Genomic DNA, 55,841 nt, shown 5'->3' on the forward strand with positions numbered 1-55,841 from the left:
CCGGGGCCGCAGGAGCAGCGGCGCCGGCCCGCGCACGACGCGCCACGCGAGGCCGCGCCGGGGGCCGCGGCGCCGGAGCCGGCCGCCCAGGCGGCGCCCCGTCGCTGGTGGGCGGTGCGGGTGGCCGAGCTGACCGGCGGCCGGGAGGGCCCGCCGGAGCAGCCCGACGAGAAGGTGGACGACGCCCGGGAGCTGCTGCGCCGGGTCGTCGGCGGGGTCCGCGCCGGCGACCGTGACCGGCTGCACGGCGAGCTGCGGCGCGCGCACGCCGACGTCGGCCTCGGCCTGGCCGCCGTGGCCCCACCGCTGCTGCGCGACCTGGCCGGGGAGCTGCTCGGTCATCCGCCGCGCGCCGACGACCTCGCCCGGTTGCACCGCGAGCTGGACGGCCGGGTGCGGGACCTGCTGCCCGGCCTGCCGCCCGCGGTGCTGGACACCCTGCTGACCCGGATCTGCCGGATGCCCCCGCCGCGACGCGGCGAGGCGGAGCAGCCGCACGCCGCCGATCCGGCGGTCACCGCGGGGGTGCTCACCGGGGTGCTGCTGGACCGGCTGGGCCGGGACCTGCCCACCGACGACGAGCGGGCGCGCAACGCCGAGACCGCCCGGGATCGACGTGCCGCCGCCGAGCGGGACCGGCAGGCGGAGACCGCCCGCGACCGGGCCGACGACGCCGGGTGGCAGCGACGCGCCGCCGAGGCGAAGGGCCGGGTGGCCGCCGCGCGGGAACGGGTCGCGGCGGCGCGGGACCGGGCGGCGGCGGCCCACGACCAGGCGAGCGCGGCGCGGGAGAGGGCGGCGCGCCCCGGCCGCGCCGACGCGCCGGAGAAGGCGTACGACCCGCCGGGTCCGGCGTACGACAGCCCCGGCCCGAGCCACGACCGGTCGGGCCCGCCTCGGGAGCGTTCGGCGGGCGCCGACGGGCCGGCGGACCGACGGGGCGCCACAGCCGACGGGCCCGCCGCCGGGCGGCCCGGGTCGGCGGGGCGTGTCTGGTCGACTCCGCCCTCGGGCCGGTCCGCGTCGGGCGGCACCGCTCAGCCGCGCGGGCGGGGCGTCGATGGCTGACCGGCGCAGCCAGCTGGTCGTCCGGGTCCGGGGCATGCTGGGCGAGGCCCTCGGCGCGACCCGGACCCGGTTGTCGACCGCGCAGGCGGAGCTGACCACGGCCCGGGAGCGGCTGGCGAAGGTCCGCCGCGCCGCGGCGGTCGTGCCGGAGCGGGTGAGCGCGCAGCGCGACCGCCGGCTGGCCGAGATCGACGACCGGCACGCCGAGCGGATCGCGGAGCTGGCCCGGCGCGCGGCGGACGCGGCGCAGCGGGAGGCCCCCGGGGCGGCCTCCGCGGACTGGTCCCGGTGGCGGCCCACCCCGACCCGCCGCGCCGAACCGCCGGGCGCGCTGCGCATCGGCACGGTACGCATCCCCGGCGCCGAACCGGTGCCGGCCCTGGTGCCGCTGCTCGACGCCGGCCACGTCGAGCTGACCGGGGACGACCGGGAGGGCTGCGAGGCGGTGGTGTCGGCGTTGCTGCTGCGCGGCGTCGGGCGGGCCGATCCGGGCGCCGTCCGGCTGGTCGGCTACGACCCCGAGCACCTGGGCGGCGGCCTGGCCGGGTTCGCCCCGCTCGGCACGGCCGGGCTGCTCACCTTCGTCGGCCCGGGCGGGCTGGCCCGCCTGCTCGACGACCTGGTCGAGCAGATCCGCCGGATCAACGAGACGGTGCTGGCCGGGGAGTACGGCTCGCTGCGCGAGCTGGCCGCCGCCACCGGTCGCCGGCCCGAGCCGTGGCGGGTGGCGGTGCTGCTGGGCGGCGACGAGTTGTCCCGGCACGAGCGCGGCCAGCTCGACCGGGTGGTCCGCACCGGGGCGGCCTGCGGCGTGCACCTGGTGGTCCGGGGCGTGTCGCTGCCCGAGGATCCCACCGTGACGCGGGTGGGCGCGCACACCGACGGCGCCCGGATCGGCGGGCCGGGCGGCCTGCCCGTACGCCTCGACCCGCCGCCCCCACCGGTCCTGGTGACCGAGACCTGCCGGGAGGTGGCGGCGCGGGTCAACGCCGGGCCCGCCCCGACCCCGTTCACCGACCTGCTGCCGCCGGTGGAGCAGATGTGGCGGGAGGATTCCGCCACCGGGCTCACCGCCCCGATCGGCGAGGGCCCGCACGGCCGGCCGGTGCTGCTCACCCTGGGCGACTATCCGCCGCACGCCCTGATCGGCGGCCCGTCCGGCACCGGCAAGACGAACCTGATCTTCGCCTGGATCGGCGCGCTGGCCGCCCGCTACTCCCCCGCCGAGCTGGAGTTCTACCTGCTGGACTTCAAGGAGGGCGTGTCCTTCGCCCGGTTCGCCAAGGGCCGGCGCGACCCGAGCTGGCTGCCGCACATGCGCCTCGTCGGGATCAACGTCAACACCGACCGCGAGTTCGGCCTGGCGCTGCTGCGCTTCCTCGCCGAGGAGCTGCGCCGGCGCGCCGACGCCGCGAAGAAGCACGAGGTCACCAAGCTCGCCGAGCTGCGCGCGGTCGACCCGACGGGGCACTGGCCGCGGATCGTCGCGGTGGTCGACGAGTTCCAGATGCTGCTGGCCGGGCGGGACGTGGTCGCCCGCGAGGCCGCCGACCTGCTGGAGGACCTGGCCCGGCGCGGCCGGTCCCAGGGCATCCATCTGGTGCTCGCCTCGCAGGACGTCCGCGGCATCGAGGCGTTGTGGGGCCGCCCGGCCCTGGTCGCGCAGTTCACGTTGCGCATCGCGCTGCCGAAGGCCCTGCGCATCCTCGCCGAGCGCAACGACGCCGCCCAGTCCCTGCCGCGCCACCACGCGGTCGTCAACGCGGAGTCGGGCATGGCCGAGGGCAACCAGGTGGCCCGGATCCCGTCGGCCAGCGACTGGGAGACGTGGAGCGAGTTGCAGCACCGGCTGTGGCGGATGCGCCCGCAGGACGCCGCACCGGCCCGGCTCTTCGACGGTGACGCGATCCCCCGGCTCGCCGACGCGCCGGACTTCCGGGCGCTGACCGCGCCGGAGACGGGGCACCCGCGTACGCCGGTGGCGCTGCTCGGCGAGATCATCGACGTGCAGGCGCGCTCGGCGGCGCTGCGGCTGCCCCGGGCGCCCGGGCGCAACCTGGCGGTGCTCGGCACCCGGGTGGACGAGGCCTGCGCGGTGCTCGACGCGGCGGCCCGCTCCCTGGCCCGCCAGCACCGCCCCGGCACGGCGCGGTTCTCGATCGCCTGCCTCGACCCGGACGCCGACCCGGCCGCCCGGTCCCTCTACGAGGACCTCGCCGACGACGCCGCCTGGTACGACGAGGAGACCGTCGGCGAGCTGATGCTCGAGGCCGCCGAGGGGCTCGGCGCGCCGGGCACCCCGCACTACCTGCTGCTGTTCGCCGTCGACGCGGCGGCCGGGGCGTTGGCGGCGCGGATCGGCCGGCGCACCGGGCTGGAGGAGCTGCGCCGGATCCTGCACGACGGACCGGAGCGGCGCACCCACGTGCTGGCCTGGTGGCGGGGTGTCGCCCGGATGCGGGCCGACCTGGGCGGGCCGGCCGCCCGGACGGACCAGATCGGCGCCTGGGTGGCGCTGGACGCGCACGGCGGCGAGCTGGGCTCGTCGCTGTATCCGGGCACCGGCGGCCCGGACTGGTATCCCCGCCCCTGGCGGGGGCTGTTCTTCGACCGGGCGGTGCACCGCACCGGTCAGGTGATCATCCCGTACGGACCGGCGCGATGAACGAACCGGTGACCAGTGGGTCGTACGCGGCCCAGATCCGTCGGCTGGCCGAGCTGAGCGCGCGGCTGCGCGCCCAGCGGGCCGAGGCGCACACCTGGCACGCCCAGCAGTGCGCGGCGGCCGAGCGCGCGGTGGCCGAGGCGGAGGCCGAGCTGCGGCGCGCGGAGCGGGAGCTGGTGGACGCCCGGGAGGAGCAGGAACGGGTGGACGCCGAGGTCGCCGACCTGTGGCAGGCGCTGCGCGGTCGCCTCGGTGGCTCGGGCCGCCGCGCAGGCGGCCCCCCGGCGCCGGTGCCGGGTGCCTCGGGTGATCCGGCGCCGCTGCTGGCCGGGGTGCGGGACCTGCTCAACCGCACCCGTCAGCCGGGTGACCTGCCGGGCTCGGTGAACCCGCTGCTGGCGTTGTGCGGGGTGGCCGGCGCGGTGCTCGCGTACGCCCTCGGCGGCGCGGCCCGGGCGGCCGGCGACCGGTACGGCGGCGAGCTGGCCGTCGGGCTGCCGGTGCTGGCCCTGGTGGTGACGCTGCTGGGCCCGCTGGTCGGCCTCGTGCCCGCGAAGGTCCTCGCCGACCGCCGGCACGCCGTGCTCGGCCCGCGACCGATGACCGTCGTGCTCGTCGCCGGGCTCGTCACCACCGTCGCGCTGCTGCTCGCCGGCCGCTGACCCGTGCCGCGCCGGGGGCGCCGGCATCCCCGCCGTCGCGCCCGCCGCGCGCACGAGGCATCCCCGCCGCTCAGGCGGGGACCAGCACCGCCTCGCGCAGCAGGCGGCGGGCCAGGGTGAGCCGGTCGGCGTCGTCGTCGAGGCCCGGCAGGTCGCCGACCCGGACGGCCTCGGCGCCGAGCAGGGCGTGCACGGCCGGCGCGCACGACGCCGGCAGGGTGATCGTGCGGTCGAACAGCACCAGCGCGACCTGGTCGCCGCGTGGGGTGAGCCGCCAGCGCAGGCCCGGTCGCGGGGCCAGCCGGGTGTCGACGTCGAGTGCCGCCAGCGCGGCGGCCTGGGCCAGGGGCCGGATGGGCGCGGGCCGGGCGGCGGGCCAGGCGCGCTGCCGCAGCCGGGCGGCGACGGCCGCCGGGTCGGCCCGCAGCAGCCAGTCCCGCAGCGCCTCCACCGTCTCGGTCAGCTCCGGCTCGATGGCGTCCGGGTCGGCCACATCGGTGCCGAACGGCAGCGTGGCGCGCAGCCGCTGGTCCTCGGCGGCGAGGGCGAGCAGCTCCTCGACCATGGCGTAGCGGGTCAGCGCCCGGACGCCGACGGTCAGGTGCAGCGAGCTGGACTCCTGGGCCTGGGCGCTGTGCAGCCAGCCGCGGGGCAGGTAGAGCGCGTCACCGGGGGCGAGCACCACGTCCAGCGCGGCGGGCCCGTCGGCGGTGGCGGCGACCTCGTCGGCCCGGCCGCCCCACGGCTGCTTCTCCAGCGGGTCGGGCAGCACCGGCGGGTGGATCCGCCAGTGCTTGCGGCCGTCGACCTGCAGGACGAAGACGTCGTGGGTGTCGTAGTGGGTGGCGAAGCCCTGGCTGCCGGCCGGGGTCAGGTAGGCGTTGACCTGCAACGGCTGCCCGACGGCGGTGCCGAGCTCCCGGGTGAAGTCGGTCAGGGCCGGCCAGGTGCGGTGCAGGCCCTGCAGGACGAGGGTGGCGCCGCCGGCGTACAGCTCCAGCACCCGCTCGTCGAGGACCTGGTCGCCGATCTCGGCGCCGGCGCCACCGCCGCCGGTGAAGCGCGCCGCCGGCACGAGCTGGCCGTCCTTGGCGATCCGCAGGAAGGGCGTACGCAGGCCGCGGCGGCTGAGCAGCTCGTCGGCGTCGGCGGGGCTGAGCAGGTCGGTGAAGCCGGCCCGGTTGGGCAGTTCGTCGGCGCGGGAGAGCAGTGGCGTGCGTCCCCAGTGGGCGGCGGCGAACTTGGCCGGCTCGACCGACACGCAGCGGGCGAGCGCGGCGGCGGCCCCGGACGTCACCGCCGGGCGGCAGTCGCCGCCCGGCGGGTCGATGTCGGTCATGGCGATCCGTCAGGCGCTGCCGTCGGCGCCACCGTCGTGCTGGCCCGGAGTGGCACCGCCGTCGGCGGGGCCCTCCGCGCCACCGTCGGCGCCGCCGTCCTGCTGGCCCGGGGTCGCGCCGCCGTCGGCGGGGCCCTCCGCGCCCTGGTCGGCGCCCTGGTCCGCACCGCGCTCGGCGCCGCGGTCGGCACCGCCGTCGGCGCCACCGTCCTGCTGGCCCGGGGTCGCGCCGCCGTCGGCCGGGCCCTCGAGGCCGCCGCCGCTGGTGGTCTGCATGTCGTCGTCGTTGAGTGCCATCGGTGCTCCCTAGGGATGTGCCGCCCCGCCGTTACGCCGGGGTCCGTCGTGCAGCGGGTGGTACCCCACACGCGATCTTCTCTAACCACACCGTAGACGCCCGTTGCGGTTCACACCGGCGGTTCGTCGTGCCCGGTGCGAGCCACCGGGAGGTCAGGCGCGCCGCCGCGCGGCGCGACGGCACCGACGGTGACAGGATGGGTTTCGAGCAGGAGGTGACGATGACCGAGGCGACCGCTCCGCCCCCGCTGGAACCGGTGGACGAGCAGTGGCAGCGCGCGCTGGCGATCGTGGCGCACCCCGACGACATGGAGTTCGGCGCCGCCGCCGCGGTCGCCCGCTGGACGGCGCAGGGCAAGCAGGTCGGCTACTGCCTCGTCACCAGCGGCGAGGCCGGCATCGACGCCATGCCGCCCCCGCAGGCCCGGCAGGTGCGGGAGCGGGAGCAACGCGAGTCCGCCGCCCTCGTCGGGGTGGAGACCGTGGAGTTCCTCGGCCTTGCCGACGGCGTCCTGGAGTACGGCGTGCCGCTGCGCCGCGCCCTGGCCGAGGTCGTCCGCCGGCACCGCCCCGAGATCGTCGTCACCAACAACTTCCGGGACACCTGGGACGGCGCCTACACGCTGAACCAGGCCGACCACATCGCCACCGGCCGGGCGGTGCTGGACGCCGTGCGCGACGCGGGCAACCGGTGGGTGTTCCCGGAGCAGCTCGTCGGCGGGGTCGAGCCGTGGAACGGGGTGCGTCAGGTCTGGGCCGCCTCCTCACCCCTGGCCGCGCACGGGGTGGACGTCACCGACACCTTCGCGCGGGGCGTGGCCTCGCTGCGGGCGCACGACGCGTACCTGGCCGGGCTGGGCGACGGCAGCTTCGACGCCGAGGAGTTCCTCGAAGGACTGAGCCGCCCCGTCGGCGCCCGGCTGGGCGTACGCCACGGCGCCGCCTTCGAGGTCTTCCACTTCGACCTCTGGTAGGAACGGCGGATGATCCTGCTCGGCACCTCGGGATGGCAGTACCGCGACTGGCGGGGCCGCTTCTACCCGGCCGGGCTGCCGCAACGGCTCTGGCTGGAGCACTTCGCCGGGCAGTTCGCGACGGTGGAGGTCAACAACGCCTTCTACCGGCTGCCCGAGCGCGACACCTTCGCCGCCTGGCGGGCCCGTACGCCGGACGACTTCTGCGTGGCGGTGAAGATGAGCCGCTACCTGACCCACGTCAAGCGGCTGCGCGACCCGGCCGAGCCGGTGGCCCGCTTCCTGGGCCGCGCCACCGCGCTCGGCGACCGCCTCGGCCCCGTGCTGGTGCAGCTGCCACCCAACCTGCCCGCCGACCCGGCGGCGCTGGACGCCACCCTGCGGCTCTTCCCCGCCGACGTGCGGGTCGCGGTCGAGCCCCGGCACCCGTCCTGGTGGACCGACGCCACCCGCGCCGTGCTGGAGCGCCGCGGCGCGGCGCTGGTGTGGGCCGACCGGCGGGGCCGACCCGTCGCGCCCCGGTGGCGCACCGCCGACTTCGGCTACCTGCGCCTGCACGAGGGGCGGGCCGCCCCCTGGCCCCGCTACGGCCGCACCTCCCTGGCCTCCTGGGTGCGCCGGCTGGCCGACGCCTTCGGCGACGACGAGCCCGCGTACGTCTACTTCAACAACGATCCCGGCGGCGCCGCCATCGTCGACGCGACCGCCTTCGCGGCGCTCGCCCGTCGGGCCGGCCGGTCGGTCGGTCGGACTCCCGGCCCGCCACCGGCCCCCGACGACCGTCGCGACGTGCCGCCGGGCGGCACCGCCCCGGACGACACGCGGCCCGCCCCACCCGAGGTGCGACGGGCCGTCGTGCGTGGGCGCCCGGTCAGGGAATGATGTTCGCCAGGTCCCGGGGCATGGTGGCCTTCACGTCGTCCCACTCGCCCTGGGTCACGTGCCGGCGCAGGGTGTCCAGGACCACCTGCACCACGCGCTCCGGGCCGCCCTGCACGTCGTACGGGAAGCCCTGGCGGACCTCCAGCAGGAAGTCGTCCCGGTTGAGCTTGATCGGCACGTCGGACGGCTTCCAGCCGTCGAAGTAGATCCCACGCACCAGCACCGGCAACTGCGCGGCGAACTCCACGCTCTCCTGCACCGGCATCCGGTCGCGCAGCAGGTGCAGCACGGTGCGCAGCGCGCAGTAGGACTGGTTGCGTTGCTGCTTGGGCCAGCCGTAGGCCTGCTCGATGTCCTTGAGGATCAGGTTGGTCTTGTCCATCGAGGACTCGAACGCGGAATGCAGCTGCTCAGCCATCTGTCCACCCCCGTACGTCGGTCTCTGACCGTCGGTCGTCGTCACGTCGCGGCGGCCCCACCGGGCCACGCGGCTGCCGGGTCGGGCCGACCCGCGCGGGGCGCGGCGCCCACCGGGAGTCGGCGCACGAGCCGACGACGTGCAGCACGGCGCCGGGCCGTCGGCCCGCAACCACCCGAACCGTCATCTTCAGCCACCTCCGTGGTGTCGCGTGCCACGGCCACGGTCGACCGCACGCACCGTCCATGCTGCGCGGCGACGGGGTGAGCGGCCCTCACCCGGACGGGATGAACGCGCGGTGCCGCCTGTGCGCGCGGGCGCGGCCCCTCCTCAGTCGGCGTCGAGCAGCCCGGCGAGGGTGGCGGCGTTGGTCTGCGCGAAGTCGCGGTAGCAGTTGTTCATGAGCACGTGGGTCTCGGCGGTGGACGCGGCCAGCTCACGCAGCTTCGGCGCCCAGTCGCGCAGCTCCTTCTCGGAGTAGCGGTAGCCGAACTTCTCGTGGATGTCCCGGCTGGTCCACTTGTCGCTGTGCCCGTGGAAGCGGACCACCGCGAGGTCCGCGGTGGCGGCCAGCACCGGGGGCACCGACGAGCGGTGCCCCTGCGGCATGTCCACGCAGACGTACGCCAGCCGGTGCTCGCGCAGGAAGGCGAGGGTCTCCCCGGCGTTGTCGCCGTCGAACCAGGAGGCGTGGCGGAACTCGTAGACGGGACGCAGCGGGGCGCAGCGCTTCGCCACCTCCAGCAGGTACTGCTTGTTGTCCCGCTTGATGGTGAACCAGGGCGGGAACTGGAACAGCAGCGCGCCGAGCCGCCCCGCCTCCACCAGCGGGTCCAGCGCGGAGAGGAACCGCGTCCAGACCTCCTCGTACGCCTGCGGCGGCAGGTCGTCCGGATACAGGTTCTTCTTGTCCGTGTCCGGTCGGAGGTCCTTGTAGAGCGCGCCCGGCCGGGTCGGGTGCCCGGTGAGCAGGCTGAACGCCTTGACGTTGAAGGTGAAGCCGGCCGGGGTGCGCTCCGCCCACAACCTCGCCGTCCGTTCCGCGGGCGGCGAGTAGTAGGTGGCGTCCACCTCGACCAGCGGGAACCGGCGGGCGTAGTACGCCAGCCGCTTCTGCGGGGTGTCGGCCGTCTGCGGGTACCAGCCGGAGTCCAGCAGCGTCCGGTCGGTCCAGGAGGCGGTGCCGACCTTGATCTCACCCATCGGTCGGCCTCACCGCGTTCTGGTCCGACCGGCAGCCGCTGGCACGGGTCAGGCCGCCCGGCGCTCCCGGTTCTGCTTGCACTGCACGCAGGTGGTGGCGGAGGGGAAGATCTCCAGCCGCTCGACGGGGATGGCCGAGGTGCAGCCCTCGCAGAAGCCGTAGGTGCCCTCCTCCAGCCGGGTCAGCGCGTGCTCGTACTGGGCGCGGCGGTCGAGGATGGTCCGCAGCAGGGACTGCGCGGTGTCCCGCTCCGCCGTCTTGGTGCCGCTGTCGGCCTGGTCGTCGCCGGCGGTGTCGCCGACCTCCACCAGCCGCAGCACCTGGCTCTGCAGCACCGCCTGCTCGTACTCCGCGGACAGCTCGTCGTAGCGGGCCTGCAGGGAGCGCCGGATCTGGTCGATCTCCGTCTGGGACCGGCCCGTACCGATCGTGTCGTGGACGAGCATCGCTGCCTGCCTTTCTGGCCTGAAAATCCGCCGGGGCACCGGTACGTGCGCCCAGCCCCGTGGTGGTCTGTGCGCGGGCGGATCACCCGCGCTCTGTGAGCCGGGCGAATACCCCGGCGGGCCGACGCTCAAACCGACGATTTTTCGCCGCGTCCCGGCATCAGGGCGACACCGGGGACTCCACCAGGGCCGGGTGCCGGGGATCGTCGGCGCGGACCACGACGTCCGCGAAGGAGGCCGGGGCGACCTCGTCGGCGTACCGGGCGAAGGCGGGCAGCGTCCACCGCTGCGACGGGTCGGTGCGCCGGACCAGGGCCGCGGGGGAGAGCGCCAGGTGGACGGTGACGTCGAAGGGCAGGCCCCCGCCGAGCAGCAGCGAACCGCTGACCAGCAGGACGCCCCCGGGCGGCAGGTCGACGTACGCGGCGCGGCTGGCCCGGTCGGCGGTGGCGTCCCACAGCGACGGCAGCACCCGCCCCGAGCCGCCGGGCCCGGCCGGGTCGAGCGCCTCCCGGCGCAGCCCCGGCTCGTCGACCCAGCCCTCGTAGAACGCGTCGGGGTTGGTCCGGCCGAACTCGAGGCGCACCGAGGCGGGGCGGAGGAAGTCGACGGCGCGTACGTGCAGGGCGGGCCGGCCGAGCGCGCGCAGCGGGTCGACCAGCGCGGCGGCGAGTTCGTCCGGGCCGGCCGCCGGGGCGCCGTCCACGGCCACCCGCAGCCGGCCGGGGACGTCGGCGCCGGCGAGGCGCGCGGCCAGTTCGGCGACGAGCAGCTGCGGGGAGATGGGTCGGATGCGCATCCGACCATGGTGCCCCGCCGCCCGCCACGGACGGGCCCGCGCGGGCAGGGCACCGGGTGCACTGGGCGCCCGTGACCCCCGGGTGCCGCGGCCGCGCACGCTCGGCCGTCAGCCGCTGCGGTCGATGGTGACGTGGGCGTCGTCGGCGAGCCGGTAGCCGACGCCGTAGACGGTGGTGACCAGCGGGACGTCGACGCCGACCTTGCCGCGCAGCCGGCGCACGTGCACGTCCACGGTGCGCACACCGGCGTGCTCGTAGCCCCAGACCGCGTTGAGCAGCTGCAACCGGGTGAACACCCGGCGGGGGTGGACGACGAGGTGCAGCAGCAGGTCGAACTCCAGCCGGGTCAGCGGCAACGGCTCGCCGTCGCGCAGCACCGAGCGGGACGAGGCGAGGATGTGCAGGGTGGGGATGGTGGCGGCGACCGGGCGCGACGGCGAGCGCCCGGCGGGCACCGGGTCGGGGCGGCGGTCGACGGTCGCGGTGATGACGGTGCCCTCGCCGCGTTCCAGCATCTCCCGGGCGGCCTCCAGCAGCCGCCGCGCGGGCGGGGTCAGCGACTCCTCGGATGCCAGCGGGATGTTCAGGGTCACCGTGAGCATCGGTGCGACGGTGTTGGCGGGGCGCCGCTGGCCCCCCGGGGGACGACCGGGAACAGCGGGCTGGGACGTATGCCATCCGGCGCGCGACGAGGCGGGGCTGACCGACATGGTCCTCCTTGGCTGATCCGGGTATCTCCCCGCGGCCCGGGACGCCGCTCCATCGATGCTTCCCGGCGCCCGAGCGAGGGTCAAGGGGCGGCTGCGTTGCATGAATGTGACAATTGACGAACGCATCGGAGCCGAATGCTCGCTCTGCGTACGAAGCCTGATGATTACAGCAGAGCCGTCGAGTTGCCCGGTTAGTGGGGTGCCCGCCCGGTTCGCGGTGCTCGGCGCGGGTGGGCGTCCCGGTGGGTGAACGCGGATCACGCTCGTGCGGCGCGGCGGCACGGGCTGCCGACCGGGCGGCGCGCGGCGTACCGGGGACGGGACGGTCCGATCCCCGACGCGGCGGCGCGGCGCGCCCGGGTCCGGGCACGCCGCGCGGGTGGCGCCGTCAGCGGATGCGCTCGATCTCGACGCGGGCCTCGTCACGATGCGGGTCAGCGGGACCACGCGGGCGCCCTGGTGGACGACCCGCGGGCAGTTCCAGGGCCTGGGACGCCGCCGCGGCGCACGGGCGGTCAGCGGCGGACCGGCGGCGCCACCCGGTAGCCGGGAACCGACGGCCAGCGCACCGTCAGCACGACCGACTCGCGCTCGGCGTACCAGGAGTGGTCCACGCCCCGCCCCCACACCACGTAGTCGCCGGGCTCGCCCAGCACCACGGTCCGGTCCGGCAACTCGACCCGGAACCGGCCGCTGACCAGCACCAGCAGGGCAGTCCGTCGCTCACCCGTGGCCCACCGGGAACGGGCCTCCCCCGCCGGATGGACACCCCACTTCACCTCGACGTCGGCGCTGTGCCGGGCGTCGTGCGACGGCATGAAGTGGCCGAGCAGCCAGCCCGCGTTCGTCGCCCCGTCCACGCCCGCGTTGCCCACGTACACCCTGTCGTCCATCGACCCCTCCCCGGCCCGCCGGCCGAGCAACGTACCAGGCCGGCCTCCGACTAACCTGGACCGGTGAGTGAGGAACTCGACGCCGAGACGCTGGCGTTCGCGCACCGGATGTTCGACCTGGCGCGCGACGGCGTCACCGCCGAACTGGCCGACTACGTCGACGCGGGGCTGCCCGTCGACATGACCAACGACAAGGGCGACACCCTGCTGATCCTGGCGGCGTACCACGCCCGACCCGACACCGTCGCCGCCCTTCTCGCCCGCGGCGCCGACCACTCCCGCACCAACGACCGCGGCCAGACGGCGCTGGCCGCCGCCACCTTCCGCAGCAGCACCGAGGCCGTCCGGGCACTGCTCGCCGCCGGGGCCGACCCGCACCACGGCAGCCCGTCGGCGGTGGAGACCGCCCGCTTCTTCGACCTGCCCGACATGCTCGCGCTGCTGACCGCACCGACCGGCTGACCACGAGGCCGGCACCCGTCCGGGCCGACCGCCAGGCCGTCAGGGCCCCGTCGACCACCATTCCGGCGCCCTGAAGGGAGGGTCACGACACCCGGCACCCGACGCACCGGGCCGCACGGTTGCGACGCCCCGACGCACCAGGCCGCACGGTTGCGACGCGCGGACGGGCCGCGTCGACGCCCGACACGGGATCGCCCCCACCCACCGGCCGCGCCGCGCCGCGGATCCGACCGGCGCCCGGTATACAGGTCCGGTGGAGGATCCGCTGCCCGAACAGATGCGCACCGCCGCCACGGCGTTGCTCGCCGCGCTGGACGAACCCGCGCGCGCCCAGGCCGTCCACCGGTTCGACGACGATCCGGCCCGCCGTTGGCTGGAGTACCGGCCGCGACCCCGGCCCGGGGTCTGCCTGGCCGACCTCGACCGCGCCGGGCGCAAGGCCGCACACCGGCTGCTGGCCACCGCGCTGAGTCCACCGGCGTACGCGCAGGCGATGGCGATCGTCGCACTGGAGGAGGTGCTGGACCGGGCGGAGGGATGGCGTCGGGGCCGGCACAGCGGCGACTACTGGGTGGCCGTCTTCGGCGATCCGGCCCGCGACGACGCCTGGGCGTGGCGCCTGGAGGGCCACCACCTATCGGTCAGCATGACCGTGGTGGCCGACCAGGTCTCCCCCGCACCGATCTTCCTCGGCGCCAACCCGGCCACCGTCCGGTACGCCGGCCGCCCGGTGTCCCGGCCGCTCGCGGTGGAGGAGGACCTGGCCCGCGCCCTGCTCGACGCGATGGGCCCGGCCGGCCGGTCCGCCGCGATCGTCGCCGACGAGGCGCCCGGGGACATCATCAGCGCCACCCGCCCCCGGGTCGACGGGCCGCTGGAGCCGCTCGGGGTGCCCGCCGACCGGCTCGGGCCGACCGGGCGGGCCATGCTCGACCAGCTCGTGGCGCTCTACCTGGACCGACTCCCACCCGAGCTGGCGATCCGGGAGGCGCGCCGGCTGGACTCCGGGCGGCTGCACTTCGCCTGGGCGGGCCCGACCGAGCCCGGCCGGCGCCACTACTACCGGGTGCAGGGCGACGACCTGCTCATCGAGTACGACAACACCACCGACGACGGCAACCACGCGCACACCGTCCTGCGCCGCCCGGCCAGCGACTTCGGCGCGGACGTGCTCGCCGCCCACCACGCCGAATCCCACCACCCCACCCCCTGACTGCCCCACACCCGCCCCGCCCGCCGCTAACCGGCGAGGGGCGGGCGGTCAGGGGCGGGGGCGGGCCAGGTCGACGGTGGAGTCGGGGGCGCCGCTCAGGGCGTCGAAGGTGGTGGGCTCGGCCCGGCGGCCGGCGTCGAAGCGGCGCACCAGGCGGGCGCCCAGCGCGACGCCGACCGCGCCGACGCCCAGGGCCACCAGCTCGGTGAGCAGCAGCACGACGGAGGCGCCCCGCTGCGGCGATTCCGCGCGGACGAGGCAGGAGACCAGGAACAGCGCGGCCATCGCCACGTTCACCAGGTTGAAGGTGACCGCCGTGCGCCTGGTCCGGTCGACCGGCACGTCCCACAGGTCGATCATGCCGGCCACGGCGGTCAGCGCGGCGGCGACGAGGGCCGCCACGGCCGTCCAGTAGCCCACCTCGCCGAGGAAGGCCGGCCCGCCGAGCACGTCGGTCAGGTCGAACACGGTCGCGCTCACGAAGAGCCCGAACGGGAACGTCACCAGCATCGGTTGGATCGGGTGCCCGTGCACCCTCAGCCGGCTCTGCATGGTTCCTCCCCAGGTCGGCACGCGTCACCAGTCCAGGGTGCTACCCGCGTGCCGACACGCCGAAACGACACGCGGCCCGCCAGCCCCGCAGCTCCCGGCCGTGCCAGTGGCCACGGCGGCCCCGGAGGGTTCAGTTGTCGCGGGGCCGCGAGACGGTGGCCACCAGCCGGTCGGCCACCTGCCGGAGCGGGATCTCCAGTGACGACGCCGCGCTGCGCAGCACGTCGAGCGCCTCCTCGGCCGGGCAGCCGCGCTGGGTCATGATCACGCCGATCGCCTGCCCGATCACGCCGTCGCCGAGCGCCGACGGGGCCAGCTCCCCGGCCTCGGCGGCCCGGCGCGCCCGGTCACGGACCGCCGCGAGCAGCAGCCCGGCATGCTCGGCGAGCAGCATCGCGGTGAGCTGGTGCCCGGTGGTGAGCACGTCGGCCGTGCCGGCGTAGAGGTTGATCGACCCGATCACCTGCTCATCGACGTCGACCGGCGCGGAGATCACCCCGTGCACGCCCAGATCCCGCGCCCGCGGCGTCCAGGTCGGCCAGCGCTCCTCGCGGTCCAACCGGTCGGAGAGGGTCAGCTCCCGCCGCCGGATCGCGTCCATCGCCGGCGAGTCGGGGCCGTGCCGCAGGTCGTCCAGGCCCGCCAGGCGCGCGTCGGAGGCCGCCACCCCGGCCGGTTCGCCGGCGCGCAGGGCGGTGAAACCGCACCAGCTCACGCCGGCCACCGCGTCGCGGGCGGTGCGTACCAGCGCGTCCAGCGCCTCGTCGAAGTCCTCGAGCGCGATCAGCGCGGCCGTCAGCTCGCGCAGCAGGGCGGCGGTCTCCAGGACGCCGAGCCGCTCCACCGCCGGGTCCCACATCTCCAGGTTCACCGTTCCACTGCCCCCACCGTCCCGGCGCGTGCTCCCGCACGGCCGACCGGCGCCGTCACCTGTTCCATCGTCTGGTCTCCCCCGACTCCTCGGACCCGGCCTACTACCCTCGCAAACCGGGATCGAAACGGCGCAAAAGGGGGCCCCTTCCGGCACCCGAAGGCGCCGGAGGGAGCCCCGCCGCGTCAGCGCGACGCGGAGCTGAGCCGCCGTCCCACCGAGGCGATCAGCCGGTCCAGCTCCGAGCCGAAGGGGTTGTCGTGCACGAGGTACGTCCAGGTCGCGCTCGGCCGCACCAGCTTCGCCTCGTCCGGCTCCCAGTCGTCGCCGAACTCCGTCTCATCGAAGGTGTCGAGGGTGCGACGCTCGATCTCCGGGATCAGGTTGTTGAACGCCGGCACCGCCGCCCGGTGGAACTCGTCCAGCGGGTCGAGCCGGCCCAGGGCGCGCAGGTGCACGCCCTCGCGCACCTCGGAGAGCTCCGCGAGGTGCTCCGCCCAGAGCCGGTCGAGGTGGTAGAGGGCGATCGACCGGGCGGCACGGGCGAGCAGGTCCTCGTCCATCTCGCCGGCCTTGTCGGGCATCCGGTCCAGCAGCATCAGCGCCGCCACGTCGCTGGTCAGCAGCCGTTCCCGGCGCTCGGCGAGGGCCTTGCGCTGCTGCTCGACCACCACGCTGTAGCGCCAGGTGTTGCGGTGGATCTCGTGGTTGACGCCCTCGGCGACCCGTTGGGCGTGCTCGACCGCGTACTCGACCTGGTCGTCGGTGACCAGACCGTCGGCGTTCATCCGGGGCGAGGCCGGAACGGCGTCGCCGGCGTGCCGGACGACGAGGTCGTCCTCCAGGCTGACGAAGAAGACCGAGCCACCCGGGTCGCCCTGCCGCCCGGCCCGGCCGCGCAACTGGTCGTCGACGCGCCGGCTGTCGTGCCGGCCGCTGCCGATCACGTAGAGACCACCCAGCTCGGCGACCCGGTCCCGGTCGACCTGGTCGCTGCCCCCGAGCCGGATGTCCACGCCCCGGCCGGCCATCTGGGTGGAGACGGTCACCGCGCCGTACGCGCCGGCCTCGGCGATGATCGCCGCCTCCTCGTCGTCGTTCTTCGCGTTGAGCACCACGCAGGGCACCCCGGCGGCGTTCAGGCCGGCGGCCAGTCCCTCGGACTCCTTTACGTCGAGGGTGCCGACCAGCACCGGCCGACCACGCTCGTGGTTGCGCTTGATCTCGTCGACCAGCGCCTCCTCCTTCTCCGCCCGGGTGGCGTAGATGCGGTCCGGCTCGTCCTCACGCACACACGGGGTGTTCGGCGGGATCACCGCCACCTCGAGGCCGAAGAACTCGCGGAGCTGGTCGCCGACCAGCACCGCGGTCGCCGTCATGCCGCACACCTTGGGATAGAGCCCGATGTACGCCTGCACGGCGATGGTGCCGAGCACCTCACCCTCGGCGCTGGCGTCCAGCCCCTCCTTGGCCTCCACGGCCGCCTGGAGCCCGTCCGGCCAGCGGCGGCGCTGGGCGACCCGGCCGCGCATCTCGTCGATCAGCTCGACGGAGCCGTCCCGGACGATGTAGTCGACGTCGCGGTGCAGCAGGGCGTGCGCGTGCAGCGCCACGTTCACCGCCGAGAGCTGCGCGACGTGCTCCTCGTCGTACAGGTCGATGCCGAGCTTGGCCTCGACCGCGGCCAGGCCGGCGGCGGTGAAGGCGACGCTGCGGCCGTCCTCGGCCACCGTGTAGTGCTTGCCCTTGCGCAGGCCCCGCACCTGGGCGGCGGCGGCGTGCACCGGGTCCTGCTCGCCGGCGACCGCACCGGCGAGGACCATCGGTACCCGGGCCTCGTCGATCAGGATCGAGTCGGCCTCGTCGACGATCGCGGTGCGCAGCGGCGGCTGCACCCGGTCCTCCACATCGGTGACGAGCTGGTCGCGCAGGTAGTCGAAGCCGGCCTCGCTGACCGAGACGTAGGTGACGTCGCAGGCGTAGGCGTCACGCCGCTCCTGGGGGGTGGACGCCTCGTTGACCCAGCCGACGCTCAGGCCGAGCAGGGTGTAGACCGGCTCCATCCAGAGGGCGTCGCGGCGGGCCAGGTAGTCGTTGACGGTGAGCACGTGCACCGGGCCGTTGCCCAGCCGGACGTGGCCGTACGCGGCGATGGTCGCGGTGAGCGTCTTGCCCTCACCGGTGGCCATCTCGGCGACCTTGCCCGAGAGCAGCGCCATCGCGCCGAGCAGCTGCACGTCGTACGGCCGCTGGTCGAGGCCCCGGCGGGCGGCCTCGCGGCCGATCGCGCAGATCTCCTCGTAGTCCGTGGCCTTGCCGGCGGCCTCGGTCAGCTCGGCGTCGTCGAGCGCCGACAGCTCCTCTTCGCGCGCCTCGACGGCCGGCAGCAGCTTCTCCAGCGGCCCCAGGTCGACCGTCGTCCCCGGGCGCTGGAGGAACCGGCGGAACCTGGACTTCAAGCGTTGCGACACACCCATGAGCGGCAACGGTACGCGACCGGGGCCGACGTTGGCGGCCCGCCTGGCGCGCCGCCGCGCGAGTGGCGCCGACGCGCCGGCTGCGGGCGTGAGCGCTCAGGTCACCAGGAGCTGGTGGGCGGCCAGCTCACGGTAGAGCGGGCTGGCCCGGGTGAGTTCGTCGTGGGTGCCGGTGGCCGCCACCCGGCCGCCGTCGAGCACCACGATCTGGTCGGCGTCGACGACGGTGGAGAGGCGGTGCGCCACGATCAGCAGGGTGCGCCGGGCGGCCACCGCGTCGATGGCCCGACGCAGCGCGGCCTCGTTGCGGGCGTCGAGGTTGCTGGTCGGCTCGTCGAGCAGCAGCACCGGCGGCCCGGCCAGCAGGGCCCGGGCGATGGCCAGCCGCTGCCGCTCGCCGCCGGAGAGCAGCACCCCGCCCTCGCCCACCTGCACGTCCAGCCCCTGGGAGGCGCGCTCGGCGAGGTGGCCGAGGTTGACCTCGTCGAGCACCGCGCGCAGCCGGGCCTCGGTGGCCTCGGGCGCGCTGATCAGCAGATTCTCCCGCAGCGTGCCGGCCAGCACGGGCGCGGACTGCTCGACGTAGCCGATCCGGGCGCGCAGCGCGTCGCGGGGCAGGTCCCGCACGTCGACCCCGTCGACGCGCAGCGCGCCCTCGGTGACCTCGTAGAAGCGCTCCACCAGCGCCAGCAGCGTCGACTTCCCGGCGCCCGACGGGCCGACCAGGGCGGTCCGCGTGCCGGCGGGCACGGTGAAGCTCACCTCGCGCAGCACCGGCGGGCCGCCGGGGTAACCGAAGCCCACCCCGTCGAACTCGACGGACGCCGGTGCCCCGCCGGTCGCCGCCGTGGCCGGAGCGGGCACCGGCCGGTCGGCCGCCCCCTCGACCGGCACGGCGAGCACCTCCTCGATGCGTTGGAGCGCGCCCAGCCCGGTCTGCAACTGGGTGTAGGCGTGCACCGCCTGCCCGAGCGGAAGCACCAGGAAGAACAGGAACATGATGAAGGCGACCAGGTCGCCGACGGTGATCGCGCCCGCCGCGACCCGCGCCCCGCCCACCCCGAGGACCAGCAGGAACGCGCCCTGGATGGTGACGCCGCTGGCCGGGCCGACGAACGCCTGCACGCGGGCCACCCGCAGCCCCGCCACGTACGCCTGCGCGGCGCTGACGCCGATCGCCTCGGCCTCGCGCCGTTCCGCCCGGGCCGCGCGGATCGTCCGGGCGGCGGAGATGGCCCGCTCCACCGCCGAGGTCATCTCGCCGATGCGTTCCTGGGCCGCGCGGGCCAGCCCGCGCACCCGGTGGGCGAAGGAGACCGCGATGGCGATGCCGGCGGCCACCCCGAGCAGGGTCACCCCGAACAGCACCGGGTCGAGCAGGACCATCGCGCCCGCCGCGCCGAGCACCATCACGGCGCCGGTGACCACCTCGAACAGGCCGGAGGTGACCACCGCCCGCAGCAGGGTGGTGTCCGAGCCGACGCGGGAGAGCAGGTCGCCGGTGCGGCGGCGGTCGTACTCGGCGATCGGCAGCCGCAGCAGGTGCCCGGCCAGCCGTCGCCGGGTGCCCAGCACGACCCCCTCGGCGGTGCGTTGCAGCAGGTAGTCGCGGACCCCGCCGAGCGCCGCGCCCACCAGCACCAGGGCGACCAGCGCCGTGACCAGACCGGCCACGCCCCGGCTGGCGGAGAGCCCGTCCAGCACCGAGCGGGTGAGCAGCGGCTGCGCCAGCGACGCCGCCGCGCCGGCGAGCGACAGCGCGCCCACCACGGCCAGGGTGCCGCGGTGGGCGCGCAGGTACGGCAGCAGGGCGGCGAGGCCGACCCGCCGGTCGTCGCCGCTCTCGCCGGGACCGCCGTCGGCGGTCGTCACGGAGTCGTCGGCGGTCGCCCCGGAGTGGTCGGCCGTCACCGAGTCGTCGGCGGTCGTGACGGGAGCGTCGGCGGTCATGGCCGAAACGGTATCGGCCCGCGCCACCCGCCCCGGGACGGACGCGGTCCTCAGACGGTCAGCACCACCTGGAGTTCCTGGCGGCGCCGCTCGGCGAGGTCGGTCAGCAGCGTCGGCGCCTCCTCGAACGGCACCACCGCCGAGACCAGGTGCTTGCGGATCACGTCCCCGTACGCGCGCAGCAGGTCGATCGTCTCGCCGGAGAGGCGCTCCCGGTCCCAGTAGGGGGCGAGCCCGCGCGGCACCCGGCCGATCTGGGCGCAGCGCAGCGACAGCCCGTTGTGGTGGAACTCCTCGCCGAAGCGGACCGCGTCCGCGCCGGCCTGGTAGAAGGCCAGGTCGACCACCGTGCCCTGCGGGCGCAGCAGGCGCAGCGCGAGCTGCAACGCCCACGCCTGCCCCCGGCACTGGAAGACCACGTCGGCGCCCCGGTCGCCGGGTGCGTGCGCCCAGCGCGTCTTGAGCACCACGGCCGGGTCGTCGGCCTCCGGATCGAGGGTCTCCAGGCCCAGCGCCTCGGCGACGGCCCGCCGCTGCGGGGTCGGGTCGAGCACCACCACCGAGGCGGCCCCGTGCCGCTTGGCGAACAGGGCGGTGAGCAGGGCCACCACCCCGCTGCCGACGACCGCGACCCGGCGGCCGCGCACCCCGTCGCCGAGGGACCGCACGTCGGTGCCGTGCAGGTCGGCGGCGGCGTGCAGCACACCGTTGGCGCAGATCGGCCCCATGTGCGCGACGTAGACGCCGAGCAGCGGGTCGAGGTCCTCCGGCAGCGGCACGAACCGCTCGGCGACCGGGTCGGCGACCCAGCCGGTGCGGTGGCCGTACGTCATCGCGCCGACGGTGCCCACGGCGACGGCCGGGGTACGGCTCTCCACCACCCGGCCGACCTGCATGTAGCCCAGCCGGGTCACCGGGTACGGGGTGCTGGCCTCGCCCGGCTGGAAGAGCCCGAGGTCGGCGTTCCAGGTGACGTTGAGGTAGGGGTTGGTGCCCTTGACGTAGCTGAGTTCGGTGCCCGCCGAGACCCCACTGAACAGCGTCTCGACCCGGAACGTACCGTCGGTCAGCTCGGCGGCGTCCTGCTCGACGAGCTCCACCCGCCCGGGGCCGCTGACCACCACCACGCGGTCACGCATCGACGGTCACCCCGCTGACGAGGGGCGCGGCGGCGGGGGTGTCCAGCCGTACGGGCCGGCCGGTGCGCGCGGAGTCGGCGACCGCGAGGGCGAGCCGCTGGGTGCCGAGGGCCTCGGCGTACGGGACCCGGACGTCGTCGCCGACGCCCCGCACCGCGTCGACGAAGGCGCGGTCCACGGCTACCCGGGCGGTGTCCGGGTCGGTGTCGAAGCGGCGCTCCCCGTCGGCGTCGCGCACGACGAGGCCGTCCTCGCTCAGCGACAGGGCCAGCCCGTCGGCGAGGATCTCCAGTCCGGCGCGGTGCTTCCAGCCGAGCACGCAGGCGGCGGTGAGCGTGCCGACCGCGCCGTCGGCGAAGCGCAGCGTGGCGGTGGTCACCGAGTCGATGTCGGCGCCGTCGACGGGCGGCGGGGTGCCGTTGCCGTACGCGGTGACCTCGGTGGCCTCCCCGACCAGCGAGCGGACCAGGTCCAGCACGTGGGCGGCCTGCTCGACCACCGGGCCGCCGGAGCGGTCCCGCCGCGACCACCAGGCCACCGGCGGCACCTTGTCCCACCACGCGCCGCTGACCATCCGCACCGGACGGTCGGCGAGCAGCTCCCGGGCCTTCTCCACCACCGGCGAGTAGCGCCAGTGGTGCCCGACGCCGGTGAGCAGCCCCCGCCGGGTCACCAGGTCGGCGATCCGCTCGGCGGTCGCCAGGTCGACGGCGACCGGCTTCTCCACGAACATCGGCACCCCGGCCGCGACGACCGCCTCCTCCGCCGGCCCGTGGGCGAACGGCGGCACGCAGACGTAGACCGCGTCCGGGCCCGCGGCCAGCAGCTCGTCGACGTCGTCGAAGGTGCGGGCGCCGTGCGCCTGCGCCAGTTGCGCCGCCGCCTCCGGCACCACGTCGGTCACCCCGATCAGCTCCACGTCCGCGAAGCCGTCCAACACCCGGGCGTGGCGTTGCGCCACCCCGCCGGCCCCTACCAGTCCCACCCGGCACGTGCGCATGTGAAGCCCCTTCGCCACAGTTTCGTGTTCGCCACTGCACTCCCCCCGCGTGCGCGCAACCAAACGTTCACCAGGGCGGAACCCGCTCACGTCACTGTCGTGATCAAGCTGTTAGGCATGCTGCGGTTAGCGCGAGCGCGGCAGTGGGAAATAGAAGCAGGGTTTTTTTCCGCCACGATCTGGGGGTGCCTGTGCGGAAGACGGAAACGATGGTGTCACCGGTGGTGGAGGCGTGGGCCACCTACCGCACCACGTCGGCGGGTGACTGGCCGGCGCGACGCCTGATGCGTGCCAAGGGCGACAGCAGGGTCAGCGTGGTCCTGCCGGCCCGCAACGAGGAGGCGACGGTCGGCGCGATCGTGTCGACCATCCGTGAGCACCTGATGGAGCGGGTGGCCCTGATCGACGAGCTGATCGTCGTGGACTCCCGGTCCACCGACCGCACCGCCCAGGTGGCCCGCGCGGCCGGCGCGGAGGTGGTCAGCCAGGACGCGATGACCCGGGGCCTGCCCCGGCTGACCGGCAAGGGGGACGCGCTCTGGGCGGGGCTGGCCGCAGCCGAGGGCGACGTGGTGGCGTTCGTCGACGCCGACCTGCGCGAGTTCCGCCCGCACTTCGTGACCGGGCTGATCGGCCCTCTGCTGACCGATCCCTCGGTGGACTTCGTGAAGGGCTTCTACCACCGCCCGCTGGTCGGGGCGACCAGCGTGGAGGCGGACGGCGGGGGCCGGGTGACGGAGCTGATGGCCCGGCCGATGCTGAACCTGTTCTGGCCCGAGCTGGCGGGTTTCGTGCAGCCCCTGGCCGGTGAGTACGCCGGCCGTCGGGAGGTGCTGGAGCGGGTGCCGTTCGTCTCCGGTTACGGGGTCGAGACGGCGATGCTCATCGACCTGCTCGAACTGGTCGGGTTGGACGCGCTGGCCCAGGTGGACCTGGGCGAGCGCAAGCACCGCCACCAGGACACCGCCGCGCTCGGCCGGATGTCGGCCCAGATCATGCTCACCGCCTGGTCGCGGCTGCAGCGGCGCGGCTGGGCGGCGCCGGGCGCGATGCCCGCCACCCTGCTGACCCAGTTCCGCCGCGGCGGCTCGGACGCCCTGCCGAACCTCGACCGGGAGATCGTCGTCAACGACGTCGCCGTCGAGGAGCGGCCACCTCTGGCCGAGCTGCGGCACCGGATCCCCCGCCGACGGGTCGCCGCGGCGTGAACGGCAGCTCCGTCGTGACCCTGCACGGCCGGACGCGTACCGCCGAGGGAAGGAACCCCGCATGAGCCTCACCGTCCTGATGAACGCCGGTCCGTGGCTGTCCGTGCCACCGCCCGGCTACGGCGGCATCGAGAACGTGATCGCGACGCTGGTGCCGGAGCTGCGCCGCCTCGGCGTACGGGTGGTGCTCGCGTCGGTCGACAGCAGCACACTCCCGGTCGACGAGAAGTTCTCCGTCTTCCCCGACGGGCAGTTCCACGCCCTGCAACGGCCGTACAACCAGGTCTGCGGCATCTCGCAGGCGCACCTCAACGGGGTGGTGCGCACGCTGCACTCGCGCGACGACATCGACCTGGTGCACGACCACGTGGAGGCGGTCGGCCTGGCCACCCTCGCGGCGATGGGCCCGGACGCCCCGCCGGCCCTGCACACGCTGCACTGGGACCTGGCGAAGCATCCGGCGCTCTACGGCAACCTCGACGGCGGCGACCGGGTCCGGGTCAACGGGGTCTCCGCCTCGCAACTGGCCCGCGCGCCCCGGACGCTGCAGGAGCACTCGGTGGGCCACGTGCACCTGTCCACCCCGCTCGCCGTCGGCGCGGACCGCCGGCCCCGGGTCGACAAGGGCGACTACCTGATCATCCTGGGCCGGATCAACCCGGGCAAGGGGCAGGACGTGGGCGCGCGCCTGGCCCGGCGGGTGGGGGTGCCGCTGGTGCTCGCCGGGCCGGTCGGCCCGTACCACCGGCCGGAGGACCTGACCGCGGCCGGGGACGAGGCCCGGCAGAACCCGGACGTCCGGTTCTTCTACGACGAGGTGGCGCCGCACGTCGACGGGGACCTGGTCCGCTGGGTGGGCACCGTGGCCGGGCAGGAGCGCGACGACCTGCTGGCCGGCGCCCGGGCCTCGCTGTTCCCGCTGCGCTGGGAGGAGCCGGGTGGCACGGCGGTGGTCGAGTCGCTCGCCCTGGGTACGCCGGTGGTGGCCACCGCCCGCGGCTGCCTACCCGAGCTGATCGAGCACGGCCGCACCGGCCTGCTCACCACCGACGAGGAGGAGCTCGCGGACCTGCTGCTGGCCGCCGAGCTGCTCGACCCGGACGAGTGCCGGCGCGAGGCGGCCACCCGCTTCACCCCCGCCGTGATGGCCGAGAAGTACGTGGGCCTCTACGAGCGGGTCCGCCAGCTCGCCACCGCCGGACGCCTGCTGGCGGCCTGACCGGCGGTCCCGCGTCCCGGGGCCGGCCCGCCCTCGCGGTGGGCCGGCCCCGGTCGCGTGCCGGCGCCCGTCGCGGCGGGCGAGCGCGTCGGGCGGCGCTGCCGGCGGGGTCGCCGAACGGCGGGTCGGGCGGTTTGCCGGCGCGCGCGGCGGGTAGGCGCGGTCCGCTCAGCGTTCCCGCACAGTGAGGAGACGGCGGTGACCGGTCCCATGGCGCGCTCCCGCGCCCGGCACAGCCCGGCCGACGGCAAGACTCCCGTCCGGCGGGCCGCCACCGCCGTGGCGGTGGTCTTCCTCCTGGTCGGGGTGCTCGGCTTCGTGCCGGGCGTCACCAGCGACTTCGGCGACCTGCGCTTCGCCGGGCACGACTCCGACGCCAAGCTGCTCGGCCTGTTCCAGGTCTCGGTGCTGCACAACATCGTCCACCTGCTCTTCGGGGTGGCCGGGCTGGTGCTGGCCCGCACCACCGCGGGCGCGCGGGGGTACCTGGTGGGCGGCGGCGCGATCTACCTGGTGCTCTGGCTCTACGGCCTGGTGGTCGACCACGACAGCGGGGCCAACTTCATCCCGGTCAACGACGCCGACAACTGGCTGCACCTGTTCCTCGGCGTGGGCATGATCGCGCTGGGCGTGCTGACGACGCGGGGCCGGATCCCGCGGTGACGGCGCACGGGCGGCCGGGGCGGCGCCCCGACCGGCCCGGTTTCGCCCCGCCCGGCCCCGGGTAGTTCGCAGATCCCGACGAGGCGAAGCGAGGGCAGGATGCCGAGGATCACCTGCGAGGTGCGCGACGGGTCGCCCGTGACCGTCGTACGCCTGCGTGGCGGCCTCGACCTCGCCACCATGCGCACGGTGCACGACGTGCTGGACCGCTGCCTCGCCGACCAGCCCGACGCGCTCGTGGTCGACCTCACCGACCTCAGCGTGCGTGACCGGCTCGCCCTCTCGGTCTTCGCCGCCATCGCCCGCCGGGCGGCCGGCTGGCCAGTGGTCCCCGTCGTGCTGTGCGTCCCGCCGTCCGAGGTGGCGGACTGGCTGGCGGAGTCGACCGCGTGCCGGGTGGTGCCGGTGCGCCGTGACTGCGACGAGGCGACCCGCGCGGGTCACGCGGCGGCGGCGCCCCGGCTGCGGGCCCGCCTCGATCCGGTCGCGGGGGCCTGCCGGCGGGCGCGGGAACTGGTCACCGAGGCGTGCGCCCGGTGGAACCTGCCGGAGACCGTCGGTCCCGCCTCGTTGGTGCTCAGCGAGCTCGTCGGCAACGTGGTGCGGCACGCGGGCACGCCGATGCGGGTGACGCTCACCCTGTGCCGGCCGTACCTGCACGTGGCGGTGGCGGACGGCAGCCGGACCCAGGTCCGGGCCGGCTGCCCCGACGTCGACGCGGAGGGCGGCCGGGGGCTGATGCTCGTCCGCGAGCTGGCTCAGGGCTGGGGCAGCGCACCGGCCGGAGACGGCAAGGTCGTCTGGGCCATGTTGCCCGCGAATTGACGGGATTTACCACTCTCGCCTGAATAATCACCGCCGCCTGGTTACATGGGCTCTGGGGCGGGTAGCCGCGCCGTCCTTTCTGTCGTCATGGCGGGGTGAGAGTCACATGCCCGAGCGGGTAACCACGGAACCACGCGACCGAGGGCCGGCGATCCTGGCGCCGGCACGCTTCGGCGGCTATCCCGGGCCGCTGCGCAAGGCACTGCCCGGCGGGAAGCTGACCCGGTTCCTGGCCACCACCGACCACAAGCAGATCGGGCTGCTCTACCTGCTGACCTCGTTCGGGTTCTTCCTGGTCGCCGGGCTCCAGGCGATGCTGATGCGGGCCGAGCTGGCCCGGCCCGGCCTGCAGTTGCTCTCCGCCGAGCAGTACAACCAGCTCTTCACCTCGCACGGCGCGGTCATGCTGCTGCTGTTCGCCACGCCGGCGGCGTTCGGTTTCGCCAACTACATCGTGCCGATCCAGATCGGCGCCCCGGACGTGTCGTTCCCCCGGCTCAACGCCCTGGCGTACTGGCTCTACCTGTTCGGCGGCCTGATGGTGCTCGGGGGATTCCTCACCCCGGGCGGCTCCGCCGACTTCGGCTGGACCGCCTACGCGCCGCTGAGCAGCCAGGAGCACTCCCCCGGCGTCGGCGCCAACATGTGGGTGATCGGCCTGGTGATCTCGGGGCTGGGCACGATCCTCGGCGCGGTCAACCTGATCACCACGATCCTCACCCTGCGCGCACCCGGCATGACCATGTTCCGGATGCCGATCTTCACCTGGAACATGCTCTTCACCAGCGTGCTGGTGATCCTGGTGTTCCCGCTGCTCGCCGCGGCGCTGATGGCGCTCGCGGCGGACCGGCTGCTCAACGCCCACGTGTACGACCCGATGACCTCGGGGCCGATGCTCTACCAGCACCTGTTCTGGTTCTTCGGCCATCCCGAGGTCTACATCATCGCGATCCCGTTCTTCGGCATCATCACCGAGATCATCCCGGTCTTCTCCCGCAAGCCGATCTTCGGCTACACCGGCCTGGTGCTGGCCACCATCGCGATCACCGTGCTGTCGATGACCGTGTGGGCCCACCACATGTTCGCCACCGGCCAGGTGCTGCTGCCGTTCTTCAGCATCCTGAGCTACCTGATCGCCGTGCCCACCGGGGTGAAGTTCTTCAACTGGATCGGCACCATGTGGAAGGGGCAGCTCACCTTCGAGACGCCCATGCTCTTCGCGATCGGCTTCCTGGTCACGTTCCTCTTCGGCGGCCTGACCGGGGTGCTGCTGGCCAGCCCGCCGGCCGACTGGCACACCCACGACACGTACTTCGTCGTCGGGCACTTCCACTACGTGCTGTTCGGCACCGTGGTCTTCGCGCTCTTCGGCGGCTTCTACTTCTGGTGGCCGAAGATGACCGGTCGGCTGCTCGACGAGCGGCTGGGCAAGGCCCACTTCTGGACGATGTTCATCGGCTTCCACGGCACCTTCCTCGTGCAGCACTGGCTGGGCAACGAGGGGATGCCCCGCCGGTACGCCGACTACCTGCCGAGCGACGGGTTCACCGCGCTGAACACGTTCTCCACCATCTTCGCCTTCGTGCTCGGCGCCTCCACGCTGTTCTTCATCTGGAACGCCTGGAAGTCCTGGCGCTTCGGGGCGCAGGTGAACGTCGACGACCCGTGGGGCTTCGGCAACTCGTTGGAGTGGGCCACCACCTGCCCACCCCCGCTGCGTAACTTCGACCGGATGCCCCGCATCCGCTCCGAGCGGCCCGCCTTCGACCTCAAGTACGGCCCGCTGGTCTCCGACCTCGGCCGGGACCTGCCCCAGCGCACCACCAAGCCGCCGCAGGACTTCCGAGACGAGCTGCACCGCGAGAAGCACGTGCCCGAGTCGCCGTCCCTCGAGGGGGCGCACGGCGCGCGCGAGGCCACCGAGTACCAGCCGGCCGCGCAGTCCGGGGCCAGGCCGGTGGACGTCCCGGAGCCGGACGAGGTGCGCCGGCCCAGCTTCGAGCAGACCGACGAGCCCGAGGAGACCAACCTGGGCGCCCAGCGGGAGCCGCAGGACAACGAACGCTGGCGGCACCCGCGCGGCCCCGGCGACACGCCGGAGCACTGAGCGGGCGTACCCGCACGAGGGCCGGCACCCCCGGGAGGGGCTGCCGGCCCTCGCCGACGTGGTCAGCCCTCCCGAACCGCCGCGAGTCCCGCCGCGGTGAGCGAGCGCCGCACGGCCGGCTGGACCCGGGTCAGCCGCAGCGGCACCCCGGTGCGGGCGGCGGCCTCGCGGCCGGCCATCAGCGCGGCGATACCGCCGGCGTCGAAGCCGCCCGCGCCGTCCAGGTCGACCACCACCTCGGCGGGCTGTCCGGTGACCGCCTCCAGCATCGCGCGGCGCAGCTGGTCCGCGCCGTCGCGGTCGACCTCCCCGCCGACCTCGACGACCACCCGGTCGCCGTTGTGCCGCACCGAGATCCTGGTCTTGGCCGGCTCCGACTCGGCGGCCCCGCTCTGCCACGGCGGCGGGGCGTCGGCGAGCATCGCCTGGCGCAGCCAGGTCAGCGCCCGCGACAGCAGCCGGGAGACGTGCATCTGGGAGATGCCGAAGCGGGCGGCGATCTCCGCCTGGGTCTGGTTGCCGTAGAAGCGCATGGCCAGGATCCGCCGCTCGCGCCAGGGCAGCCGGTGCAGCAGGCCGCTGACCGTGACCCGGTCGTCGACGGACTCCAGCGCGTTGTCGGACTCGCCGACCAGGTCGCCGAACTCGGCCGAGCTCTCCCCGCCGACGGGGGCGTTCAGCGAGGCCGGGCTGTAGCCGGCGGCCGACTCCAGCGCGGCGAGGATCTCCTCCTTCGGCGTCTCCAGCCGCTCCGCCAGCTCGGCCACCGTCGGCGCCCGGGACAGCTCGCTGGTCAGCGCGGAGGTCGCCTGTCCCACCTCCAGGATCAGGTCACGCAACCGGCGCGGCACGTGCACGCCCCAGGTGCGGTCGCGGAAGTGCCGCTTGATCTCGCCCACGATAGTGATGGCCGCGTACGCGGTGAACGAGCCGCGTTCCGGGTCGTACCGGTCGACGGCATTGACCAGGCCGAGCCGGGCGACCTGCTCCAGGTCCTCCAGCGGCTCGCCGCGCCCCCGGTAGCGGCGGGCCAGCCGGCCCGCGAACGGCAGGGCGAAGCGGACCAGGTCGTCCCGCGCCTCCTGGCACCGTTCGGGCGGAAGGCCCTCGATGCGTGCCGCGTACGCCAGTGCCGCCGCGTCGAGGTCCTCCAGGCCCCGCTCGGTCGGAGGTGGTGTGGTCGTGGTGGTCTGTCCGAACATCCGCGCCTCCCTCAGGAAGGTCCCCCGCCCGGATTCAGGAAACCGGTCGTGCGCGCGCGTGGTCGCACCACGCCCGGGCCGGAAAGTGGGTCACATGACTGGGATGCCAGCGGGCGACGACGCCACGCCGGACGGCGCGATCAGGCCGTCGCAGCCAGCGGTGTTCCCGCTCCGTAGGTACTCAATCACGGGACCCGGGGTTCGCGAGGATGTTTCGAAAGGGCCGGCTCAACAGACCAGTAGCCCCTGGTGGGCGCCGCCCTCGCGCAACGCCGCGAGGGCGGCGGTGACGGTCATCGGCGGCGGCGTCGGCAGGTCGTACGGCTGCGCCCGCAGCACCTCCGTGGCCCGGCGGGTGGGCACCGAGGTGACCGGGTAGCCCCGCGCCGAGGTGCGGTCCAGCGCCCGCCGGCGGCGGCCGAAGCCGGCGACGGCCAGCCACTGGGGCAGCCCGGCCACCGCCGGCGACCGCAGGCCGGGCGGCTCGGGCAGCACGTCCACCGAGCTGAACGGCTCGCTGCCGGCGAGCCACCACTCCACCCCCTCCACGCTGCGCCGGGTGGCGTTCTCGCACCAGTACGGCACCATCCCGGCACGCACCACCTGCCACGGGTCGAGCAGCCGGCCGCACTCCACCACCAGCCGGTCGCCGGTCTTGCCGGCGGCGCGTAGCCAGCGCCGGTACAGGTCGGCGGTCGCGGCGCTGAGCGCCTCCGGCCGCGGCACCAGGACCCGGTGCAGCGGATGCCCGTGCCGGGCGGTCCATCCCCGGACGGCGGCCTCGAACCCGGACTCCACGCCGTGTTCCGCCGGCTCCGGTGGCGAGGCGACCTCCGGCGGCGCCCAGTGCGCGCCGTCGCCGCCGGCCGAGCGGAGCACCTGGCGCAGGGCGTGGCTGTCCGGGTGGAAGTCGACCGGGTCGAGGCCGCTGCCCGGGCAGCCGACCTGGAAGCTGTGCCCCGGGGCGGAGTCGAACACCGGCCAGGTGCGGGCGTCGCACAGCAGCAGGACCGGCGCGCCGGGCTCCAGCCGGTCGGCCAGGAAGCGCGCGTACGCGGCCGGCAGGGACCGCCACCGGGCCGTCAACGACACCGTGGCCCCGGCCAGCGCACCCCGGCTGGCGGGGCAGTGCACCTGGCGGACGTGCAGGTCGGCGTTGCCGCCGAGCAGCCGGGCGGTGAGCGCGGCGCCGTGGTCCAGGGCGGCCTGCGGCCGGTCCACGCCACCCTGCGCCCAGTGCGCGGTCATCTCGAAGCCGGCCGGCAGCCAGGGCACGCCGAGCGCCATCGCCAGGTGCGCGGCCGCGCCGTGCGGGGAGCCGATCAGGGCCCCGGGGTAGCGACGGCGCGGGTACTGGTCGGCGAACCAGCGGGCGATGCGACCGGCGTCGACCTCGGCCGTCTGCCCCGCGGTGAGCGCCACCCGGCCGGCGGCCCGCACCACCGCCGCCCGGCGCACCGGCTCCGGCGCGCCGGTGAACCGCGACAGCGGTCCCGGATGTCCGGGGTGGCCGAGGTCGGCGCAGTCGATCCCGCGCAGGGCCCGCGCGGTGGCGGCCACCAGGACCCGTGCCGCGCTGCCCGCCGCCACGACCCGGTCGCCCGCCAGCCCGGCACCGTCGGCCGTGAGCCCCTCGCGCACCTTGTGCACCGGCCCCACCTTGCCTCGTTCGCTCACCACGCGGCCCGGCTTCCCGTCCCGATGGGGTTCAAACAGGGCATCCCCCACCGGGCGGGAGCAATCAGAAGATCCCGGGCGGGGCGGCGGTGGCCCGGCGATCGGAACCACGGGGGGCGGTCGCCGCCGCCCCGGTACGCCCGTGAGCAGGGGTTTCGTCCGCGCGCCAAGGGGCACATCTGCGCCCATGCGCAGCGACGACGAGGCACCCGCGGCGGCCACCATCACGCCCTACCAGGACGGGCCGCTGCTGGTCCGGGGCGACTTCGCCCTGGTGACCCCCGACGGGGAGACCATCGACGCGAGGCGGGGCACGGTGGCGCTGTGCCGCTGCGGCAAGTCCGCGCTCAAGCCGTTCTGCGACGGCACCCACAAGGCCGTCGGCTTCCGCGCCGGCACCACCCGCCCCACCACCCCCTGACCCCACCCCTCCCTCCCCGCCCGCCCCCTGCGCGTCGATCTTGCAGTTGTGGTGGGCGGAAAGCAGCGTTACGTGGCCTTTGTGAGGCACCACAACTGCATGATCGACTGCCCGCTCCGGGGCGGGGCGGGGCGGGGCGGGTCAGGCTACGGCGGCGGGGAGGTCGGCCGGGCGGGGGCGGTCGCGCAGGGCGATGCGGATCGGGGCGGGGGCGCGCAGGGAGGTACGGCCGGCGGCCCAGGCGTCCAGCAGGTGCCCGGCGAAGACCCGGTCCACCGCCAGCGCGGCGGCGGCGCCGAAGAGCACGTCGGGGGCGAGTCCCGGCTCCACCCGGACCAGTCCCCCGCACATGTCGTGCGCGGCGATCTGCTCGTGCACCGCGTCGGCCTCGACGTGCTCGTCGTAGAAGCGGGTGGCCACCTCGTCCAGGCCGAGGCGGCGCAGCCCGTTGCCGTACCGGCGGTTCGGCAGCGAGGAGGTCATCTCGTACGCGGCGAGGTGTCCCAGCAGCGCCCCGCGCAGCCGCCGGTGCAAGCCGAACAGCGACATCAGGTTGTTCGTCGCCAGGGTGACCGCGGGCACGGCGTCCACGTGGGCGGCGTAGCCGGTGTCCAGCCCCAGCCGTTCCAGGGTGACCCGGAACAGTTCGGCGTGCATCCGGTCCAGCCGCCCGTTGCCGTACTCGTCCGTCTGGATCTCGACCAGGGCGGCCTTCGCCGGGCCGCCCAGGCGCGGCAGGGCCCAGCTGTGCGGGTCGGCCTCGCGCAGGTGGTAGACGGATCGGTGGGTGACGAACTCGCGGAACTGGGTCAGCGACGCCCGGCGTTGCAGGAACCCGGCGAGCGACGGACCGTCGTCGGCGGCGACCACGTCGGCGAGGGCCCCCGGCACCCCGCCCGGCAGCGCGGTGGGCAGCGGCCCGACCAGCGCCCGCACCGCCGCCTCGAAGTGGCGTTCGGCGTACGCGCGCAGCGCGAGCAGGGACGGCTGCCACTCCCAGCGCTCGTCGACGCCCTGCCAGCCCCGGTAGTGCAGCTCATAGCAGCAGAAGAGGGTGAGCTGGAGGTCCTCGTCGGTCAGCGGACAGGCCGGGTCGAGCCCGGCTGCCAGCCCCGTCGGCAGGTCGTGCGGCGCCTGCCGCAGCGCGTCCAGCAGCGCCGCCGAGACCGGTCCACGGGGTTGCGGCAGGGGCGCGGGACCGTACCGGCGATCTGGGGACTCTGACAAGGTGACCTCCCGCGTCGTGCTGCCCGTCAACAGTGCCCCCACCCCGGGGCGTTAAACGAGGTCGTCCACCACCCCGGCGGCGAGCATCCCCTCGCGTACCCGCCGGGCGGCGTCGCCCCCGGCGAACACCTCGCGCAGGTCCGCGAACGCGGGCTCGGGCGGCGCCAGCCGCACCGTCGGGTCGACCACCGCCTCCAGCACGCAGGGCCGGTCGGCCGCCAGCGCCTCGTCCCAGGCCGCCCCCACCAGCTCCGGCCGGTCGACCCGCACCCCGTGCAGGCCCAGCAGTCGCGCCCAGCCGGCGTACGGCACGTCGGGCAGGCGGCGCGTCGGGTCGGTGGGCGTACGGCCGCCGCCCATGCCGGACTGGTCGCGGTTGTTGAGCACCAGCACCACCAGGCGGGGGTCGCGCCACTGGTGCCAGTGGTGCGCCACGGTGATCAGCTCGGTGAGCCCGTTGAGCTGCATCGCGCCGTCGCCGAGCAGGGCCAGGACCGGCTGGTCCGGGGCGGCGAGCTTGGCCGCCACGGCGTACGGCAGGGCACAACCGGTCGCGCCGAGCGTGCCGCAGAGCTGCGCGCTGACGCCCGGGGGCAGTTCCAGGTGCCGGGCGTACCAGTAACTGACGGAACCGACGTCCACCGCCACCGACCCGCGGCGCGGGAGGCGGGTGGAGAGTTCCTGCATCACGTGCTGGGGGTTCACCGGCTCGGCGGGGGCGGCGGCGCGGTCGGCCCGCTCGGCCCGCCACCGGTCGACCGAGCACTCGACGGTCCGGCGCCACCCGGCGTTGGGCCGGTCGGTAACCCGGGCCAGCAACGCCCGCAGCGTCTCCTGGGCGTCGCCCACCAGCGGCACGTCCACCGGGTAACGGGTGCCGATGCGACGGCCGTCGATGTCGATCTGCATCGTGCGGGCCTGCCCCGGCATCGGGTAGAAGTCCGTCCACGGGTTGTCCGTGCCGACCACCAGCAGCGTGTCGCAACCGCCCATCAGCTCCACGGCGGCCGGGGTGCCGATCTCGCCGAGCACACCCGTGTGGAAGGGCAGCCGCTCGTCGAGCACCGGCTTGCCGAGCAGCGAGACGGCCACCCCGGCGCCGAGCCGGTCGGCGAGGGCGATGATCTCGCTGGCCGCGCCCCGCCCGCCCTGCCCGACCAGGATCGCGGTCCGCTGGCCGTTCGCGAGCACCTGGGCGGCCGCGTCCAGGTCCCCCTCGTTCGGCAGGACCCGGGCCAGCGGCTCACCCGGCGTCGCCGAGAAGACCCCGGCCGCGTGGGCCTGCAGGTCGGGCACGGCGGCCTCCTGCAACTGGCGCGGCAACACCACGCAGACCGGGCTGCGGGTGGCGGCGGCGATACGGAACGCCTGGTCGAGCAGGGCCGGCACCCCCTCGGGGATGCGGCCGTACCGGACGAACTGGGTGCACGCGTCGGCGAACAGCCGGCTCAGCCCGATCTCCTGGTGGGCACCGCCGAGCGGGCCCGAGATGTCCTCGCCGACGATCGCCACCACCGGCTTGCTGTCCAGCTTGGCGTCGTAGAGGCCGTTGAGCAGGTGGACGGCGCTCGGCCCCTGGGTGGCGAGGCAGACCCCGATCCCACCGGTGAACTTGGCGTGCCCGGTGGCCATGTAGGAGGCGGTCTCCTCGTGCCGGGCCGGCACGAACGCCGGGTCCCCGCCCGAGGCGTCCAACGCCCGGACCACCGGGGCGATGGCCTCCCCGGGGTAGCCGAAGACCCGCGGCACCCGCCAGGCCCGCAGGCGCTCGACCACCAGGTCGGCCACCGTACGCTCAGCCATCGCCACGCCCCGGCGTACCGGCGTCGACGTAGCGCAGCACCGCCCCGACGCCGTCGGTCAGCTCCGGCGCCTCGTCCGGGCCCAGCACGGTCAGCTCGGCGTCGGTGCCGACCAGCGCGCGCACCAGCGCGGCGTCGGCGCGGACCCTCTCCGGATCGCGTACGGACATGGCGGCGAGCTGCCCCGGTTCGGTGGCGATCTCGGTCGGCTCCGGCCCGATCCACAGTTCCCCGGTCGCCGACGGGTCGTCGACGATGAGCATCGTCTCCACCTGGTTGCGTTGCAGGGCGGACACGACGGCGTCCAGCCCGGCGCCGACGTCCTCCTGCATGCCGAACCGGTCCAGCGCGGCGGTGATCCGCTGGTCGGCCACCTCGGCGATGGTCTGCACGGTGAGGTCGTCGAGCAGGCCCTGGTCGGCGCCGGCGGCCCGCGATCCCGCGTCGGTACGGACCATCACGTCCTGCCAGCGTTCCGGCATCTGGGCGGCGATCATGCCGGTGGCGCGCACGTCGCCGGCCACCACCACCACCTCCGCGCCGACCTTCTCGGCCAGCTCCACCGTGGCCGCCGTGACGTCGCCGGCGTTGTGGTGCCAGGCCTCCATCGCGGCCCTCTGGTACTTGGACTGCGACCAGCCGCCGGGCTGCACCCGACGCAGCTGGAAGTTCTCCCGGCCGGTCACGTGCGCGCGGCGCGGCACGCCGCCGGCGCTGATCGCCACGGCGTCGGCACCGGTGCGGTCGGCCAGCACCCGCACCCAGGCCACCTGCTCGCCGCGCTGCGCCAGCAGCGGCATCACGTGCGGCAGCGGGGTGTACGCGGCGAGGTCCCGAAGCGGCGGGGCGGAGAGATACTCCGACAGCACCACCCGGCCACGGGCACCGAAGACCGCCAGGCCGTAGTCCCCCGCCATCGGGTCGTGCCCCCGCACGACGCGTTCGACGGCGTCGATGGTGTCCACGTCGGCGCGCTGCTGCTGAAGCTCCTGGCGCAGGGCGCGCCAGCGCAGATCGAGCGCCGGGTGGGCGTCCTCCGTGTCGGCGGAGGCGTCCAGGTACACCGAGACCCAGGGTCCCGGCCGGTCGTAGAGCGGGCGCAGGAAGGACAGCTGCATGCTCGACCCCTTTCCAGCTCGGCCCCCCGCTTACCCGCGCCGCTGCGGTTGTCACCTCGCCACCGTCGGCACGTGAAGAGGTTTCATTCATGTCGTTCAACCCGGATGATCGATACCATGAGTGAACGCAACCGGACTCTGGGTGGTGGACATGGACAGCGACCTGCACATCCGGCGGATCGTCCACCCGAGCGGACGAATCGTCACGGGGCGCATCGTCCGCTTGATGGACGGCTATCCGCGCGAGGTGCGCATCGGCCAGCCGGTGCTGGTCGCGGTGCTCGCGGCGGCCGGGATCGCCGGGTTGCTGACGGCGGTGCTCCGCTCCCTGCTCTCCGCCGGCTCCGGCGCGGCCCGCCGGCGGTTCAAGGACCTGAAGAAGGGCCCGGAATACCTGGTCACCCCGGTCCGGCTACGGGACACCGCCGGGCAGCTCTGCGAGGTCGAGCTGCACGGACACCTGCCGCAGAGCGCCCTGCACCCGGCCGACCACGTGCAGCTCACCCTGCGGCCGCAGGGCGACCCGGACCTGCCGCCGAAGATCGAGCGGATCGTGAACCTCACGACGGGCCAGCTGCTCACCCCGCGTACCGCGACGCTCTGGTCGCACCTCGGGCCGCCGCTGCTGCTCCAGGCGATGCTGGGCGCGCTGCTGGTCGCCGCCCTGGTGGCCTGGTCCACCCTGACCTGACGGCCGAGAAACTCAGCCGACCGGGGTCAGCGGCCGGTCGCGCTCGCCCGTGCCGCGCAGCATCCCCCGCCGGGCGGCCCAGCGCTCGAACACCAGGGTCGCGAACGGCGGCACCGCGCAGGCCAGCGCCACGAGGGTGGGCCAGGGCCGCCACCGGTGCAGCCGGGCCATCGCGAGGACCAGCAGGCCGTACGCGACGAAGAGCGCGCCGTGGATCGGGCCGAAGATCTGCACGCCGATCTCGTTGCCCGGGGGGCCGTACTTCACGGCCATGCCGATCAGCAGGGCCAGCCAGGAGCAGGCCTCGGCGACCGCCGCCGCCACGAAGAGCCTGGTGATCTTCTCGCGCATCGTCTCTCCCCCACCGGTTGCGCACATGCTAGCCACCCCGCCGACCGCACCGGCCGCACGACTGGCGGAGGCGACAGGGATCACGCGGGCCTCGGGTGGGTACGTACAAGAAGCTTCGGGTCTTCCCCGGCCCGCCCCGGGCGTGCGAGGTTAGGGGAACCAACGGTGACAGGGCGGTGACCATGGGCGAGGACGTCGGCGTACGGACCTTCAGTCGGGAGGACCGGGCTCGCTACCGCGAGAAGGTGCGGCGGTGCCTGGACGTCTTCGCGGAGATGCTCCGGGAGTCCCGGTTCGACGTGGAGCGGCCGATGACCGGCCTGGAGATCGAGCTGAACCTGGTCGACGACGACTCGATGCCGACCATGCGCAACGCCGACGTGCTGGCCGCCATCGCCGACCCGAGTTTCCAGACGGAGCTTGGCCAGTTCAACGTCGAGATCAACGTGGCGCCGCGCCGGCTGGCCGGCACCGGCACCCGCGAGTTCGAGGAGAGCGTGCGGGCCAGCCTCAACGCCGCCGAGACCAAGGCGCGGGACGTGGGCGCGCACATGGTGATGATCGGCATCCTGCCGACGCTGCGCCCGGAGCACCTGACCGCCGAGACGCTGTCGGCCAACCCGCGCTACGGGCTGCTCAACGAGCAGATCTTCGCCGCCCGCGGCGAGGACCTGCGGATCGCGATCAACGGCGTGGAACGCCTCGCGGTCACCGCCGACACGATCACACCGGAGGCGGCCTGCACGAGCACCCAGTTCCACCTCCAGGTCAGTCCGGCCCAGTTCGCCGACTACTGGAACGCCGCGCAGGTGGTCGCCGGCATCCAGGTGGCCCTGGGCGCGAACTCGCCGCTGCTCTTCGGCCGGGAGCTGTGGCGCGAGACCCGCATCCCGCTGTTCCAGCAGGCCACCGACACCCGGCCGGAGGAGATCAAGGCCCAGGGCGTACGCCCCCGGGTGTGGTTCGGCGAGCGCTGGATCACCACGGTGTTCGACCTGTTCGAGGAGAACGTGCGCTACTTCCCGGCGCTGCTGCCGGTCTGCGACGCGGAGGACCCGGCCGAGGCCCTCGCCCGGGGCGACGTGCCGAAGCTCGCCGAGTTGCGGCTGCACAACGGCACCGTCTACCGCTGGAACCGCCCGGTGTACGACGTGCTGAAGGGCCGCCCGCACCTGCGGGTGGAGAACCGGGTGCTGCCGGCCGGGCCGACGGTGCTCGACACCGTGGCCAACGGCGCCTTCTACTTCGGCCTCGTCCGGGCCCTCGCCGAGGCCGACCGCCCGCTGTGGTCGCAGATGTCGTTCAGCGCGGCCGAGGAGAACTTCAACGCCTGCGCCCGGCACGGCATCGACGCCCAGGTCTTCTGGCCCGGCCTCGGCTATCTGCCGGTCACCGAGCTGGTGCTGCGCCGGCTGCTGCCGCTGGCCCACCACGGGCTGGACCGGTGGGGCCTGGACGCGGGCGAGCGGGACCGGCTGCTCGGCATCATCGAGCAGCGGTGCCTGACCGGGCGCAACGGGGCGAGCTGGCAGGTGGAGACCCTGCACCGGTTGGAGTCCGCCGACCACCTCGACCGGCCGGAGGCGCTGCGCGAGGTGGTGCGCCACTACGTGACGCTGATGCACACCAACCGGCCGGTGCACGAGTGGCCCATCCCCTGACGGTCGCCCACGGGTCACCCTCCGGCAGGTGGCCGGCCGCCGACCGTCGTCCCCGACGTCGTTTGGCCGGGCCGAGCGTCAGGACGGGCCCGGCCCCTCCCTGAGGTACGCACCCGACACCTCCGCGCGCACCGTCCATCCGAGCGCGCGGTACAGGGCGCGTCCGTCGTCGGTGGCGACGAGGATCCCGGTGCGCATCCCGAGTGCCGCCGCGTGGCCGCAGAGCGCTCGCATGACGACGCTGCCCAGCCCGCGCCGCCGGTGGGCGGGCTCCGTCTCGACCTGGTCGACGATGCCGAACTTCCCGGTGCCCGCCAGCCGCCCGGAGGCAGCCGTCCGACCCGACGCGTCGACGACGGTGGCGACGACGACCCCGCACTCGGCGGCGACCCGCGTCGCGTACGGTGCGGGCGGCTCGACCGCGCCCGGGGTCAGCGGCGCGCTCATGAGGTATCCGGCGCTGTCCAGCGTCCAGGCGTCGGGCAGTGCGGCGGCCAGGCCGGCACGGTCCCCGCTGACCTTGATCCAGGTGCCCGGCTCCGTCAGCTCCCGGCCGAGCCGCCTCAGTGAGTCGGCGTCGTAGGTGTGCAGCACGTGGCGTACGCGATGGCCCGGCAGGCCGACGTCGACGCGGAATCCCCCGGGGATCGCGACGGGGGCGGGGGTGCCCCGGGAGACGGCCCACCCGCTGCCCCACGCCGTCATCAGTCCGGGCACGGTGTGCGGCGCGCCGTCCACGGCGAGCACGTCGGACATGGGTGTTCCTTCCCCGCGAGCCGTCGTTGCACGACCAACCCTATTGCAAGACCTTGGCAACAGGCTCGGCGTGGCCGGGCAGCCGAGGACGCCGCACCGCCACGGGACGCAGGGACAGGACCGCGCTCGCAGAGGTGGTCCCATGAACGGGGCAGCTCGACAGGGCCTGGAACCCCTGGCGGAACGCAGGCCAGGCCGAGGGCGAACGCACGCCGCGAGATCATCCCCTGGTATCCGACGGCCCCATGGGCCTGAGCCGACGCTGACGAGGCCCGGGGACGCCGCTGTTGCGTCGCCCCCGGGCCGAGTGGACCTTCGGCGCCGCCCGCCCCGTGGCTCAGACCTTGAGGACGACCTTGGTGCACTCGTCCTGCTTCTTCTGGAAGATCTTGTATCCCTTGGCGGCGTCCTTCAACGGCATCCGGTGGCTGATGATGAAGCTGGGGTCGATGTCCCCGCGCTGGATGCGCTCGAGCAGCGGACGGGTGTAGCGCTGGACGTGGCACTGACCGGTGCGCATGATCAGCGACCGGTTCATGAACGCGCCCATCGGGAACTTGTCGACGAAGCCCCCGTACGCGCCGATCACCGAGACGACGCCGCCGCTGCGGCACGCGAGGATCGCCTGCCGCAACGCGAACGGCCGCTCCGTCTCGACCCGGGCGGCCTGCTTGGCCCGGTCGTACGCGTACACGGCGGTGTTGCCGTGGTGCCCCTCCAGGCCGACGGCGTCGATGCAGGCGTCGGGACCGCGACCGGCGGTCATGGCGTTCAGCGCGTCGAGCACGTCGGTGTCGTCGTAGTTGATGGTCTCCGCGCCGGTGTGCTCCTCGGCCAGCCGCAGCCGGTACGGGTACCGGTCGATGACGATCACCCGCTCCGCGCCGAGCATCCGGGCGCTGGCGGCGGCGAGCAGCCCGACCGGGCCGGCCCCCCACACGGCGATCACGTCGCCCGGCTTGATGTCGCACATCTCCGCACCCATGTAGCCGGTGGGAAGCACGTCGGCGAGCATCACCGCCTGGTCGTCCGGCACCTCGTCGGGCACCTTGATCGGGCCGACGTCGGCGAACGGCACCCGGGCGTACTCGGCCTGGCCGCCGGCGTAGCCGCCGAGCAGGTGGGAGTAGCCGAAGATGCCGGCCGGCGAGTGACCCATGATCTTCTCGGCCACCCCGGCGTTGGGGTTGGAGTTCTCGCAGACCGAGAAGAGGCCGCGCTGGCAGGAGGAGCAGTGGCCGCAGGCGATGGGGAACGGCACGACGACCCGGTCGCCGGGGCGCAGGTTGCGCACCTGCGGGCCGACCTCCACCACCTCCCCCATGAACTCGTGGCCGAGGACGTCGCCCTTGCGCATGGCGGGGATGTAGCCGTGGTAGAGGTGCAGGTCGGAGCCGCAGATCGCGGTCGAGGTGATCCGTACGATCGCGTCGCGGGCGTTCATGATGGTCGGGTCGGGCACGTCGACGACCTTGACGCTGTCCTTGCCCATCCAGGCGGTGGCCTTCATCGTTCGTCCTCTCGGGTCTCGGGCGTTCAGCGTCGCGCGATCGGCAGCGGCTGGGCGGGACGTTGCATGACCTGCTGGCGTACGGAGATGCCGTCGGGGCTGCCCTCGGAGCGGACCACCTCGCCGGTCTCCACCACCTGCTTGAACCGGCGCAGGTCGTCGCGGACCTGCTGCTCGGGTTCCTCGCCGAAGAGCTTCGCCACCGCCCGGCCGAGCGCGCCGGCCGGCGGGGCGTAGCGCAGCCGCACCCGGACCTCGGTGCCCCGGTCGCCCGGCGCGGGCACGAACAGCACCCGTCCCGCGTTGGGCACCCGGGTGCCGGGCAGCGAGCGCCAGGCGATCGACCTGTTGGGCCGGTCGTCGACGATCTCCGCGTCCCACTCGACCGGGCGGCCGGCCGGCCCGCGCGCAATCCAGTGCGACCGGCGCAGGTCGTCGGCGCGCACCGACTCCAGGTGGGACATGAAGCGGGGCAGGTTCTCCAGGTCCCGCCAGAACCGGTACGCCTCGGCCGGGGAACGGTTGACGGTGACCGCGACCTCCATGTCGATCACCCGTCGGCGCGCGGCGCGGGCCTGCCGGGCGCGCACGGCGGCGAACAGGTCCACGGCGGCGATGCCGGCGACGGCGGCGGTGGTGAGGGCGACCCGCCGGCGCCGCTCGCCGCACCGGTCCGCCCACGCCCGGCCGAGCAGGGTGAGGTCCATGGCGTCGCCGGCCACCCGGGTCCACGTCCAGCCGACCGGGCGTCGGCCGGCGAGCAGGCCGGCCGCGTGGACCAGCTCGCGGGCGCCCACGGCCGGAATGAGCGTGAGCGCGGTGGGCGAGTCGTCCACACCGGTCAGCCGGGCCACCGCGCGCGGGGCCAGCAGGCCGCCAGCGCCGAGGGCGAGGCTGACCACGCCCAGCGCCCGGGGCAGCCCGGTGCCCCGCTCACGTCGGTTCCGCTGGTCCAGCATCATCGGATCGGTCTCGTCCACGTCACACCACCGTCAGATCGTCCTGACCCGCCCCGGGGTGGGCCCGGCGGCGGGAAGCCGCCACGCCTGACGCTATGCCCGGGAATCGCCCCACGAACCCCGAATCGACCCACAACCCGACGCCCTGTCGTCGGCGGGCTGGCACCTGCCGTTCCGCGTCGGGAGGCGGTCCGACGGGGCGGCGGTGGGCTCGACGCCGGCTTCCACGCGGTGGCGGCACTGCCCGAGGGCGTGGACGAGGCCGCGCTCGTCGCCGCCGCGGCGCGGCGCGCGGTGCGCCTGCACGCCATGCGGCGCTACCGGGTCGACGGCACGGGCGGGCCGCCCGCCATCGTCCTCGGTTCCGGCGGCCTCGGCGCGCACGCCATCCGCTCCGGCATCGCCCGCGTGGCGGACCTGCTCCAGGCCCGCCTCGATTGAGGGGTATGGCAATCGATCGATGGCTTGTAGCGTGGGTCCTCCTCACCAACCCCGGAGGGAAGTGATCATGCCCACGTTCACCGTTCGCGTCCTCGGCGCCCTGAGTGCGAGCGTGCTCAGCGCGACGCTGGGCGTCCTGGCGGTCGCCGCGCCGGCCCAGGCCGCGTCCCGCGACGGCGCCTGCAACACCGGCGAGTTCTGTTACTACTACAACAGCGACCACGCGGGCTCGATCTCCGATCACGCCGGATCGCTGGCCGACTACGGCACGGCCCAGCCGGGCTGCTACGAATACAAGGGTGCCGGCAGCGGCAAGGGTCAGTGCATCAAGAACAACGCCGCTTCGGCGTGGAACCGCACCGGCAAGACGGTGCGCGTCTACTACAACACCGGCTACAACGCCTCCCACGCGTACCAGGACTTCGCGCCCGGGGCGAAGAAGAACCTCAACTCCACGCTGAAGAACAACAATGCCTCGCACCAGCTGATCTCCGCCGGGTCCAGCTACCCGGCCAAGGACGACTACCCCTACAAGGGTCAGACCTCCGGCATCGATCCCTGGAACTTCTACAAGGGACAGTGCACCAGCTTCGCGGCCTGGGCGGTGCGCAGCCGGGTCGGCGTCGCCTTCCACAACCAGTACAAGGGCCAGGCGCGGTGGGGCAACGCCAAGGAGTGGGTCGCCGCCGCCGGACGCGCCGGCGTGCCGGTGTACAACAGCCCGAAGGCCGGTGACGTCGCGGTCCGCCTGGGCGGCACCTACGGTCACGTCGCGTTCGTGACCCGGGTGAACGCGAACGGCACGTTCGAGATCGACGAGTACAACTACGTTTCCGCCGACAGGTACAGCCACCGGACGGTGTCGGTGGGAACCGCCAACAACCAGTTCTCCAAGTTCATCCGCTTCAAGTGATCCTCCGCCCCGCAGGGGAGCCCTTCCGTCGATGACGGGGCACCACCACGCGCGGAGCCCCGGCCGCTGGCCGGGGCTCCGCCGTTTCGTGCCTTACGCCGGGGAGAGACCCTCCGCGAAGTCGTAGAGGCTCTTGATGTCGTCGTCGAAGTACGGGCCGTCGAACTGGCCGTTGCCCGGGTTGTCGCCGTGACTCACGACGCTGTTGATGAACCCGAGGCCGTTCTGGTCGTTGTACTCCTGCAACCACGGTCCGCCGCTGGAGCCGTAGGTCATGTTGCACCACATCCGGATCTGCTGGCTGCCGGCGTGCCAGGTGCCGCTCTGGCAGTAGTACTGACTCTCGCCGCCGCCGAGGTTGGACGGGTAGCCGAGGGCGGTCATCAGGGAGATGTTGTAGCCCCAGTTCCAGCGCATGCCGTGGCCGCCGACGGTCTCCACGACCTTCAGGCCCCAGTTGCCGCCGTTGTGCATGATGGCGATGGCCATGTCCTCGTCGTAGCTGCTGCTGTTGATCCACGCCGTGCGGGCAGCGAGCTGGTACGCCACGAACGTGCCGAACGGACGCGCGCCGTCGCGGTACCGCGGCACGAACTGCCAGTTGCTGTACCACTGCCCGCCGGCGCCCTGGTGCACGCAGTGCCCCGCGGTCATGACCAGTCGCGCCTTGCCGCTGGCGACCGCGCTCGCCGAGCACGAGGCGGAGCCGCCGTTGGGGGTGGTGAAGTAGACCTTGCCGACGGTCGCCGACTCGTTGAGCTGGATGCCGACGTCGGCACCGCTGGCGACGCTCGGTCGCACCGGCGCGACCGAGCCCGCCGGCCCGTCGGGCTTCGGCGCCCGGGTCGTCGACTCGGTGGCCTTCGGCGACTTCGCGATGTCGAGGTCGACGGCGCTCGCCATCCGCTCCGGCGTCCAGAACCTGGCGACCTCCCCGGCGATCTTCTCGTTGGTGATCGCACGGCCGTCACTGGTGCGGGCGACCGCGGTGGTGTTGCCGTTCTTCTCGACCGGGGTCGGCTTCGCCTGGGCCACCGCCGGAGCGGTCAGCACCAGCGCGAGCGCCAGGCTGGCCGATGCCGACCAGCGTAGGGTTGATCTCAACAGTTGCCCCCTTTTTCGGGTACTCCTTTGTGGACCAGTGAAACGTAGCGATCGAATTTCTTTGATCGCAACGTAATGGAATGACAGGTAGTTGACACTGGCTCCTTGGCGACCGAAAAGGACCACGGCCGGCGACAAACAAAGCGTGCCCACCCCGAACAGAAGCCTCGAAATTGACCTCGCAAATCCCATCGCCGCAAATTCGTTCTCCCGATTTGAAGGTGCTCGCAGCTGTCGACAGCCGGGAATTGCGGCTACGGGAGCCCGCCAGCCGGGGCGAGGGAGTTCGGGCCGCGCCGCCACAGCCAGCGGTGATGGCCGATTCGGCCAGCCGTACGGCAGCCGGCCCCGACGAGCACTGACATCGAGCCGGCTCGACATTCACTAACCACGTGGTTAATGTTCGAACCAGGCGGTCAGTCGCCGATCGCCGCCGTCGATCCGACGCAACGGTCGAAGGAGCAGCACGATGACCGACACGAGCACCGCCGACCCCGAACCGCCGGTCACGCCGTACGACGTCGGGCAGTCCGCCGCCGGTCCGCGACGACTCCGGTGGTGGCGCCACCGTCGCGAATGGCTCAAGGTGGCCGCGACCGCCCTGCTGCTTGCCCTAGCCGGCTGGCTGGCGCTGCGCGACACCACCCCCGTCGGGTACTTCACCTCGGCGGAGGGCCGGGACCGGTTCGCCGCCGCCTACGAACGGGCGATGGCCCAGCTGCCGCCGCCCTCCGCCACCGTGGACGTGCGCACCACCTACGGCGTGGTGCGGCTCTACCGCTTCGACGGCGCGCACCCCGGGCGGGCCCCGCTCGTGCTCGTTCCGGGCCGGGCCTCGGCCTCGCCGCTGTGGGCCGACAACCTCGACGAACTGCGGCGGCTGCGTACCGTGTACACCATGGATCTGCTCGGGGAGCCAGGCATGAGCGTGCAGGCCCGCCCGATCGAGGACCACGCGGACCAGGCGGCATGGTTCCACGAGGTGCTGCGGCAGCTGCCAGAGCCGCAGGTGCACCTCGTGGGGTATTCGATCGGCGGCTGGACCGCGGCGAACGTGGTGATCCGCCAACCTGGAAAGATCGCCGGTGTGGTGCTCATCGACCCGGCGGTGACGTTCGCCGACCTGCCGTTCGAGACCATCGTACGATCGATCCCCGCGTCCGTGCGGTGGACGCCGAAGTCGTGGCGCGACAGCTTCAACAGCTGGACGGCCGGCGGCGCGCCGGTCGGGGACGACCCGGTCGCGGACGTGATCGAGGCGGGCATGCAGCACTACTCGCTCGATCTGCCCGCTCCCACCCGGTTCACCGACGAGCAGTTGCGCGGGCTCGACCTGCCGGTGCTGGTGATCCTCGCCGAGGCGTCGGTCATGCACGACGCCCGGCAGGCCCGGCGCACGGCCGAGGCGACGCTCTCCCAGGCCACCGTCCACTTCTACGAGGACGCCACCCACGCCGTCAACGGCGAGCAGCCCGAGCGGATCGCCGCCGACGTGGCAGCGTTCCTCGCAGCGGCGCCGTGACCACCGGCCGTCAGGCCACGGCGCGGCCGCTCACCTTCACCGAGCAGGCCCGCCGGGCCCAGTTGATCGAGGTGACGATCCAGCTGATCGCCACGCACGGGTACGCGGGCTGCTCGCTGCAGCGCATCGCCGAGGCGGCCGGCATCACCAAGGCGGCGGTCATCTACCACTACGCCAACAAGCGGGCGGTGATCCGCGCCGCCTACGACACGGTCATCGCCGGCCTGACGGGGCACGTCGGGGCGCTGATCGCGCGGGCGGACACGCCCACCGGCCAGGTGGACGCCTACGTGCGCGGGCTCATCGGGTACATGGACGCCCACCCCGACCACGTGCGGGTCATCGTCGAGGCGCTCGACGACGACCACGACACGGGCATCGCCGACAGGCCCGGTTCGCCCGAGCGCTGGCGCCCCCTGGCCGACCTGGTGGAAGCCGCCAAGGCGGCCGGGGCGTACCGGGCGACACTCGACGCGCGCACCACGGCGATCATGCTGGGCGGCGCGATCGACGCGGTCGTCGCGGAGTTCCTCACGGACCGCTCCTACGACCTGGGAGCAGCGGCCGACGCCGTCGTCGACATGCTGCACCGCACCGCTCTGCGGCCGGCGTGACAGCAGCATCCGTCCCGCAACGACTGGATCGTCACCAACCGTCTCGCCACGGTGGCCGCCCTGAGCACCCCGGCCGGCGAGCCGCTGGACTGCGTCACCCACGTGCGCCTGGTCGGCCGCCGTGGTCAACACCTGACACCCCGGCGGCCTGGTCGGGGGAGGATCACAACGTCGGCGTCCGCTCCGGCTGGGGTACTAGTATGGGCGGCAAGGTGTCGGCTGCGACGCATCATCCTCGGAAGGTGGAAAAGTGGACCTGGAGAGGACTCGGCTCTTCGGCGTCGGGGAGTCGTACGCGTTCGTCACCGGGGCGGGCCAGCGAGGCGCCGTGATCGTGCACTTCGACGGCCGACGCGACATCGTGCTCTACGACCCCGCCGAACCCGAACGGGTCCGGCACACGTTGACGCTGGAGGGCACGGAGCCGCGCACGATCGCGGAACTGCTCGGCCTTCCGCTGGTCATGGACCACCTGACGGAGCTGACTCCGCCGCTGGAGGGCGTCGAGACCGTACGCATGCCGGTTCCCGCCCGGTCGCCGTTCGTCGGGCGCCGGCTCGGTGAGACGCGGGCGCGGACCCGCACCGGCGCGTCGATCGTCGCGGTGGTCCGGGGCGATCGCGTGATCCCGTCGCCGGACACCGACTTCACCATCCAGTCCGGCGATTCGCTGGTGGTCGTCGGCGACGGTGCCAGCCTCGTCAAGATCCGTGAGCTCTTCACCAACGGCTGACGACCGCCGCCGGCGGCGGTGCCGGGCGCATGCCGGTCATGCCGCCGATGCCGCGGGTGGCGGCCCGGTCGACGGGTCAGGCCGGCCTGCGTCGCCGGGCGCGCCACGCCGGCCGGCCACCGTGCAGGCACCGCACCGGGGCGCCCGAGCGGCAGCCGTCGGAATCCAGGACCGTCACGCGGCCGCGGACCGACCAGGGAGCACGCCGATCCACAACGGCACGGTCATGATCTCCGGCATCGGTTGGTTGTGCCCCCACCAGCCCCCTTCACCGAAGGCTTCGCCGTGGTCCGCGCACACGACCACCAGAGCCGGGCGGGGCAGAGCGGAGAAGAGCCGTGCCAGCTTCCCGTCAACCGCTTCGGCCGCCGCCCGCTGGGCGTCCCACAGCGCCGCCATGTCCGCCAGGGCCTCCGGCTCGTCGGGGACCACGGCGGCGCCGTTCCAGTGGCTGCTCCAGGCACGGACGATGCGTTGCGTGTCGACGTCCGCGGGATCGTCCCCGCAGGTGTAGGGGGCATGGGTCTCGGCCGCGTTGACGAAGAGGAATCCCCTCGACGCCTGGTCGAGCTCCGACACGAGCTCGTCGACATGGTCCAGCGCGAAGTCACCGACCTCCCGCTCGGCGAACTTGTCGACACCATCGTCGCGGGGACCCCAGTACCGGAAGGAGTCGAACAGCTTCGGGAAGTGCCCGGAGCTGAACCACCGCACTCCACCCGCACCGATGGTCCGGTAGCCGGCAGCGCGGAACCCGGTCACGATGTCGTCGCCCTGCAACATCAGGCCGGCTCGCGGCACGGCCTGCTTGCGGGCACGGCCCAGCCGCCAGAGCTGACGGCGTTCCCGCGAGTAGAAGTCCCACTGCGGTTCCTCGGTCACGTTCGGCAGGAAGCCGCCGAAGATCGCCGCGTGCGCGGGCAGCGTGAATGACCCGTACGTGCTCGCCCGACGCATCGGGCCCAGCGCGGAGAGCGTGGGCAGATCCGCCGCGGCGGCGACATCGGCGCGGAGGCTGTCGAGCGTGACGAGGACGACGTCGTGGCTCTCCAGGCTGGTGGCCGCCCGTGCCAGGGCGGACAGCCGTGCCTCCTCCTCGGCTCCCGGGGTCATCCGGAGACCTCGTTCAGCAGCATGGCCTGCTCCTTGACCCGGATCGGGTCGATGGCGCCCACGCTGACCCGGATGTACCGCGGGCCGTCGGGCTGGTTGAGGTGGTCGCTGCCGTACGACCGGGTGCTCGTCCAGGGCCAGCCGAACCCGGCCTGGAGCCGTACCGGCTGGGCACTGCCCGCGGTCGCCGCGACCCAGCGGTCCACCACGGCCGCGCAGTCGGTGCCCGGGTCCCGTGGCCGCAGGAAGACCAGGCTGCCGGTGCCCAGCGTCGCGGGCAGCCCGGCCCGGCGGATCTGCTCCGCGTCCGGTGACAGCAGCGACCAGCGGCTCTTGTCGACGTGGTCGGCGAAGGTCCCGCCGGATTCGACCTGGTGCCGGACCCGGCGCCCGGCGAGGCGGATATCGGTCGGGCTGAGATATGCCAGCGCGGAACCCTGCAGCAGCTGCCCGGTGCGACGCGCGAAGACCCGGACGGCCTCCACCAGGCCGCGGTCGCCGTAGACGACCCCTCCCGAGACCAGCCCGGAGACGTACTTCGCCAGGCTCTCCACCACGAGCAGCGGGCGACCGCCGACCCACGTCCGCACCTGCTCGAACGGGAAGGCGTGGCTCCACATCGAGTTGTCGACCACGAAGCGAGCGAGCCCCTCGCCCAGCGTGGCGGGATCGTTGACGTCCAGGGTCGGGCAGTTCGTGATCGGCTCCAGGAAGCCGACCCCCTCCAGGGCGGGATCGACGGCCTGCCCCAGCGGCACGTTCGCGACCAGGTCGTGGGTCTCGAAGTAACGCCTGGCGGGCAGTTGGAGCCGCCGCCGGCCGTGGTCCGTGGCGCAGACGGCGGCGCAGTAGACGGCCGCCATCCCGCTGTTGACCAGGACCGCGTCGGCGGAGCCGTAGGTCTGTGCCAGGAGGCGTTCCAGCATGCGCCGGCGGCCGTGGTCGTAGGTGTCCCAGAAGGTCCCCGTGGACTCGCCACGCTCCTGCGCCGCGACATCGGCCCAGAAGGCGCCCATCGTGGGGTACTGGTCCGCCACCAGGCACCGCCGCGACACGACGGCGGCGATCTCCCGTGTCGCGTCGTCGTACCGCTCGAAGTCGGCGACGGCCGGAGCGTCCAGGCGGCCGGAGGCCGCCACGGCGTCGAGCATGGCGACCGCCCGGTCCGCGTCCGCCTGCACCGCGTCCGCCCGGAGGCCGGCGACGCGGTCGGCGAACCATCCCGAGGTCACCGGCACGCCTCCCGGTCGACGTCGACCACGAAGATCTCGTACGGAAACGGCATGCCGGTGACCGCGTCGAGCCGTCCGGCGAAGCTGGCCGAGCCGTAGCGGCCGAGGAAGTCCAGCCAGCCCTGCACCGTACGGTGCTCGCCCGGACAGTCCACGGCGAAGTCGTTCAGGCTGATGTTGAAGAACGCGTCCATGAAGTCGTGGAAGTCCTTGGACACGCCCTCGTCGACACAGTTCTCGATGACGACCAGGCGCTCCGGGCACTGGGTACGCAGGACGCGTTCCACCAGCGACTCCGGATCCGGTTCGTGGTGCAGCACCGTGGAGAAGAGGATCGTCTGGTAGCTGCCGGCGGGCACCGACCACAGGTCGTCCAGCGGCCGGGTGACGATCGCCGGGACCTCGGGATACGCCGAAGGCCGCTCGTACGCGTCGATCTGCACCGCCGTCGCCAGCTCGGCGGTCAGCGTGCCGCTGCCGCTGAGTACGTCGGCCACCCGGCCCGTGAACAGTGGGAGCACCCGGGGCGCGATCGAGCGCGGGCGGCCCCGGTCGAGCGCCTCGTTCCAGGCCGCGCCGATTCCCGTGGCGGACAGCCAGCTCTTGACCTCGCCGCTGGCGAAGCCCTTGGTGAGCAGCAGGTCCACGAGTTGAACCGCGAGATCGCGCGACTCGCGGCCCCGGCCGCAGTCACGCTCGAAGACTGCCGCGATGGCTCGTTCGGCCTCCGCGCTCGAAGGCAGCCAGGATTCCTGCCTCAGTACTGCCGTCACTGGGTTCCCCCATTGGTCAGTCGTCAAAGAAGGCCATCAGTGTGCTGAGCAAGTGGATCTCGGTGTCGTTCAGATGGAGCCCGTGGTGCGCGAGATCCGCGACGATGTGGTCCGCCCACTCGAGGTCGTAGTCGGGCAGGGAGAGCAGCGCCGACACCACGCCGGCGTACGTGGGGCTCACCGCTTCACCCAGGGGGTCGTCCGCACCCGAGAGCTGGTCGATGAGGTCACCGAAGCGTTTGCGCTCGTCACCCGGGGATTCGCAGACGTCGGCGGCGAGCCATCCCGTCAGCCGCTGCCGTGCGTCCGCCAGGAGTTCCAGGCGCTCGGGCCGCCTCGGCACCCCGTCCGCCAGGGTCAGCGCCACGCACCTCAGCAGCGCTTGCGGCACGACGGCGTAGCGGCTCGTCGCCAGGGTCAGCGGCGGCACGGTGCGGCACTGCTGCACGATCTCCCATGCTTCTTCCGGCGCGTACCGGCGGAGGTTGTCGGTGCTCGCGGTGGCGGGAGGATCGGCGAAGAAGCGATCCGCCGTCAGCGCGGCGTCCTCCGCGTCGTCCGGGGTGTGCACGAGCGACAGGCAGCGGTCGGCGAAGCGGGAAGCAGCCCGCAGCGACCCCGGGCGTTGCTGCAGGTACGCGCTGGGGCCCTTGGCGTCGTGCAGTCGCCGGGTCAGGCTCCCGTGTCCCTCTCCGGCGCCGTCGGCGCGGAGCAGGACCACCAGGCTGCTGTCGAGTTCGAAGAGGCGCCGGGTCAGCAGGCCACCGAACTGCCTGCCCTTGACCGAGGTCTTCGACCGTGGACGGCCGCGGTAGAACGCCACGGCGTCCGCGGCGTCGAGACGCACGGACCGGACCCGGACCGGCCGCGCGCCGAGCTCGGTGAGGATGCGTCCGATCCGCGGCACGCCGCCGCTGAGCAGCGCGTCCGGCAGGACGACGACAACGGCGAGATCGCCGGGCCACTCACCGCGCGACAACGGAGGCCCGCTCGTTCTGTGCTTCACGCGCCAGCGTCGACTGCCGGGACTTGATCGGCGGCCCTGGGACCGCCGGCCGGAAGGTGTCGTGCTCGACGGACGCCACGAAGTCGTGCATCGCCGTGATCACCATGTCGTACTCGTCAGCGCCGACGCTCTCCACGACGGCCGACTGGTAGGAGCGGACGAAGTCACGGGCTTCGGGCGAGTAGTCGAGGCCGAACTTGCCAGCCGCGCCGATCACGGCGAAGTCCTCGGGCGACTCCGACAGCGCCACCCGCGCGGAGTAGTCGCAGGCGTGGTTCCAGACCGACTGGCTCCACGGCAGGACCTGCTGGGCGGCGAACATGGCCCGCACCTCGGCGCCGTGCATCTGCAGCGCTCCGAGCTGCTGCCGGATGGCGTCGAACCGGTCGTCGAGCAGCCCTTCGCGGGCGATGTGGGTGTCGACCGAGTACTCGAGCATGGAGTGCGCCCAGCCTCGCCGGCTGTCGTTCGGCTCGGGTGTGTCGGTCAGGCCACGCGCGTACGCCTCGGCGTAGAACTGCTCGTACCGCCGGGCGATGACGCCCATCTTGAGGTACGCCCAACCGCGCCGCCGCGCAGGCTCACGGAGGTTGTCGCCGAAGTGGATCCACCAGTCGCCGGCGATGTGCGAGCGGATCAGTCGGCTGTCCGTGTCGCCGTCCTGTTCCCAGGCGTGGGTGTAGGCGAACGCGTGGGTGTCGGCGAAGTCCGGCAGCATCAGCGCACGCACGCCCGCCTCCGCCGCGTAGTCGTGATCCGTCGACGACATGGCCCGCGTCAGCAGCAGGTGGCCGAGGATGTACATCTAGCCGAGCCTCCCGACCGTCTCTGCGCGCATGCCCGCGACACGGACCGCGTTGCTCGCCTCCATGAGTCCCGCGGCGATGAGCCGCTCGTCGCTCGCCTTGCGCAGCCGGGCCGCCATGTCGCGGTCCGGCGCCGCGAGAGCCGCGTCATCCGGGCGGAACTCCGCCCAGTCCTGGTAGTGCCAGGAGAACGCCGAGATCGGCAGCTCGGGCAGCGACGACGGCACCTCGCGACCGAAGTTGCCCGCGATCCGCACGGTCACGCCACGGCGGGCACCGGTCCGGCAGACGTGTCGCACCGCGTCCAGCACCGCCGGATGGTGGTAGTCGTACAGTCCGGTGCCACGGCCGGCACCGAGCAGCAGCCCGGTGAGGTCGTTCATGCCGACGACGAGGTAGCTGACGCCGGCGTCGATGATCTGTTCCAACCGGGCGACGGCGCTGGGAATCTCGATCATCGCGCCGAACGGCCCGGCACAACCGTGCGCCCGCAGCGCGCCGATCCAACCGGCGACCTCACGCTCGTCCCGGACGAACGGGGCCACCAGGCCGAGGCCGGGGAGGTCGTACGCGAGTGCCGCCAGCACCCGGATCTCGTCGTCGAGGTCGGAGTGGGGGCCCGTGTCCCGGCGCAGGGCACGGCGGCCGATGATGGGGTTGTCCTCGCGCGCGGTCGAGGTCTCCGGCGCATCCGCCAGCACCGCGACGTCCCGTGCCTCGAGGTCGCAGAAGCGGTACCAGAGCGGACGTCCGTCCAACCGCGCGTGCAGTTCGGACACGTGGTCGGCGACGGCGCGACGCGTGACGTCGGCGGCCCAGGAAAGGCCGACGTTCCGGATCAGGTATTCCGATCGGAGCAGCCCGACGCCGCCCGTACGACTGAGGAACTCTTTGGTCGGCAGCTCGCCACTCAACGTCACGGAGGGAGGGGATTCGCTCTCTTCCGGCACCGGCACTGCACCTCCTCATGGCGAAACGACCCGGGTGGAGTGCGGTCGACTCGTCGTCCGCACTCCACCCGGCATCAACGAGATCAGGCGTGCGCGCGGAGGACCGCCTTGCGGTCGACGACCTTGACGGTCGACTTGGTGTAGGACTTCATTTTTCCACCCCCTTTCGGCTGCTGGAAACGCTACACATCCTCGCATCGGCTGCATACCCCTGTTCCGCAATTATCGGGGGTAAATTCCTGGCACCTGTTCCGCGCACGACAATGGGTGGTCACCCCGTCGGGGGAACCACTGCGGGACGCCTATTGGAGGGGTGTCTGATCGGGACGGATTCCAGTCACCCACTCATTTCGAGCACCTCTTTGAAATAGCGTGAGCGGGTCCGGACCGCCAATGCGACGAGCGGCCCCACCGCAGCCGCCGTCGCCATGAACAAGGCGGCGAGCAGCATCCAACCGGTGCCCTGCAGGCCGGACACCAGTGCCAGAGCCGTGACGGGCGTCAGCGCCCTGCCGATCTGTGACGCCGTCGAGAAGAGACCCAGGTACTGACCGTGGACATGATCCGGGGACAGACCGGTGGCCGCTCCCCAGGCACCGCCGGCCAGGGACATCTCCGCGACGACATGGGTGAGCGCGCCGGCCAGAAGCAGCACGTACCCCCACCTCGCGCCGGAACTCCCGGCCGCCCCGAACAACAGGCAGGTCGCGCTGAGCGACACGGCGCACATGCTCAGCGCGCGTCTGGCTCCTCGCACCGTGTCGCCGAGACGGGCGAAGCGCGTCTGCAGCAGCACGACGCAGACCGTGTTGACGATCACCAGAACGGAGAAGAAGGACTGCTCGATCGACGTGTGGGACACCAGCCAGACCGGCAGCACCACGAACATCACCCCCTCGTTCATCGCCAGGACGCCGTTGAGCAGCACCAGTGCGAGCACCGGCAGATCGCGGTGGCCGACCGCGGCTGGCTTCGAGTCGTCGACGGCGACCGGAACCGGCCGGGGGAAACGCAGGCAGACCAGGGCACCACCGCACTGGGCCACACCGGCGGCGAGCAGGCCGACCGCGAAGGTGGTGCGGTCAGGATGGAGCAGGACCAACGCCCCCAGCCCGGCGCCCACGGTGAGGCCGACGTTGTTCGTCGCGCGCATGAGACCACGCGCGCCCGCCCGCGTCGACTTGGGCAGCACCTGACTGACGAGAGCCCCCCGCGCCGAGGTGGACGCCGCCTCCATGACCGCGACGGCACAGGCCACGGCGATGAAGGCGACCGTCGTGGTGGCCAGGACGTAGGAGGCGGTCGCCACACCCTGGGCGATGCCGGCGGCCACCGTGGCCGTCCGGGCTCCGAACCGGTCCGCGAGCACGCCGGTGGGATACGAGGCCAGCATGGCGAGCACCGCCGCCAACGTCAGACCGGCGCCGAGCTCGACTATCGGGATGTCGGCGACCGTCACGAAGTAGATGGTCGCCACGGAGAGCACCAGGCCGGTGCCGATCGTCCGGACGAGGTTGCTCGCACAGAGGCGGCGGACGTCGGGGTCGCGCAGGAGCTGCGCAGTCGTGGGACGCTCGCTCATGCGGCGGCCAATCTCTCCTGGAACCGGTCGAGATCCACCGCGTGGAGTTCGGCCAGATATCTGACGCACGCCAGGGAGTCGCGGGCGATTCGGGGACCGACCGACCGGTCGGTGAAGTCGTGTGTGAAGTCCCTGGCCGCCGCGGCGTCCATTCCGGCGCGCACGAGAAGGTGCTCCTCCAGTGCCTTGTCACGTCCCAGGAATGCCACGACCGTGTCCGGGACGAGCGCCGCCAGGGTGCTCCTCTCACTGGCCGCGAGAGAACGCCAGAGGTACGGCAGGAAAGCACGGAAGTAGGCGTGGTGCCGCCGTTCGTCCTCGCAGTGGTCCGCGACCACCTCGCGTACGTATCCGGGCAGCCGACCGTCCCGCGGCATCGACATGAGGCGCGTCGAGATCAGGGTCTCGCTGACGTACGTGACGAGCAGATCGAACGCGGGGCGCAGGGCCGGGGCGACGGAATCGCGGAGGCGGTCCCTGGTGCGTTGGAACTCGTACGTCGCGGGCAGGCTGGGGGCGACCGAGGTCTGGGCGTGGATCCTTCTCATCAGATCGGCCGTGAACTGGCCGTGCCACGCCTCGTCCGTCGTGATGGCCATCGCGTCCCGGCGCATCGCCTCCGGCAGCTCCACACCCGAGCGGTCGACCCCGATGAGCGCTGTCACCGGAAGCACGATCAGCGCTTCCAGCTGCACCGTGAAGTCGAGGTACGCCTGCATGTTGAGCACCAGGTAACGGCGCCAGGCCTCGGGCGTGAGCACGCCGCGCAACTCTTCGTGACCGGTGATCTGCTCGGGCGGGAAGAACGTGGCCGTCTCGTCGGTGGTGGGCCGGAGCGGCTTGACCCGTACGCTTGCCCGACTGTCCCAGTTCTCGAACGCACTGCGGTAGGAGGCGGAGGTCACCGCTCCCCCCTCACCTGGACGAAGCCCGTCGCCACCAGGTCGTCGACCACCTCGGCCACGTCCGCGGCCACCTCCGGGCCAGCCACGTCGTACTCTTCAGCCACCGCCTCGATCAGGGTTTCGACGGTGGCGCGGTGGCCGAGCCGGTGCCAGATGAACTCGGCGACACCCTCCAGGACGATGTCCTGATCGTCGAGGGCCAGGTACAGGAGCCCGCCGACCCGACGCACCCGGGCCCGGAGATCTCGCTGATACACCGTCATCGTCACAGCTCGATCGAGGCGGCGATCGTCTGGCACGTGATCAACACCCGCTCGACCCAGGCCTGCGGATCGTCGTGGTAGTCGCGCATCGTCTCCACTGCCCAGTAGTCGTCGACCGTGAACTGCGAGGGACGGACGTGCTCGATCCGCCGCACCCGCCACTTGCTGGAGAAGCTGAACTCGCCGGCGGTGGCGAGGACCGCGTCCACCGCGAAGCCGTACGCGCGCGAGGCAGCGAGCGTGGCGCTCCGAATGTCGTCCGCCTCCCACTGACCCACGGCGTCGTCGATCGCGTTGTCCGCCAACCGCAGGCACCGTGCCGCCATGACCTGGGGGGCGGCCGATTCGTGCAGCCGGCGTTGCCAGGACGCCACCTCGGGTTCGCCACTGATCGCCCGGCCGTGCCACAGCCGGCCGAGGAAGTCGACCTCGGCGTTGCTCAGTTCGCCGGCCGCCACGCCGCCG

At 73.7% G+C, this 55,841-nt stretch carries 53 protein-coding genes and 1 pseudogene (1 of these 54 running past the window's edge); 20 read left to right on the forward strand and 34 right to left on the reverse strand.

Annotation, left to right across the window (positions count from 1 at the left end):
• The 3 genes and pseudogenes from V6U77_RS18395 to V6U77_RS18405 form a co-directional block, all read left to right on the forward strand.
• A pseudogene (locus V6U77_RS18395) lies at positions 1-833 on the forward strand (hypothetical protein); the annotation flags it as partial.
• 227 nt (positions 834-1,060) lie between these two features.
• The gene (locus tag V6U77_RS18400) at positions 1,061-3,733 is read left to right on the forward strand and encodes an FtsK/SpoIIIE domain-containing protein (RefSeq protein WP_334607570.1); all 2,673 of its coding nucleotides are present in this window, start codon (positions 1,061-1,063) and stop codon (positions 3,731-3,733) included.
• Positions 3,730-4,395, forward strand: a complete 666-nt coding sequence (locus V6U77_RS18405; protein ID WP_334607571.1) for a hypothetical protein — start codon at positions 3,730-3,732, stop codon at positions 4,393-4,395. The genes V6U77_RS18400 and V6U77_RS18405 overlap by 4 nt, the downstream gene beginning before the upstream one ends.
• Before the next feature lie 70 nt (positions 4,396-4,465).
• Here V6U77_RS18405 and V6U77_RS18410 read toward each other — a convergent pair whose 3' ends face one another.
• Together V6U77_RS18410 and V6U77_RS18415 are read right to left on the reverse strand one after the other, a co-directional pair.
• The gene (locus tag V6U77_RS18410; RefSeq protein WP_334607572.1) at positions 4,466-5,734 is read right to left on the reverse strand and encodes a cupin domain-containing protein; all 1,269 of its coding nucleotides are present in this window, start codon (positions 5,732-5,734) and stop codon (positions 4,466-4,468) included.
• 9 nt (positions 5,735-5,743) lie between these two features.
• Complete coding sequence (locus tag V6U77_RS18415; RefSeq protein ID WP_334607573.1) at positions 5,744-6,031, reverse strand: hypothetical protein; 288 nt, start codon at positions 6,029-6,031, stop codon at positions 5,744-5,746.
• A 197-nt stretch (positions 6,032-6,228) separates the two neighbouring features.
• Between V6U77_RS18415 and V6U77_RS18420 the strand changes: the two genes are divergently transcribed.
• Positions 6,229-7,005, forward strand: coding sequence for a PIG-L deacetylase family protein (locus tag V6U77_RS18420; protein ID WP_334607574.1), 777 nt, complete (start codon positions 6,229-6,231; stop codon positions 7,003-7,005).
• Between the two features lie 9 nt (positions 7,006-7,014).
• Positions 7,015-7,887: a DUF72 domain-containing protein gene (locus tag V6U77_RS18425; protein ID WP_334607575.1), complete on the forward strand. Its 873-nt coding sequence runs from the start codon at positions 7,015-7,017 to the stop codon at positions 7,885-7,887.
• On the opposite strand, the gene V6U77_RS18430 is transcribed toward V6U77_RS18425, so the two are convergent.
• The 6 genes from V6U77_RS18430 to V6U77_RS18455 form a co-directional block, all read right to left on the reverse strand.
• On the reverse strand, positions 7,877-8,305 hold the full coding sequence (locus V6U77_RS18430; protein ID WP_334607576.1) for a DUF2267 domain-containing protein: 429 nt from the start codon (positions 8,303-8,305) through the stop codon (positions 7,877-7,879). The genes V6U77_RS18425 and V6U77_RS18430 overlap by 11 nt on opposite strands.
• A 330-nt stretch (positions 8,306-8,635) precedes the next feature.
• Positions 8,636-9,508, reverse strand: coding sequence for a DUF72 domain-containing protein (locus V6U77_RS18435; RefSeq protein WP_334607577.1), 873 nt, complete (start codon positions 9,506-9,508; stop codon positions 8,636-8,638).
• A 48-nt stretch (positions 9,509-9,556) separates the two neighbouring features.
• Positions 9,557-9,955: a TraR/DksA family transcriptional regulator gene (locus V6U77_RS18440; RefSeq protein ID WP_334607578.1), complete on the reverse strand. Its 399-nt coding sequence runs from the start codon at positions 9,953-9,955 to the stop codon at positions 9,557-9,559.
• Between the two features lie 160 nt (positions 9,956-10,115).
• A complete protein-coding gene (locus V6U77_RS18445) occupies positions 10,116-10,754 on the reverse strand; it encodes a uridine kinase (protein ID WP_334607579.1) in 639 nt (212 codons plus the stop codon).
• 108 nt (positions 10,755-10,862) lie between these two features.
• Entirely contained in the window at positions 10,863-11,465 is a 603-nt protein-coding gene (locus tag V6U77_RS18450; RefSeq protein ID WP_334607580.1) for a winged helix-turn-helix domain-containing protein, read from the reverse strand.
• Between the two features lie 515 nt (positions 11,466-11,980).
• The gene (locus V6U77_RS18455; RefSeq protein WP_334607581.1) at positions 11,981-12,358 is read right to left on the reverse strand and encodes a signal peptidase I; all 378 of its coding nucleotides are present in this window, start codon (positions 12,356-12,358) and stop codon (positions 11,981-11,983) included.
• 108 nt (positions 12,359-12,466) lie between these two features.
• On the opposite strand from V6U77_RS18455, the gene V6U77_RS18460 reads away from it, so the two are divergent.
• Together V6U77_RS18460 and V6U77_RS18465 are read left to right on the forward strand one after the other, a co-directional pair.
• Positions 12,467-12,820 carry an ankyrin repeat domain-containing protein gene (locus V6U77_RS18460; RefSeq protein ID WP_442934457.1) on the forward strand — a complete coding sequence of 118 codons (354 nt, stop codon included), beginning with the start codon at positions 12,467-12,469 and terminating at the stop codon, positions 12,818-12,820.
• 253 nt (positions 12,821-13,073) lie between these two features.
• Positions 13,074-14,033, forward strand: a complete 960-nt coding sequence (locus V6U77_RS18465; protein WP_334607583.1) for a DUF3500 domain-containing protein — start codon at positions 13,074-13,076, stop codon at positions 14,031-14,033.
• Between the two features lie 48 nt (positions 14,034-14,081).
• Here V6U77_RS18465 and V6U77_RS18470 read toward each other — a convergent pair whose 3' ends face one another.
• The 6 genes from V6U77_RS18470 to V6U77_RS18495 all read right to left on the reverse strand — a co-directional run bounded on the left by V6U77_RS18470 (position 14,082) and on the right by V6U77_RS18495 (position 22,022).
• Entirely contained in the window at positions 14,082-14,585 is a 504-nt protein-coding gene (locus V6U77_RS18470; protein ID WP_334607584.1) for a DUF2231 domain-containing protein, read from the reverse strand.
• 130 nt (positions 14,586-14,715) lie between these two features.
• Entirely contained in the window at positions 14,716-15,456 is a 741-nt protein-coding gene (locus V6U77_RS18475) for a GAF and ANTAR domain-containing protein (RefSeq protein ID WP_334607585.1), read from the reverse strand.
• A gap of 185 nt (positions 15,457-15,641) precedes the next feature.
• Positions 15,642-17,933, reverse strand: coding sequence for an accessory Sec system translocase SecA2 (gene secA2, locus V6U77_RS18480; RefSeq protein WP_334607586.1), 2,292 nt, complete (start codon positions 17,931-17,933; stop codon positions 15,642-15,644).
• A gap of 96 nt (positions 17,934-18,029) precedes the next feature.
• Positions 18,030-19,883 (reverse strand): ABC transporter ATP-binding protein, encoded by a 1,854-nt coding sequence (locus tag V6U77_RS18485; protein WP_334607587.1) that lies wholly within the window; start codon positions 19,881-19,883, stop codon positions 18,030-18,032.
• Positions 19,884-19,933: 50 nt separating this feature from the next.
• Complete coding sequence (locus tag V6U77_RS18490; RefSeq protein ID WP_334607588.1) at positions 19,934-21,022, reverse strand: zinc-dependent alcohol dehydrogenase; 1,089 nt, start codon at positions 21,020-21,022, stop codon at positions 19,934-19,936.
• Positions 21,015-22,022, reverse strand: a complete 1,008-nt coding sequence (locus tag V6U77_RS18495) for a Gfo/Idh/MocA family protein (RefSeq protein ID WP_334607589.1) — start codon at positions 22,020-22,022, stop codon at positions 21,015-21,017. The genes V6U77_RS18490 and V6U77_RS18495 overlap by 8 nt, the downstream gene beginning before the upstream one ends.
• Before the next feature lie 209 nt (positions 22,023-22,231).
• Between V6U77_RS18495 and V6U77_RS18500 the strand changes: the two genes are divergently transcribed.
• From V6U77_RS18500 to ctaD, 5 genes are all read left to right on the forward strand, one after another.
• Positions 22,232-23,230, forward strand: a complete 999-nt coding sequence (locus V6U77_RS18500; protein WP_442934456.1) for a glucosyl-3-phosphoglycerate synthase — start codon at positions 22,232-22,234, stop codon at positions 23,228-23,230.
• A 61-nt stretch (positions 23,231-23,291) separates the two neighbouring features.
• A complete protein-coding gene (locus V6U77_RS18505) occupies positions 23,292-24,449 on the forward strand; it encodes a glycosyltransferase (RefSeq protein ID WP_334607590.1) in 1,158 nt (385 codons plus the stop codon).
• A 210-nt stretch (positions 24,450-24,659) separates the two neighbouring features.
• Positions 24,660-25,112: a DUF4383 domain-containing protein gene (locus V6U77_RS18510; RefSeq protein ID WP_334607628.1), complete on the forward strand. Its 453-nt coding sequence runs from the start codon at positions 24,660-24,662 to the stop codon at positions 25,110-25,112.
• Between the two features lie 99 nt (positions 25,113-25,211).
• Entirely contained in the window at positions 25,212-25,937 is a 726-nt protein-coding gene (locus V6U77_RS18515) for an ATP-binding protein (protein ID WP_334607591.1), read from the forward strand.
• Between the two features lie 106 nt (positions 25,938-26,043).
• Positions 26,044-28,044 carry an aa3-type cytochrome oxidase subunit I gene (gene ctaD / locus V6U77_RS18520; protein ID WP_334607592.1) on the forward strand — a complete coding sequence of 667 codons (2,001 nt, stop codon included), beginning with the start codon at positions 26,044-26,046 and terminating at the stop codon, positions 28,042-28,044.
• A 62-nt stretch (positions 28,045-28,106) separates the two neighbouring features.
• On the opposite strand, the gene V6U77_RS18525 is transcribed toward ctaD, so the two are convergent.
• Both V6U77_RS18525 and V6U77_RS18530 read right to left on the reverse strand, forming a co-directional pair.
• Entirely contained in the window at positions 28,107-29,246 is a 1,140-nt protein-coding gene (locus V6U77_RS18525) for a SigB/SigF/SigG family RNA polymerase sigma factor (RefSeq protein ID WP_334607593.1), read from the reverse strand.
• Between the two features lie 228 nt (positions 29,247-29,474).
• Complete coding sequence (locus tag V6U77_RS18530) at positions 29,475-30,887, reverse strand: hypothetical protein (protein WP_334607629.1); 1,413 nt, start codon at positions 30,885-30,887, stop codon at positions 29,475-29,477.
• A gap of 223 nt (positions 30,888-31,110) precedes the next feature.
• Here V6U77_RS18530 and V6U77_RS18535 point away from each other — a divergent pair, with 223 nt between their 5' ends.
• Complete coding sequence (locus V6U77_RS18535; protein ID WP_334607594.1) at positions 31,111-31,344, forward strand: CDGSH iron-sulfur domain-containing protein; 234 nt, start codon at positions 31,111-31,113, stop codon at positions 31,342-31,344.
• Between the two features lie 141 nt (positions 31,345-31,485).
• Here V6U77_RS18535 and V6U77_RS18540 read toward each other — a convergent pair whose 3' ends face one another.
• The 3 genes from V6U77_RS18540 to V6U77_RS18550 are packed head-to-tail and all read right to left on the reverse strand — an operon-like array spanning position 31,486 to position 35,491.
• A complete protein-coding gene (locus V6U77_RS18540) occupies positions 31,486-32,571 on the reverse strand; it encodes an iron-containing redox enzyme family protein (protein WP_334607595.1) in 1,086 nt (361 codons plus the stop codon).
• Positions 32,572-32,622: 51 nt separating this feature from the next.
• Positions 32,623-34,374, reverse strand: coding sequence for a thiamine pyrophosphate-binding protein (locus V6U77_RS18545; protein WP_334607596.1), 1,752 nt, complete (start codon positions 34,372-34,374; stop codon positions 32,623-32,625).
• The gene (locus V6U77_RS18550) at positions 34,367-35,491 is read right to left on the reverse strand and encodes a baeRF2 domain-containing protein (protein WP_334607597.1); all 1,125 of its coding nucleotides are present in this window, start codon (positions 35,489-35,491) and stop codon (positions 34,367-34,369) included. Before V6U77_RS18550 ends, V6U77_RS18545 begins: the two co-directional genes overlap by 8 nt.
• A gap of 142 nt (positions 35,492-35,633) precedes the next feature.
• Between V6U77_RS18550 and V6U77_RS18555 the strand changes: the two genes are divergently transcribed.
• Positions 35,634-36,182 (forward strand): hypothetical protein, encoded by a 549-nt coding sequence (locus tag V6U77_RS18555; RefSeq protein ID WP_334607630.1) that lies wholly within the window; start codon positions 35,634-35,636, stop codon positions 36,180-36,182.
• A gap of 12 nt (positions 36,183-36,194) precedes the next feature.
• On the opposite strand, the gene V6U77_RS18560 is transcribed toward V6U77_RS18555, so the two are convergent.
• Positions 36,195-36,533, reverse strand: a complete 339-nt coding sequence (locus V6U77_RS18560) for a DUF3817 domain-containing protein (protein WP_334607598.1) — start codon at positions 36,531-36,533, stop codon at positions 36,195-36,197.
• A 182-nt stretch (positions 36,534-36,715) separates the two neighbouring features.
• Between V6U77_RS18560 and V6U77_RS18565 the strand changes: the two genes are divergently transcribed.
• Complete coding sequence (locus tag V6U77_RS18565; RefSeq protein ID WP_334607632.1) at positions 36,716-38,194, forward strand: glutamate--cysteine ligase; 1,479 nt, start codon at positions 36,716-36,718, stop codon at positions 38,192-38,194.
• Between the two features lie 78 nt (positions 38,195-38,272).
• On the opposite strand, the gene V6U77_RS18570 is transcribed toward V6U77_RS18565, so the two are convergent.
• The 3 genes from V6U77_RS18570 to V6U77_RS18580 form a co-directional block, all read right to left on the reverse strand.
• On the reverse strand, positions 38,273-38,950 hold the full coding sequence (locus V6U77_RS18570; RefSeq protein ID WP_334607599.1) for a GNAT family N-acetyltransferase: 678 nt from the start codon (positions 38,948-38,950) through the stop codon (positions 38,273-38,275).
• A 337-nt stretch (positions 38,951-39,287) separates the two neighbouring features.
• On the reverse strand, positions 39,288-40,460 hold the full coding sequence (locus V6U77_RS18575; RefSeq protein WP_334607600.1) for a zinc-dependent alcohol dehydrogenase: 1,173 nt from the start codon (positions 40,458-40,460) through the stop codon (positions 39,288-39,290).
• Between the two features lie 26 nt (positions 40,461-40,486).
• Positions 40,487-41,440 (reverse strand): SRPBCC family protein, encoded by a 954-nt coding sequence (locus V6U77_RS18580; protein WP_334607601.1) that lies wholly within the window; start codon positions 41,438-41,440, stop codon positions 40,487-40,489.
• Positions 41,441-41,650: 210 nt separating this feature from the next.
• On the opposite strand from V6U77_RS18580, the gene V6U77_RS18585 reads away from it, so the two are divergent.
• Both V6U77_RS18585 and V6U77_RS18590 read left to right on the forward strand, forming a co-directional pair.
• Positions 41,651-41,860, forward strand: a complete 210-nt coding sequence (locus tag V6U77_RS18585; RefSeq protein ID WP_334607602.1) for a hypothetical protein — start codon at positions 41,651-41,653, stop codon at positions 41,858-41,860.
• Between the two features lie 67 nt (positions 41,861-41,927).
• Positions 41,928-42,773 (forward strand): CHAP domain-containing protein, encoded by an 846-nt coding sequence (locus V6U77_RS18590; RefSeq protein WP_334607603.1) that lies wholly within the window; start codon positions 41,928-41,930, stop codon positions 42,771-42,773.
• A 93-nt stretch (positions 42,774-42,866) separates the two neighbouring features.
• On the opposite strand, the gene V6U77_RS18595 is transcribed toward V6U77_RS18590, so the two are convergent.
• Complete coding sequence (locus tag V6U77_RS18595; RefSeq protein WP_442934458.1) at positions 42,867-43,880, reverse strand: trypsin-like serine peptidase; 1,014 nt, start codon at positions 43,878-43,880, stop codon at positions 42,867-42,869.
• Positions 43,881-44,346: 466 nt separating this feature from the next.
• On the opposite strand from V6U77_RS18595, the gene V6U77_RS18600 reads away from it, so the two are divergent.
• The 3 genes from V6U77_RS18600 to V6U77_RS18610 all read left to right on the forward strand — a co-directional run bounded on the left by V6U77_RS18600 (position 44,347) and on the right by V6U77_RS18610 (position 46,746).
• Positions 44,347-45,399, forward strand: coding sequence for an alpha/beta fold hydrolase (locus V6U77_RS18600; protein ID WP_334607605.1), 1,053 nt, complete (start codon positions 44,347-44,349; stop codon positions 45,397-45,399).
• Positions 45,396-46,013: a TetR/AcrR family transcriptional regulator gene (locus tag V6U77_RS18605; protein WP_334607606.1), complete on the forward strand. Its 618-nt coding sequence runs from the start codon at positions 45,396-45,398 to the stop codon at positions 46,011-46,013. The genes V6U77_RS18600 and V6U77_RS18605 overlap by 4 nt, the downstream gene beginning before the upstream one ends.
• Positions 46,014-46,263: 250 nt before the next feature.
• Complete coding sequence (locus V6U77_RS18610) at positions 46,264-46,746, forward strand: cation:proton antiporter regulatory subunit (protein WP_334607607.1); 483 nt, start codon at positions 46,264-46,266, stop codon at positions 46,744-46,746.
• A gap of 174 nt (positions 46,747-46,920) precedes the next feature.
• On the opposite strand, the gene V6U77_RS18615 is transcribed toward V6U77_RS18610, so the two are convergent.
• The 10 genes from V6U77_RS18615 to V6U77_RS18660 all read right to left on the reverse strand — a co-directional run.
• Positions 46,921-47,859, reverse strand: a complete 939-nt coding sequence (locus tag V6U77_RS18615) for a sulfatase-like hydrolase/transferase (protein WP_334607608.1) — start codon at positions 47,857-47,859, stop codon at positions 46,921-46,923.
• Positions 47,856-49,091 carry a hypothetical protein gene (locus V6U77_RS18620; RefSeq protein WP_334607609.1) on the reverse strand — a complete coding sequence of 412 codons (1,236 nt, stop codon included), beginning with the start codon at positions 49,089-49,091 and terminating at the stop codon, positions 47,856-47,858. The genes V6U77_RS18615 and V6U77_RS18620 overlap by 4 nt, the downstream gene beginning before the upstream one ends.
• A complete protein-coding gene (locus V6U77_RS18625; protein ID WP_334607610.1) occupies positions 49,088-49,864 on the reverse strand; it encodes a hypothetical protein in 777 nt (258 codons plus the stop codon). Before V6U77_RS18625 ends, V6U77_RS18620 begins: the two co-directional genes overlap by 4 nt.
• A 16-nt stretch (positions 49,865-49,880) precedes the next feature.
• Positions 49,881-50,843, reverse strand: coding sequence for a hypothetical protein (locus tag V6U77_RS18630; RefSeq protein ID WP_334607611.1), 963 nt, complete (start codon positions 50,841-50,843; stop codon positions 49,881-49,883).
• Positions 50,830-51,675: a hypothetical protein gene (locus tag V6U77_RS18635; protein WP_334607612.1), complete on the reverse strand. Its 846-nt coding sequence runs from the start codon at positions 51,673-51,675 to the stop codon at positions 50,830-50,832. Before V6U77_RS18635 ends, V6U77_RS18630 begins: the two co-directional genes overlap by 14 nt.
• Positions 51,676-52,596 carry a putative PEP-binding protein gene (locus V6U77_RS18640; protein WP_334607613.1) on the reverse strand — a complete coding sequence of 307 codons (921 nt, stop codon included), beginning with the start codon at positions 52,594-52,596 and terminating at the stop codon, positions 51,676-51,678.
• A 367-nt stretch (positions 52,597-52,963) separates the two neighbouring features.
• Entirely contained in the window at positions 52,964-54,208 is a 1,245-nt protein-coding gene (locus V6U77_RS18645) for an MFS transporter (protein ID WP_334607614.1), read from the reverse strand.
• The gene (locus V6U77_RS18650; RefSeq protein WP_334607615.1) at positions 54,205-55,113 is read right to left on the reverse strand and encodes a diiron oxygenase; all 909 of its coding nucleotides are present in this window, start codon (positions 55,111-55,113) and stop codon (positions 54,205-54,207) included. The genes V6U77_RS18645 and V6U77_RS18650 overlap by 4 nt, the downstream gene beginning before the upstream one ends.
• Complete coding sequence (locus tag V6U77_RS18655) at positions 55,110-55,376, reverse strand: PqqD family protein (protein ID WP_334607616.1); 267 nt, start codon at positions 55,374-55,376, stop codon at positions 55,110-55,112. The genes V6U77_RS18650 and V6U77_RS18655 overlap by 4 nt, the downstream gene beginning before the upstream one ends.
• Before the next feature lie 2 nt (positions 55,377-55,378).
• A protein-coding gene (locus V6U77_RS18660) for a hypothetical protein (RefSeq protein ID WP_334607617.1) crosses the window boundary here: on the reverse strand, positions 55,379-55,841 show its 3' portion. It continues 308 nt past the right edge of the window; only the last 463 of its 771 coding nucleotides appear in the window; the start codon falls outside the window, past its right edge; its stop codon occupies positions 55,379-55,381.

The sequence above is a fragment of the Micromonospora sp. CPCC 205546 genome (assembly GCF_036902715.1).
In the GTDB taxonomy this organism is placed as follows: Bacteria; Actinomycetota; Actinomycetes; order Mycobacteriales; family Micromonosporaceae; genus Micromonospora.

Coding starts and splice junctions, on each gene's coding strand:
- ctaD (WP_334607592.1), top strand. CDS start 26,044: ATGCCCGAGCGGGTAACCACGGAACCACGCGACCGAGGGCCGGCGATC.
- V6U77_RS18525 (WP_334607593.1), bottom strand. CDS start 29,246: ATGTTCGGACAGACCACCACGACCACACCACCTCCGACCGAGCGGGGC.
- V6U77_RS18600 (WP_334607605.1), top strand. CDS start 44,347: ATGACCGACACGAGCACCGCCGACCCCGAACCGCCGGTCACGCCGTAC.
- V6U77_RS18550 (WP_334607597.1), bottom strand. CDS start 35,491: ATGCAGCTGTCCTTCCTGCGCCCGCTCTACGACCGGCCGGGACCCTGG.
- V6U77_RS18460 (WP_442934457.1), top strand. CDS start 12,467: ATGTTCGACCTGGCGCGCGACGGCGTCACCGCCGAACTGGCCGACTAC.
- V6U77_RS18400 (WP_334607570.1), top strand. CDS start 1,061: ATGGCTGACCGGCGCAGCCAGCTGGTCGTCCGGGTCCGGGGCATGCTG.
- V6U77_RS18635 (WP_334607612.1), bottom strand. CDS start 51,675: ATGTACATCCTCGGCCACCTGCTGCTGACGCGGGCCATGTCGTCGACG.
- V6U77_RS18435 (WP_334607577.1), bottom strand. CDS start 9,508: ATGGGTGAGATCAAGGTCGGCACCGCCTCCTGGACCGACCGGACGCTG.
- V6U77_RS18440 (WP_334607578.1), bottom strand. CDS start 9,955: ATGCTCGTCCACGACACGATCGGTACGGGCCGGTCCCAGACGGAGATC.
- V6U77_RS18405 (WP_334607571.1), top strand. CDS start 3,730: ATGAACGAACCGGTGACCAGTGGGTCGTACGCGGCCCAGATCCGTCGG.
- V6U77_RS18445 (WP_334607579.1), bottom strand. CDS start 10,754: ATGCGCATCCGACCCATCTCCCCGCAGCTGCTCGTCGCCGAACTGGCC.
- secA2 (WP_334607586.1), bottom strand. CDS start 17,933: ATGGGTGTGTCGCAACGCTTGAAGTCCAGGTTCCGCCGGTTCCTCCAG.
- V6U77_RS18655 (WP_334607616.1), bottom strand. CDS start 55,376: ATGACGGTGTATCAGCGAGATCTCCGGGCCCGGGTGCGTCGGGTCGGC.
- V6U77_RS18410 (WP_334607572.1), bottom strand. CDS start 5,734: ATGACCGACATCGACCCGCCGGGCGGCGACTGCCGCCCGGCGGTGACG.
- V6U77_RS18420 (WP_334607574.1), top strand. CDS start 6,229: ATGGGTTTCGAGCAGGAGGTGACGATGACCGAGGCGACCGCTCCGCCC.
- V6U77_RS18415 (WP_334607573.1), bottom strand. CDS start 6,031: ATGGCACTCAACGACGACGACATGCAGACCACCAGCGGCGGCGGCCTC.
- V6U77_RS18455 (WP_334607581.1), bottom strand. CDS start 12,358: ATGGACGACAGGGTGTACGTGGGCAACGCGGGCGTGGACGGGGCGACG.
- V6U77_RS18545 (WP_334607596.1), bottom strand. CDS start 34,374: ATGGCTGAGCGTACGGTGGCCGACCTGGTGGTCGAGCGCCTGCGGGCC.
- V6U77_RS18590 (WP_334607603.1), top strand. CDS start 41,928: ATGCCCACGTTCACCGTTCGCGTCCTCGGCGCCCTGAGTGCGAGCGTG.
- V6U77_RS18500 (WP_442934456.1), top strand. CDS start 22,232: ATGGTGTCACCGGTGGTGGAGGCGTGGGCCACCTACCGCACCACGTCG.
- V6U77_RS18470 (WP_334607584.1), bottom strand. CDS start 14,585: ATGCAGAGCCGGCTGAGGGTGCACGGGCACCCGATCCAACCGATGCTG.
- V6U77_RS18510 (WP_334607628.1), top strand. CDS start 24,660: ATGGCGCGCTCCCGCGCCCGGCACAGCCCGGCCGACGGCAAGACTCCC.
- V6U77_RS18515 (WP_334607591.1), top strand. CDS start 25,212: ATGCCGAGGATCACCTGCGAGGTGCGCGACGGGTCGCCCGTGACCGTC.
- V6U77_RS18575 (WP_334607600.1), bottom strand. CDS start 40,460: ATGAAGGCCACCGCCTGGATGGGCAAGGACAGCGTCAAGGTCGTCGAC.
- V6U77_RS18615 (WP_334607608.1), bottom strand. CDS start 47,859: ATGACCCCGGGAGCCGAGGAGGAGGCACGGCTGTCCGCCCTGGCACGG.
- V6U77_RS18430 (WP_334607576.1), bottom strand. CDS start 8,305: ATGGCTGAGCAGCTGCATTCCGCGTTCGAGTCCTCGATGGACAAGACC.
- V6U77_RS18560 (WP_334607598.1), bottom strand. CDS start 36,533: ATGCGCGAGAAGATCACCAGGCTCTTCGTGGCGGCGGCGGTCGCCGAG.
- V6U77_RS18425 (WP_334607575.1), top strand. CDS start 7,015: ATGATCCTGCTCGGCACCTCGGGATGGCAGTACCGCGACTGGCGGGGC.
- V6U77_RS18535 (WP_334607594.1), top strand. CDS start 31,111: ATGCGCAGCGACGACGAGGCACCCGCGGCGGCCACCATCACGCCCTAC.
- V6U77_RS18450 (WP_334607580.1), bottom strand. CDS start 11,465: ATGTCGGTCAGCCCCGCCTCGTCGCGCGCCGGATGGCATACGTCCCAG.
- V6U77_RS18505 (WP_334607590.1), top strand. CDS start 23,292: ATGAGCCTCACCGTCCTGATGAACGCCGGTCCGTGGCTGTCCGTGCCA.
- V6U77_RS18490 (WP_334607588.1), bottom strand. CDS start 21,022: ATGCGTGACCGCGTGGTGGTGGTCAGCGGCCCCGGGCGGGTGGAGCTC.
- V6U77_RS18570 (WP_334607599.1), bottom strand. CDS start 38,950: ATGTCCGACGTGCTCGCCGTGGACGGCGCGCCGCACACCGTGCCCGGA.
- V6U77_RS18645 (WP_334607614.1), bottom strand. CDS start 54,208: ATGAGCGAGCGTCCCACGACTGCGCAGCTCCTGCGCGACCCCGACGTC.
- V6U77_RS18565 (WP_334607632.1), top strand. CDS start 36,716: ATGGGCGAGGACGTCGGCGTACGGACCTTCAGTCGGGAGGACCGGGCT.
- V6U77_RS18495 (WP_334607589.1), bottom strand. CDS start 22,022: ATGCGCACGTGCCGGGTGGGACTGGTAGGGGCCGGCGGGGTGGCGCAA.
- V6U77_RS18485 (WP_334607587.1), bottom strand. CDS start 19,883: ATGACCGCCGACGCTCCCGTCACGACCGCCGACGACTCGGTGACGGCC.